54 protein-coding genes, 1 tRNA gene and 6 pseudogenes (1 of these 61 cut by a window edge) are annotated in these 56,278 nt (G+C 70.5%); 38 read left to right on the forward strand and 23 right to left on the reverse strand.

The features are described from left to right. Positions 1-162: 162 nt before the first annotated feature. Both BJF83_RS08310 and BJF83_RS08315 read left to right on the forward strand, forming a co-directional pair. Positions 163-387 (forward strand): excisionase family DNA-binding protein, encoded by a 225-nt coding sequence (locus tag BJF83_RS08310; RefSeq protein ID WP_075925831.1) that lies wholly within the window; start codon positions 163-165, stop codon positions 385-387. Further along, entirely contained in the window at positions 387-1,541 is a 1,155-nt protein-coding gene (locus BJF83_RS08315) for a site-specific integrase (protein WP_075925832.1), read from the forward strand. Before BJF83_RS08310 ends, BJF83_RS08315 begins: the two co-directional genes overlap by 1 nt. Before the next feature lie 115 nt (positions 1,542-1,656). Here BJF83_RS08315 and BJF83_RS08320 read toward each other — a convergent pair. Continuing rightward, positions 1,657-1,727 (reverse strand) — tRNA-Gly (locus BJF83_RS08320). Between the two features lie 140 nt (positions 1,728-1,867). On the opposite strand from BJF83_RS08320, the gene dcd reads away from it, so the two are divergent. From dcd to BJF83_RS08340, 4 genes are all read left to right on the forward strand, one after another. Next, entirely contained in the window at positions 1,868-2,458 is a 591-nt protein-coding gene (gene dcd / locus BJF83_RS08325) for a dCTP deaminase (RefSeq protein ID WP_075925833.1), read from the forward strand. A gap of 433 nt (positions 2,459-2,891) precedes the next feature. Next, positions 2,892-3,887, forward strand: a complete 996-nt coding sequence (locus tag BJF83_RS08330) for a glycine betaine/L-proline ABC transporter ATP-binding protein (RefSeq protein WP_075925885.1) — start codon at positions 2,892-2,894, stop codon at positions 3,885-3,887. Next, positions 3,884-5,119 carry a proline/glycine betaine ABC transporter permease gene (locus BJF83_RS08335; RefSeq protein WP_075925834.1) on the forward strand — a complete coding sequence of 412 codons (1,236 nt, stop codon included), beginning with the start codon at positions 3,884-3,886 and terminating at the stop codon, positions 5,117-5,119. The genes BJF83_RS08330 and BJF83_RS08335 overlap by 4 nt, the downstream gene beginning before the upstream one ends. A gap of 34 nt (positions 5,120-5,153) precedes the next feature. Beyond that, on the forward strand, positions 5,154-6,083 hold the full coding sequence (locus BJF83_RS08340) for a glycine betaine ABC transporter substrate-binding protein (RefSeq protein ID WP_075925835.1): 930 nt from the start codon (positions 5,154-5,156) through the stop codon (positions 6,081-6,083). A 120-nt stretch (positions 6,084-6,203) separates the two neighbouring features. Here BJF83_RS08340 and BJF83_RS08345 read toward each other — a convergent pair whose 3' ends face one another. Both BJF83_RS08345 and BJF83_RS08350 read right to left on the reverse strand, forming a co-directional pair. Beyond that, positions 6,204-6,818, reverse strand: a complete 615-nt coding sequence (locus tag BJF83_RS08345) for a rhomboid family intramembrane serine protease (RefSeq protein WP_075925836.1) — start codon at positions 6,816-6,818, stop codon at positions 6,204-6,206. A 219-nt stretch (positions 6,819-7,037) separates the two neighbouring features. Further along, positions 7,038-7,511: a hypothetical protein gene (locus tag BJF83_RS08350; RefSeq protein ID WP_075925837.1), complete on the reverse strand. Its 474-nt coding sequence runs from the start codon at positions 7,509-7,511 to the stop codon at positions 7,038-7,040. 726 nt (positions 7,512-8,237) lie between these two features. Here BJF83_RS08350 and BJF83_RS08355 point away from each other — a divergent pair. From BJF83_RS08355 to dacB, 6 genes and pseudogenes are all read left to right on the forward strand, one after another. Continuing rightward, positions 8,238-9,886, forward strand: a pseudogene (locus BJF83_RS08355) (ABC transporter family substrate-binding protein). Between the two features lie 156 nt (positions 9,887-10,042). Beyond that, positions 10,043-11,053: an ABC transporter permease gene (locus BJF83_RS08360; protein WP_075925838.1), complete on the forward strand. Its 1,011-nt coding sequence runs from the start codon at positions 10,043-10,045 to the stop codon at positions 11,051-11,053. After that, entirely contained in the window at positions 11,046-11,960 is a 915-nt protein-coding gene (locus tag BJF83_RS08365; protein WP_075925839.1) for an ABC transporter permease, read from the forward strand. The genes BJF83_RS08360 and BJF83_RS08365 overlap by 8 nt, the downstream gene beginning before the upstream one ends. Beyond that, positions 11,957-13,696, forward strand: coding sequence for an ABC transporter ATP-binding protein (locus BJF83_RS08370; protein ID WP_262391399.1), 1,740 nt, complete (start codon positions 11,957-11,959; stop codon positions 13,694-13,696). The genes BJF83_RS08365 and BJF83_RS08370 overlap by 4 nt, the downstream gene beginning before the upstream one ends. Next, positions 13,690-14,178, forward strand: coding sequence for an ABC transporter ATP-binding protein (locus BJF83_RS30935; RefSeq protein WP_262391400.1), 489 nt, complete (start codon positions 13,690-13,692; stop codon positions 14,176-14,178). The genes BJF83_RS08370 and BJF83_RS30935 overlap by 7 nt, the downstream gene beginning before the upstream one ends. 126 nt (positions 14,179-14,304) lie before the next feature. Then, on the forward strand, positions 14,305-15,945 hold the full coding sequence (dacB, locus tag BJF83_RS08375; RefSeq protein ID WP_083678460.1) for a D-alanyl-D-alanine carboxypeptidase/D-alanyl-D-alanine-endopeptidase: 1,641 nt from the start codon (positions 14,305-14,307) through the stop codon (positions 15,943-15,945). Positions 15,946-16,143: 198 nt separating this feature from the next. Here the strand turns inward: dacB and BJF83_RS08380 are convergent, their stop codons facing one another. Beyond that, entirely contained in the window at positions 16,144-16,695 is a 552-nt protein-coding gene (locus tag BJF83_RS08380) for a TIGR03086 family metal-binding protein (RefSeq protein ID WP_075925840.1), read from the reverse strand. 167 nt (positions 16,696-16,862) lie between these two features. Between BJF83_RS08380 and BJF83_RS08385 the strand changes: the two genes are divergently transcribed. Continuing rightward, positions 16,863-17,606, forward strand: a complete 744-nt coding sequence (locus BJF83_RS08385) for a helix-turn-helix transcriptional regulator (protein ID WP_316042230.1) — start codon at positions 16,863-16,865, stop codon at positions 17,604-17,606. Here BJF83_RS08385 and BJF83_RS08390 read toward each other — a convergent pair. Next, positions 17,548-18,153 (reverse strand): TetR/AcrR family transcriptional regulator, encoded by a 606-nt coding sequence (locus BJF83_RS08390; RefSeq protein ID WP_187347115.1) that lies wholly within the window; start codon positions 18,151-18,153, stop codon positions 17,548-17,550. The two genes, BJF83_RS08385 and BJF83_RS08390, sit on opposite strands and share 59 nt — an antisense overlap. A gap of 31 nt (positions 18,154-18,184) precedes the next feature. Then, complete coding sequence (locus BJF83_RS08395; RefSeq protein ID WP_075925841.1) at positions 18,185-18,508, reverse strand: multidrug efflux SMR transporter; 324 nt, start codon at positions 18,506-18,508, stop codon at positions 18,185-18,187. Positions 18,509-18,815: 307 nt separating this feature from the next. Between BJF83_RS08395 and BJF83_RS08400 the strand changes: the two genes are divergently transcribed. Beyond that, entirely contained in the window at positions 18,816-20,123 is a 1,308-nt protein-coding gene (locus BJF83_RS08400) for an Ig-like domain-containing protein (RefSeq protein ID WP_075925842.1), read from the forward strand. Positions 20,124-20,294: 171 nt separating this feature from the next. Here BJF83_RS08400 and BJF83_RS08405 read toward each other — a convergent pair whose 3' ends face one another. Then, positions 20,295-20,537, reverse strand: a complete 243-nt coding sequence (locus BJF83_RS08405; RefSeq protein WP_075925843.1) for a hypothetical protein — start codon at positions 20,535-20,537, stop codon at positions 20,295-20,297. Between the two features lie 848 nt (positions 20,538-21,385). On the opposite strand from BJF83_RS08405, the gene BJF83_RS08415 reads away from it, so the two are divergent. The 7 genes from BJF83_RS08415 (at position 21,386) to fxsT (ending at position 30,399) form a co-directional block, all read left to right on the forward strand. Then, a complete protein-coding gene (locus BJF83_RS08415; protein ID WP_075925844.1) occupies positions 21,386-21,811 on the forward strand; it encodes a DoxX family protein in 426 nt (141 codons plus the stop codon). 216 nt (positions 21,812-22,027) lie between these two features. Beyond that, positions 22,028-22,990 carry a serine protease gene (locus BJF83_RS08420; protein ID WP_075925845.1) on the forward strand — a complete coding sequence of 321 codons (963 nt, stop codon included), beginning with the start codon at positions 22,028-22,030 and terminating at the stop codon, positions 22,988-22,990. Next, positions 22,987-23,778, forward strand: a complete 792-nt coding sequence (locus BJF83_RS28705; protein ID WP_262391402.1) for a hypothetical protein — start codon at positions 22,987-22,989, stop codon at positions 23,776-23,778. Before BJF83_RS08420 ends, BJF83_RS28705 begins: the two co-directional genes overlap by 4 nt. Continuing rightward, positions 23,703-24,464 (forward strand): hypothetical protein, encoded by a 762-nt coding sequence (locus BJF83_RS28710; protein ID WP_262391411.1) that lies wholly within the window; start codon positions 23,703-23,705, stop codon positions 24,462-24,464. Before BJF83_RS28705 ends, BJF83_RS28710 begins: the two co-directional genes overlap by 76 nt. Positions 24,465-24,494: 30 nt before the next feature. Further along, positions 24,495-25,658, forward strand: a complete 1,164-nt coding sequence (locus tag BJF83_RS08430; protein ID WP_075925846.1) for an AAA family ATPase — start codon at positions 24,495-24,497, stop codon at positions 25,656-25,658. 825 nt (positions 25,659-26,483) lie between these two features. Then, the gene (locus tag BJF83_RS28715; protein WP_262391403.1) at positions 26,484-27,839 is read left to right on the forward strand and encodes a hypothetical protein; all 1,356 of its coding nucleotides are present in this window, start codon (positions 26,484-26,486) and stop codon (positions 27,837-27,839) included. 88 nt (positions 27,840-27,927) lie between these two features. Then, a complete protein-coding gene (gene fxsT / locus BJF83_RS08445; protein ID WP_262391404.1) occupies positions 27,928-30,399 on the forward strand; it encodes an FxSxx-COOH system tetratricopeptide repeat protein in 2,472 nt (823 codons plus the stop codon). 30 nt (positions 30,400-30,429) lie between these two features. Here the strand turns inward: fxsT and BJF83_RS08450 are convergent, their stop codons facing one another. Then, positions 30,430-30,630 carry a DUF397 domain-containing protein gene (locus BJF83_RS08450; protein ID WP_075925850.1) on the reverse strand — a complete coding sequence of 67 codons (201 nt, stop codon included), beginning with the start codon at positions 30,628-30,630 and terminating at the stop codon, positions 30,430-30,432. A gap of 213 nt (positions 30,631-30,843) precedes the next feature. On the opposite strand from BJF83_RS08450, the gene BJF83_RS08455 reads away from it, so the two are divergent. Beyond that, complete coding sequence (locus BJF83_RS08455) at positions 30,844-31,179, forward strand: CU044_2847 family protein (protein WP_262391405.1); 336 nt, start codon at positions 30,844-30,846, stop codon at positions 31,177-31,179. Positions 31,180-31,195: 16 nt separating this feature from the next. Here BJF83_RS08455 and BJF83_RS08460 read toward each other — a convergent pair. The 6 genes and pseudogenes from BJF83_RS08460 to BJF83_RS08485 all read right to left on the reverse strand — a co-directional run. Further along, positions 31,196-31,381, reverse strand: a pseudogene (locus BJF83_RS08460) (VOC family protein); the annotation flags it as partial. A gap of 51 nt (positions 31,382-31,432) precedes the next feature. Then, positions 31,433-31,831 (reverse strand): hypothetical protein, encoded by a 399-nt coding sequence (locus BJF83_RS27390; RefSeq protein ID WP_075925890.1) that lies wholly within the window; start codon positions 31,829-31,831, stop codon positions 31,433-31,435. A 178-nt stretch (positions 31,832-32,009) separates the two neighbouring features. Next, positions 32,010-32,165: a hypothetical protein gene (locus BJF83_RS27395; RefSeq protein ID WP_158070344.1), complete on the reverse strand. Its 156-nt coding sequence runs from the start codon at positions 32,163-32,165 to the stop codon at positions 32,010-32,012. A 226-nt stretch (positions 32,166-32,391) separates the two neighbouring features. After that, positions 32,392-33,818, reverse strand: a pseudogene (rox, locus tag BJF83_RS30430) (rifampin monooxygenase). Between the two features lie 283 nt (positions 33,819-34,101). Next, positions 34,102-34,287, reverse strand: a complete 186-nt coding sequence (locus BJF83_RS08480; RefSeq protein ID WP_394329311.1) for a DUF397 domain-containing protein — start codon at positions 34,285-34,287, stop codon at positions 34,102-34,104. Continuing rightward, complete coding sequence (locus tag BJF83_RS08485; RefSeq protein WP_075925852.1) at positions 34,287-35,093, reverse strand: helix-turn-helix transcriptional regulator; 807 nt, start codon at positions 35,091-35,093, stop codon at positions 34,287-34,289. Before BJF83_RS08485 ends, BJF83_RS08480 begins: the two co-directional genes overlap by 1 nt. Positions 35,094-35,288: 195 nt before the next feature. On the opposite strand from BJF83_RS08485, the gene BJF83_RS08490 reads away from it, so the two are divergent. From BJF83_RS08490 to BJF83_RS08505, 4 genes are all read left to right on the forward strand, one after another. Further along, positions 35,289-35,618 carry a hypothetical protein gene (locus BJF83_RS08490; protein ID WP_262391406.1) on the forward strand — a complete coding sequence of 110 codons (330 nt, stop codon included), beginning with the start codon at positions 35,289-35,291 and terminating at the stop codon, positions 35,616-35,618. 64 nt (positions 35,619-35,682) lie between these two features. Then, a complete protein-coding gene (locus BJF83_RS08495) occupies positions 35,683-35,982 on the forward strand; it encodes a hypothetical protein (protein WP_075925853.1) in 300 nt (99 codons plus the stop codon). A 72-nt stretch (positions 35,983-36,054) separates the two neighbouring features. Next, on the forward strand, positions 36,055-36,723 hold the full coding sequence (locus BJF83_RS08500) for a response regulator transcription factor (RefSeq protein ID WP_075925854.1): 669 nt from the start codon (positions 36,055-36,057) through the stop codon (positions 36,721-36,723). A gap of 4 nt (positions 36,724-36,727) precedes the next feature. Beyond that, entirely contained in the window at positions 36,728-38,143 is a 1,416-nt protein-coding gene (locus tag BJF83_RS08505; RefSeq protein WP_075925855.1) for a HAMP domain-containing sensor histidine kinase, read from the forward strand. Between the two features lie 82 nt (positions 38,144-38,225). Here the strand turns inward: BJF83_RS08505 and BJF83_RS08510 are convergent, their stop codons facing one another. Continuing rightward, positions 38,226-39,170, reverse strand: a complete 945-nt coding sequence (locus BJF83_RS08510) for a TAXI family TRAP transporter solute-binding subunit (RefSeq protein ID WP_075925856.1) — start codon at positions 39,168-39,170, stop codon at positions 38,226-38,228. Positions 39,171-39,574: 404 nt separating this feature from the next. On the opposite strand from BJF83_RS08510, the gene BJF83_RS08515 reads away from it, so the two are divergent. The 4 genes and pseudogenes from BJF83_RS08515 (at position 39,575) to BJF83_RS08530 (ending at position 43,736) form a co-directional block, all read left to right on the forward strand. After that, complete coding sequence (locus BJF83_RS08515) at positions 39,575-41,185, forward strand: DASS family sodium-coupled anion symporter (RefSeq protein ID WP_075925857.1); 1,611 nt, start codon at positions 39,575-39,577, stop codon at positions 41,183-41,185. Between the two features lie 298 nt (positions 41,186-41,483). Beyond that, positions 41,484-42,317 (forward strand): SRPBCC domain-containing protein, encoded by an 834-nt coding sequence (locus BJF83_RS08520; RefSeq protein ID WP_262391407.1) that lies wholly within the window; start codon positions 41,484-41,486, stop codon positions 42,315-42,317. A gap of 14 nt (positions 42,318-42,331) precedes the next feature. After that, positions 42,332-42,745 (forward strand): annotated as a pseudogene (locus tag BJF83_RS30940) (dihydrofolate reductase family protein); the annotation flags it as partial. Positions 42,746-42,980: 235 nt separating this feature from the next. After that, complete coding sequence (locus tag BJF83_RS08530; protein WP_075925858.1) at positions 42,981-43,736, forward strand: hypothetical protein; 756 nt, start codon at positions 42,981-42,983, stop codon at positions 43,734-43,736. Here the strand turns inward: BJF83_RS08530 and BJF83_RS08535 are convergent. Together BJF83_RS08535 and BJF83_RS27400 are read right to left on the reverse strand one after the other, a co-directional pair. Then, positions 43,733-44,308 carry a TetR-like C-terminal domain-containing protein gene (locus tag BJF83_RS08535; RefSeq protein ID WP_075925859.1) on the reverse strand — a complete coding sequence of 192 codons (576 nt, stop codon included), beginning with the start codon at positions 44,306-44,308 and terminating at the stop codon, positions 43,733-43,735. The genes BJF83_RS08530 and BJF83_RS08535 overlap by 4 nt on opposite strands. Further along, positions 44,308-44,772: a DUF6463 family protein gene (locus tag BJF83_RS27400; RefSeq protein WP_075925860.1), complete on the reverse strand. Its 465-nt coding sequence runs from the start codon at positions 44,770-44,772 to the stop codon at positions 44,308-44,310. The genes BJF83_RS08535 and BJF83_RS27400 overlap by 1 nt, the downstream gene beginning before the upstream one ends. A 211-nt stretch (positions 44,773-44,983) precedes the next feature. On the opposite strand from BJF83_RS27400, the gene BJF83_RS27405 reads away from it, so the two are divergent. The 4 genes from BJF83_RS27405 to BJF83_RS08560 all read left to right on the forward strand — a co-directional run bounded on the left by BJF83_RS27405 (position 44,984) and on the right by BJF83_RS08560 (position 46,905). After that, positions 44,984-45,313, forward strand: coding sequence for an acetyl-CoA carboxylase biotin carboxyl carrier protein subunit (locus BJF83_RS27405; RefSeq protein ID WP_075925861.1), 330 nt, complete (start codon positions 44,984-44,986; stop codon positions 45,311-45,313). Beyond that, on the forward strand, positions 45,313-45,897 hold the full coding sequence (locus tag BJF83_RS28735) for an amidase family protein (RefSeq protein WP_262391408.1): 585 nt from the start codon (positions 45,313-45,315) through the stop codon (positions 45,895-45,897). Before BJF83_RS27405 ends, BJF83_RS28735 begins: the two co-directional genes overlap by 1 nt. A 187-nt stretch (positions 45,898-46,084) precedes the next feature. Continuing rightward, the gene (locus BJF83_RS08555; protein ID WP_075925862.1) at positions 46,085-46,465 is read left to right on the forward strand and encodes a hypothetical protein; all 381 of its coding nucleotides are present in this window, start codon (positions 46,085-46,087) and stop codon (positions 46,463-46,465) included. After that, positions 46,462-46,905 (forward strand): ATP-binding protein, encoded by a 444-nt coding sequence (locus tag BJF83_RS08560; protein WP_075925863.1) that lies wholly within the window; start codon positions 46,462-46,464, stop codon positions 46,903-46,905. Before BJF83_RS08555 ends, BJF83_RS08560 begins: the two co-directional genes overlap by 4 nt. Before the next feature lie 51 nt (positions 46,906-46,956). Here the strand turns inward: BJF83_RS08560 and BJF83_RS08565 are convergent, their stop codons facing one another. After that, the gene (locus BJF83_RS08565; protein WP_075925864.1) at positions 46,957-47,118 is read right to left on the reverse strand and encodes a DUF397 domain-containing protein; all 162 of its coding nucleotides are present in this window, start codon (positions 47,116-47,118) and stop codon (positions 46,957-46,959) included. A 2-nt stretch (positions 47,119-47,120) separates the two neighbouring features. Next, positions 47,121-47,336, reverse strand: coding sequence for a hypothetical protein (locus tag BJF83_RS27410; protein WP_394329313.1), 216 nt, complete (start codon positions 47,334-47,336; stop codon positions 47,121-47,123). Between BJF83_RS27410 and BJF83_RS08570 the strand changes: the two genes are divergently transcribed. Beyond that, positions 47,300-48,238, forward strand: a complete 939-nt coding sequence (locus BJF83_RS08570) for an MvdC/MvdD family ATP grasp protein (RefSeq protein ID WP_394329312.1) — start codon at positions 47,300-47,302, stop codon at positions 48,236-48,238. The genes BJF83_RS27410 and BJF83_RS08570 overlap by 37 nt on opposite strands. Beyond that, positions 48,235-49,401: an ATP-grasp peptide maturase system methyltransferase gene (tgmC, locus tag BJF83_RS08575; RefSeq protein ID WP_075925866.1), complete on the forward strand. Its 1,167-nt coding sequence runs from the start codon at positions 48,235-48,237 to the stop codon at positions 49,399-49,401. Before BJF83_RS08570 ends, tgmC begins: the two co-directional genes overlap by 4 nt. Before the next feature lie 88 nt (positions 49,402-49,489). Here the strand turns inward: tgmC and BJF83_RS26640 are convergent. Beyond that, positions 49,490-49,699 (reverse strand): annotated as a pseudogene (locus tag BJF83_RS26640) (TetR family transcriptional regulator C-terminal domain-containing protein); the annotation flags it as partial. 153 nt (positions 49,700-49,852) lie between these two features. Next, positions 49,853-51,127, reverse strand: a complete 1,275-nt coding sequence (nhaA, locus tag BJF83_RS08585; RefSeq protein WP_075925867.1) for a Na+/H+ antiporter NhaA — start codon at positions 51,125-51,127, stop codon at positions 49,853-49,855. 722 nt (positions 51,128-51,849) lie between these two features. On the opposite strand from nhaA, the gene BJF83_RS08590 reads away from it, so the two are divergent. Both BJF83_RS08590 and BJF83_RS08595 read left to right on the forward strand, forming a co-directional pair. Beyond that, on the forward strand, positions 51,850-52,737 hold the full coding sequence (locus BJF83_RS08590) for an alpha/beta fold hydrolase (RefSeq protein WP_075925892.1): 888 nt from the start codon (positions 51,850-51,852) through the stop codon (positions 52,735-52,737). Positions 52,738-53,020: 283 nt separating this feature from the next. Further along, positions 53,021-53,944: pseudogene (locus BJF83_RS08595) on the forward strand (fatty acid desaturase family protein); the annotation flags it as partial. 126 nt (positions 53,945-54,070) lie between these two features. Here BJF83_RS08595 and BJF83_RS08600 read toward each other — a convergent pair. Both BJF83_RS08600 and BJF83_RS08605 read right to left on the reverse strand, forming a co-directional pair. Further along, the gene (locus BJF83_RS08600) at positions 54,071-55,180 is read right to left on the reverse strand and encodes an ABC transporter substrate-binding protein (protein ID WP_075925868.1); all 1,110 of its coding nucleotides are present in this window, start codon (positions 55,178-55,180) and stop codon (positions 54,071-54,073) included. 478 nt (positions 55,181-55,658) lie between these two features. Beyond that, positions 55,659-56,278 carry the 3' portion of an LLM class flavin-dependent oxidoreductase gene (locus BJF83_RS08605; RefSeq protein WP_075925869.1) on the reverse strand. The gene runs 466 nt beyond the window's last position, so 620 of the gene's 1,086 nt are visible here — the last part of the coding sequence; its start codon lies off the right edge, out of view; it ends in the stop codon at positions 55,659-55,661.

A 56,278-nucleotide genomic window follows, 5' to 3' on the forward strand; every position in this document is an offset into this window, starting at 1 on the left:
TGACTCCGGACGGTTCGCGTGGGAACTGGCGCGTCCCACCGATCCGGACGTGGCTCCCCGGGAACGGCGACTACTGCGGGCGGTGGGCGAGTCCCTCAAGCGCCGCGCCCAGCTCGACGCGGCACGTACCCCCGAACGTTCGGCAATGGAAAGGGCTGCCTGATGGCGACCACGAAGACCCGTCCGACCGGCCGTCTGCTGACCGTGGCGCAAGCGGCCGAACGCCTCAACACCTCCGAGCGCTACCCCCGTCGCCTGATCGAGGAACGGCGCATCACCTTCGTCCGTATCGGGCGGCACGTGCGCATCCCCGAGAACGCGCTCGAAGAGTTCATCACCGCTGGCACCGTCGAACCGGTTCGGCTCCGGATGGGAAGGGCCGCGTGATGGCGGGGGAGAGGAAGCGCGATTTCGGCAACATCCGCAAGCTGGCGTCGGGCCGCTTCCAGGCTCGGTACCGAGTGCCGGACGGGGAGCTTCGCCCGGCTCCGATGACGTTCGCGACCAAGAAGGCGGCGCAACGTTGGCTGACGCTCAAGGAAGCGGAGATCGCCCAAGGCGACTGGTTCAACCCTGAAGCCGGGAAGATCCCCTTCGGTGAGTTCGGGGCCGAGTGGGTGAAGGATCGCGACCTGACCCGCAAGACGCGACGGACCTACGAAGACCTGCTGCGGCTCCACCTGAACCCCACGTTCGGTGACATGCACCTGAACGAGATCACGACGGCGGACGTTCGCCGGTGGCGGGCCTCACGGCTGCGACGCAAGCGGGGGAGGGGGCAGGTGCCCAAGGCGTACCGTCTGATGCGGGCGGTCCTCAACACCGCCGTGGCGGACAAGCTCCTCCGTGAGAACCCGTGCCAGATCGAGGGCGCGGGCCAGGAGGACACGGAGGAACGCCCGGTCCTGTCGGTGCCCGAGGTCTTCAAGCTGGCCGATGCCATCAAGCCGCGTTACCGCGCACTGGTCCTTCTCGCGACGTTCGGCAACATGCGCTGGGGCGAACTGGCCGGGCTCCGTCGTCAGTACCTCGACCTGGACAAGCGCACGGTCCGGGTTCGGGAGACGGTGACCGACGTGGGCGGTTTGTACCAGGGCAAGCCCAAGTCGAAGGCGGGCTACCGGACGGTGTCCCTCCCGGAACTGATCATCGCGGACCTGCGCCATCACATGGAGACCTACGCGGCTCCGGGGCCGAACGGGTTCGTGTTCGTCGGGGTGCGGGGCAATCAGCTGCGGCGGGGCAACTTCTCGAAGTACTGGGCGGACGCCTGCGACGCGGTGGGTCTGGAGGACGTCCACCTTCACGACCTCCGGCATACGGGCAACACCTACGCGGCTGAGGCGGGGGCGTCCCTGCGGGAGCTGATGAAGCGCATGGGCCACTCCAGCTCGAAGGCGGCGCTGATCTACCTCCACGCACGGGAGGAACGGGAACGGGAGATCGCCGACCGGCTGGGGGAGCGGGCCGCCGAGGAGCTGAGGGCACAGCGCGACGACTCGGACGACGATGACCCGCCGTTGGCAGGGGCCCGGGTGTGAGTCCGCCTCTCGCCCGTGTGGCACGTGTGTGGCACGGCGACCGGGACAGACCCCCATAAAGCGATTAGGCCAGGTGTTCGGAAAACCCCGAATGACCTGGCCTAACACTGTTCGGAGCGGATGACGGGAATCGAACCCGCGTTATCAGCTTGGGAAGCTGAAGTTCTACCATTGAACTACATCCGCGTCGTCCGGCCGACGATCCTCATCGGCTGGCAACGAACGCCATCCTAGCCCAACTTCGGGTCGCGTGGGCAACTCGCCTTCGCCCTGGGCCGCCGACCGACTCGCTCCCGTGGTGTTCTCGCAGGCGGTAGGTTCGGAGCGTGCTGCTCTCCGATCGCGATATCAGGTCCGAAATCGACGCCGGGCGAATCAGGATCGACCCCTTCGACCCCGGCCTCGTCCAACCGTCGAGCATCGACGTCCGGCTGGACCGGTACTTCCGGGTGTTCGAGAACCACAAGTACCCGCACATCGACCCCTCGGTCGAGCAGCCGGACCTCACCCGGCTGGTCGAGACCGACGGCGACGAGGCCTTCGTCCTGCACCCCGGTGAGTTCGTGCTGGCGTCCACCTACGAGGTCGTCTCCCTTCCCGACGACATCGCGAGCCGCCTGGAGGGCAAGAGCTCCCTCGGCCGTCTCGGACTGCTGACCCATTCCACGGCCGGGTTCATCGACCCCGGGTTCTCCGGGCACGTCACCCTGGAGCTGTCCAATGTGGCGACCCTGCCGATCAAGCTCTACCCGGGTATGAAGATCGGTCAGCTGTGCATGTTCCGCCTCTCGTCCGCGGCCGAACACCCCTACGGCTCCGCCCGGTACGGCTCCCGTTACCAGGGGCAGCGCGGTCCGACGCCTTCGCGCTCGCACCAGAACTTCATGCGCACGCTGATCCCCGCGGAATCCGACTGACCGGAAGCGGCCACCCGGTCCGCTCGTTCCGAAGCTATGGTCAAAGTTGGACACGTTCCGTGGACGCGCAAATCCAACCGGTTGATGTGGCTTGAATCACGATATGGTACCCAGTGGTGTAGATCACAACCGGGTCCTTCGTGTTGCCGGCATCCACCGCTAAAGGTCGACGGACCACTTTCATCCCGGTTAAACCTGTTATCTTCTAGTGACCTTCCCACTGAACCGCCGGTGTGCATGTCGGTAAGGTGGCGCCCCGACGTGACACCAGGTGGCGGTCCCGCCCCGGTCCTCGGGGTGCGCACGCGGGGGCACTGCGCCGATCAGCCGCCTGAGACGACCGCGGGTGGCGAAGGGACAGCGAAAGTCCTGTCGGTCCTCGCGGCGGGACAGCCCCACAGAGGAGAACGTGTCAGCAGTACGCGCAGACAACCTGTACAAGGTGTTCGGCAGACAGTCGGGAGCAGCGGTCAAGCGGCTCTCCGACGGCAGCCACCGTGACACCATCGCCGACCTCGACGTGACCGCGGCCGTCATCGACGTGTCGTTCGAGGTCAAACCCGGCGAGATCTTCGTCGTCATGGGTCTGTCGGGATCGGGGAAGTCCACCCTCATCCGCATGCTCAACGGCCTCCTGGAGCCCACGGCGGGCACGGTCGAGGTCGACGGCGTCGACATCTCCGCCCTTCGCAAGAAGGACCTGCTCAGGCTGCGCGGTGAGAAGATCAGCATGGTCTTCCAGCACTTCGCCCTGCTCCCGCACCGCACGGTGTGCGAGAACGCCGCCTACGGACTCGAACTGCGCGGCGTGCCCAGCGCCGAGCGCGAGCGCAAGGCACGCCAGACCCTCGAACTCGTCGGCCTCGGCGGCTGGGAGGACAAGCTTCCGCACCAGCTCTCCGGCGGTATGCAGCAGCGCGTCGGCCTGGCCCGCGCGCTGGCCGCCGACACCGACATCATCCTCATGGACGAGGCGTTCAGCGCCCTGGATCCGCTGATCCGCCGCGACATGCAGACCCAGCTGCTCGAACTGCAGGAGACCCTGGGCAAGACGATCGTCTTCATCACGCACGACCTCAACGAGGCCATGCGCATCGGCGACCGCATCTGCGTCCTGCGCGACGGCCGCGTCGCCCAGATCGGGACCGCCCAGGAGATCCTCAGCGCCCCGGCCAACGACTACGTCGAGCGCTTCATCGAGGACGTCGACCGGACCCGCGTGCTCACCGCCGCCTCCGCGCTGGAGCCAGACGTCATGGCCGACCCCGCGGCGCCGCTGGTGGGAGAGGACACCCCCATCGCCGACCTCTATCCGAGCCTGGTGGAGGCCGACCGCATCCGGGTGGTCGCCGACGACGGACGGGAGATCGGAAGCGTGTGCCGTGACTCCGTGCTCGCCGCCCTCACGGCAGGGAAGGAGAACGTGTGACCCCCGTCGACTTTCCGCCGTCCCTGCCCCTCGGCATCGGCTTCGAGGCCCTCAACCAGTGGCTCAGGACCCGCTTCGGCGTGGTCTTCGACGTCATCGGGGATTTCGTCAGCTGGGCCGTGGACACGCTCTCGGGCTTCTTCGTCTCCCCCGCCGCCGGTCAACTGGCCTTCATCGCCGCCGTCATCATCGCGGTCCCGCTGCTCCGGACCCGCCGTGTTGCGCTGATGGCCGTGATCGGCGCGGTCTCGGTGCTGTACATCCTGCACGCCCAGTTCGCCGTCGGCGACCTGTTCATCAATGACGTCCTCCCGCCCGGCCCGGTCCTCTGGCTGATCGACGTCACCGGTGAGTACGCCGACGGCTACTTCGTCGTCTCCCTGCTCTTCCTGATCGCCGTCACGGTGCTCGGGACGCTGGACAGGGCCACGCGACCGCGCACCGGCATCGTGGCGGGCGGCTGGGCCGCGGCCGTGGCGCTGGGCTGGTTCCTCCTGCCGATCGCGGTGACGGATTCGCGCGCGGTCCTGATGATCCTGCTGCTCAGCCTGCTCGCGCTCTCCGTGGCCGGCTGGAAGATGGGGCTGTTCGCGCTGGTGGCGCTCTCCCTGGTGGCCTCCGTCGGCCAGTGGATCAACGCCATGGACACCCTCGGCCTGGTCCTGGTGGCCAGTCTCATCGCCGTGGTGATCGCGCTCCCGATCGGCGTCCTGTCCGCGTACAACGACACGGTCAGCAAGATCGTCAAACCGGTCCTCGACCTGATGCAGACGATGCCCCCCTTCGTCTACCTCATCCCGGCGATCTTCTTCTTCTCGATCGGCTCCGTCCCCGGAGTGGTCGCGACCGTCGTCTTCGCCATGCCGCCGGGCGTGCGCCTCACGGAACTGGGCATTCGTCAGGTCGACAGGGAGCTGGTGGAGGCCGGTGAGGCGTTCGGCGCGCCCGGCCGCAAGATCCTGACCGGGATCCAGTTCCCCCTCGCCCTTCCCACGATCATGGCCGGCGTCAACCAGGTCATCATGCTCAGCCTCTCCATGGTCGTCATCGCGGGCATGGTCGGCGCGGGTGGCCTCGGCAACCAGGTCTACCAGGGCATCTCCCGCGGCGACGGCGCTCTGGGATTCGAGGCCGGTGTGGCCGTGGTCGTCCTGGCGATCTTCCTCGACCGCCTGACCGCCGCGATCACGCACAACACCCCGCAGGCGCGCGCCCAGAGCGCGCGTTCGTGAGGGACCGACGAGAAGTAACGAGGGAAGGAAGAGTATGAACGCGCGTCTGGCATCGCTCACGGCCCTGGGCCTGGGCAGCGCACTCCTGCTGACCGCCTGCGGCGGTGGCGGCGAGGATCTGACCGGCGACTCGGGAGCTGGGGACGAGGGCTCGGGCGGCGGTGAGATCAACATCGCCCTCATCCCGTGGGAGGAGGACATCGCGGCCACGAACATGTGGCAGGTCCTCCTGGAGGAGAAGGGCTACGAGGTCACGGTTACCGAGATCGACGTCGCCCCCATGTACCAGGGCACCGCGGACGGTGACATCGACCTGTTCCTCGACACGTGGCTTCCGGTGACCCACGCCGACTACTGGGAGGACTACGGCGACCAGTTGGAGGATCTGGGCTCCTGGTACGACAACGCCCGTCTGACGCTCACCGTCCCCGCGTACATGGAGGACGTCAACAGCATCGAGGACCTGCCCGGCGTCGCCGAGGAGCTCGGCGACCGGATCGTCGGCATCGAGTCCGGTTCCGGTCTGGTGCGCGTCACCAGGGAGGAGGCGATGCCGGGCTACGGTCTGGACGACTTCGAACTGGTCGAGTCCTCCACGTCCGCGATGCTGGCCGAGCTGGACTCCGCCTACCAGGAGGAGGAGCCGATCGTCGTCACGCTGTGGCGTCCGCACATCGCCTACGCGCAGTACGACCTCAAGGACCTGGAGGACCCCCAGGGCCTGATGGGCGATGCGGAGAGCATCCACGCGGTCGGCCGTCAGGGCTTCGCCGAGGACTTCCCCGAGGTGGCCGCCTGGATCGAGGCCTTCGACCTGTCCGACGAGGAGCTCGGCGACCTGGAGGCCCTGACCCTCGACGAGTACGAGGACGATCCGCAGGAGGGGGCGCGCGTCTGGCTCTCCGAGAACCCTGAGTTCCTGGAGCGCACCCTGGGCGACGACGCGGAGGGCGTGGAGTTCTAGCCCCCGCGCGGACGGGGCCGCGGTGACACGCGGACGCGGCCGTGGCGCCGACGAACGGGCCGTCTCCCTACCGGTGTGTTCCGGGGGAGACGGCCCGTTCACGTGTGTCGTGTTCCGGGGTCAGGGAGCGTAGTAGCCGCCCTGTGAGCCGGGCCTCCACTGCTGGCTCTGGTTCTGGCGCTCCCGCCGGGGGAGCAGGTAGGCGGACAGCAGGCCGCCGACGAACCCGAACAGGTGCGCCTGCCACGAGACGCCGGGGTGCTGGGGCAGGACCCCCCAGATCATCGTGCCGTAGAAGAGGACCACGCAGATCATGATCACGATGTCGATGGTTCTGCGCTCGATCAGGCCGCGAAGCACCGTGTAGCCGAAGTAGCCGAAGACGAGCCCGCTGGCGCCGACGGTGAGGGTGAGGGGCGAGCTGAACAACCAGACGCCGAGGCCGCTCACCAGGGCCACGATCAGGGTGGTCAGAAGGAACCGGCCGAGCCCGCTGAAGGCGACCAGGGATCCCAGGACAAGGAACGGTAGTGAGTTACCGATGATGTGCTGGAGGTTGCCGTGCATGAACGGTGCCGTGAGCACGGTCCAGGGATCGGAGAAGGTCCAGGCGCGCAGCCCGAACTCCTGGTCGAGGCCTCCGTCGAACAGCACGCTGTCGAGGATCTCGAAGACCCACATGGCCGCGAGCATCCCCGCTACGGTCAGGATGGCGGTGATTCTGGACTGCTTCACCCCATCGAGGGTAGATCACACGACCTTGCGGCGGTATGTCCCAGTGGCGTGTGGTGCCGCATGGTCGGGAGTGATCGGGGCACACCGCCCGTGCCCGGCACAGCGCACGGCCCGCCTCGCGAAGGCCCTGCCGCTCGGACCTCCCGGCGGTGCGCCGCGAGCGCGCACGCGACCCCGGCGCCGATCTGCGCCCCTCGGACGCGGTCGAGCGGACCCCGCTCAGGAGGTCAGGGAGCGCTCCCGGGGCGGGATTCCGGCCACGGCCATGAAGGACTCGACCTTGGCGGGTCTGGTCATCCCGGTCAGCGGGAGGTGTGTGCGGGCGGTCCGGCGGCTGCGCAGGGAGGGGAAGCGCTTGGGCCGACCGGAGGCGTCGTACAGGGCGAGGGATCGGATGCGCCCGGGGAGCACGTGATAGGAGCCGATGTCCCGGAAGGGGACGCTGACGGCGTAGCGGCCGCGCGTGTAGCGGAACTCGTCGTCGGAGACCTCCAGGACCGGCGGCGTGATCCGGTGCCCGTGGACCGTGAGGGCGGTCCCCATGAGTGCGAGCAGGATACCGAGGGTGATGGCGGCCCAGTGGCCGGGTTCGATGGCCACGGCGGCGACGGCCAGCGCCAGGAGGAGGTAACCGGCCGACAACTCCACGTGCTTGCGGCCTGCGGGGCAGACCATGCGGACTGTATCGGACACGGCAGATGCCTCTCTCGGTGGGTGCTGCGCGGGGGTGACGGCGGTCGCCGATCGCAGCCTATCGGCTTCCCGGACGTGCGGTCTGCGGTTTCGGACACCCCTGCTTCCCCGACGGTCTCGGGGGATCTTTGATGGTTGGTGTTTTTTGTTCTTCATGTCTCGTTGGACTAATATTCATGGGATCATCGGATGAGTAAAGCCCCGTGTCCGCCGCCCCGCGAGGGATGTGCGCTGGGGTTCGCGGCGGAAAGTTCGGGCGTTACGCGAGTAGTTTGACGTCCTATGTCCGATTTGATGCGCGGAACGCCCCGTGGTGACCACGGGAATAAACACTGTTGACCTCGCGTCCGCTTCCGCCGTTCGTGCCCGTTGGGCATCAAGCACTTTTCGGTGTGTCCGAATCCAACTTCGCTGAGTAACCGGGCTCGCATGGGCTCTATGCTGCGGAAACGCTGAGTAGTGCGAAGTGTCGCGTCCGTGTCGGGGTCATGTGTCGGACACTCCGGGCAATGGCCGCGAACGGGTTGCGGATGGGTCACGAATCCATCAGTGGGGCTATACAGACATTTCGCCTAATGGTCTTCTAATCGACTAATCGCCTAACTTCGGCGGGGTATGCGTCACACGATCGGACGCTGTGTGTTCGGCTCGTATTAGCGATCAAGGGTGTAACTGATGCACGAACGAAGGAAGACGCTCGCGCTGGCCGCGGCGGGCACATCCGCGATGATGGTGTTGACAGCCTGTTCGGGCGGCGAAGGAGGATCAGCGGACGCAGAACGCGAGGTCACCTGGGTCATCAACAGCCTCCCGGCCGCGTGGGCGAACACCAGTAGCGCCGGGGGCAGCGTCTACACGCTCCAGATGCTCTCCGGGGTGGTCCCCAACACCGGCATCTGGCAGCCGGACGGCAGCTACGAGTACAACCTGGACATCCTCGCCGAGGAGCCCGCGGCCATCAACGACGACCCCGACGCGGGGCCGTTCCAGTACAGCTTCACACTCGCCGAGGACGCCGTGTGGAGCGACGGCACGCCGATGACCGGCGAGGACCTGCGCGTCACCGCGATGATGTCGGCCTCTCCGGGCGAGGGCTACTGCACCACCTGCGACTCCCGGGGCACCACCAACGCCGACATGATCGACACCATGGAGGTCGACGGCAAGACCATCACGATCACCCTCAAGGAGGGGCTGGCCGACCCCGAGTGGATGATGCAGTTCGACTCCGACAGCCCCGGCGGCGGCTTCTACCCGTCCCACCTGGCGGAGGAGAACGGCTGGGACGTCGACGACCCCGACCAGCTCGGCGAGTTCTACACCTGGCTGCACGACACGCGGCCCGAGTGGTCCGGCGGCCCGTGGATGATCGTCGACGGCGACCTGGAGAACCAGGTCGTCAAGGAGCCCAACGCCGAGTGGTGGGGTGAGCCGGTCCAGCTCGACCGCATCATCATGCCGTTCAACACCGACGAGGGCACCTTCGTCAACGCGTTCAACAACGGCGAGATCGACGGCGCCAACCCCGCCCAGTTCAGCGAGGATGTCATCGCCGAACTGGAGGCCGTGCCCAGCGCGACCGTCACCATCGCCGAGGGCAGCACCTGGGAGCACATCGACCTCAACACCGAGAACGAGTGGCTCTCGGACGTCGAGCTGCGCCGCGCCGTCTTCACCGCGATCGACCGCGACGACATCGCCAGCCGCACCTACGGGCAGGGCTACCCCGACTACGAGCTGAAGAACAACCACATCTTCGGCAACGACAGCGACTACTTCGTCGACCACTTCGAGGGCACCGGCCAGGGCACCGGCGACACCGAAGCCGCCCTGGAGATCCTGGAGGAGGCCGGGTACGAGCTCGACGGCGACACCCTCATGCTCGACGGCGAGCAGGTGGGCCCGTTCCGCCTCCGCAGCACCGACACCGTCGTGCGCAACAACTCCGTGCAGCTGGTCCAGGCCCACCTGCCGAGATCGGCATCGAGACCACCATCGAGATGACCGACAACCTCGGCGAGATGCTCGACGGCCAGGACTACGACATCGTCGAGTTCGGCTGGAGCGGCTCGCCCTACTTCACGAGCAGCCCCGAGCAGTTCTGGCACAGCGAGAGCACCAGCAACTTCGGCGGGTTCGCGGACGACGAGGTCGACGAACTCGTCCGAGCCGCCGGAAGCGCCGCCAACCAGGACGAGGCGGCCGACTACGCCAACCAGGCCATGGAGATCCTCGTCGACCAGGCCTACGTCCTCCCGCTCCTGGCCGACCCCAACTACTTCTTCGCCAGCGACCGGGTCGCGGGCATCGAGGACAACCTCTACTCCAGTTTCCGCGCCACCTACAACATCGGTGAGTGGAGCCTCGCCGAGTAGATCGGCACAGGTCTCCAGGCCCGGGCACGGGAGCGCACCCGTCACCCGCCACCCCGCACGACCCCTCACACGGGGTCGGGCGTCCCCGGCGGACGCGCGCGGTGCGGCGCCTCCCGCGCCCGGGCCGGTCCTCGTTCACCCTGAAGGATCACACCCATGCTCGTTTACACGGTGCGGCGCGTGCTGGGCGCGATACCCGTCCTGCTCCTGGCATCCGTCCTCACCTTCGTCCTGATCGACGTCTCCGGCGATCCCCTGGCCAATCTGCGCGTCATGCAGCCACCCCCGGACCCGGAGGTCATCCAGCTCCAGGAGGAGCGCCTCTACCTCGACCGGTCCATGCCCGAGCGGTACTGGCTCTGGATCACCGGCATCGGCGGCAACGGCGACATCGGCCTGCTCCAGGGCGAGTTCGGTCCCTCCACCCAGAGCGCCACCTACGACATCGGCGCGAACATCGCCGAGCGCCTCGGGGTCACCCTGCGGCTGGTGGGCGCGGCGACCGTCTTCGCCATCGGTCTGGCCGTCCTCACGGGCGTGGTCAGCGCGATGCGGCAGTACTCCAAACTCGACTACACCCTCACCTTCGTCGGTTTCCTGGCCCTGGCCATGCCGACGTTCTGGTTCGCCGGAATCGTCCAGCAGGCCGGGGTCGGTTTCAACGAGCTCCTCGGCACGCAGTTCTTCGCCACCGTCGGCGACGGCACCTACCAGGCGCAGAGCGAATCCGGCTTCGGACTGGTCACCAACGCCCTCGCCTACATGACCCTGCCCACGATCGTGCTCATGCTGACCAGCTTCGCGTCGTGGAGCCGCTACCAGCGCACCTCCATGCTGGAAGTGCTCAACAGCGACTACGTGCGCCTGGCGCGGGCCAAGGGCCTGCCCAACCGGGTCGTGGTCCGCCGGCACGCCCTGCGCACCGCGCTCATCCCCCTGACCACGGTCGTGGCCGTCGGCATGGCGGCCATCATCGACGGCACGGTCCTGACCGAGCGGGTCTTCCAGTGGCGCGGGCTCGGCGAGTTCTTCATCCAGGCGGTGGCGGCCAACGACTCCTTCGCGCTGATGGCGTGGCTGATGCTCAGCGGCACGACCGTCATCCTGGCCAACCTCATCGCCGACCTGCTGTACGGCGTGCTCGACCCGAGGATCCGCTATGAGTGAGAACAGCGCGCCGGGCACGGCCGTCGCCGCCGAGGTGGTGGGCGGCGTCCAGCGCACCCAGCTCCAGATGATCATCCGCCGGTTCCTGCGGCACCGGCCCGCCATGATCAGCCTGGGTGTGCTGGTCCTGATCGCCCTCTTCGCCTTCGTCGGCCCCTATTTCTGGACCTGGGACCACTTCGTCCACCGGGAGATCCCGCCCAGCGTCCCGCCGAGCGCCGACCACCCGCTGGGGACCACCACGGCCGGGCACGACGTTCTGGGCCAGCTCATGCGCGGCGCCCAGCAGACCCTGAAGGTGGCGTTCACCGTGTCGCTCCTGGGCACGGCGGTCGGTTCCCTGTGGGGCGCCACGGCCGGGTACTACGGGGGGCGGGTCGACGCGTTGATGATGCGGATCGTCGACGTCTTCATGATCGTCCCGTTGCTGGTCATGGTCGCCGCGATCGCCGGCAGCGTGCGCGGCGGCACCACGTGGTGGGCGGTGGCGCTGATCATCGCCGCGTTCTCCTGGGCGCAGATCGCCCGCGTCGTCCGCGGCGTGGTGCTGTCCCTGCGGGAGCAGGAGTTCGTGGAGGCGGCGCGCGCGGCGGGCGCGTCGCCGGGGTGGATCATCGTCCGGCACCTGCTGCCCAACGCGGCCGGGCCGATCATCGTCGCCGCCACCCTCCTGGTGGCCGTGGCGATCCTGCTGGAGGCGGGCATGTCCTTCCTCAGCTTCGGCATCCAGCTCCCCGACATCTCTCTGGGCCAGATGATCGGCGACGCCCGTACGGCCGCCTCGACCCGACCGTGGCTCTTCTACCCGCCGGGCGTCCTGCTGGTGATCGTCTGCCTGACGATCAACTTCATCGGCGACGGTCTCCGCGACGCCCTGGACCCGCGACAGACCATGGAGCGCCGATGACCGCGACCGACGCGACGAACAGCGACAAGGAAACCAGGGAAGCCACCGTGGAGCGCGACGACGTGGTGCTGGAGGTCAACGACCTCAGCGTGACCTTCCAGTCCGACGACGGGCCGCTCCAGGCGGTCCGCGAGGTCTCCTACGTGCTCCGCGCCGGCGAGGCGCTGGGGATCGTCGGCGAGTCCGGGTCGGGCAAGTCGGTGACGTCCATGGCGATCATGGGCCTGCTGCCCCGCAACGCACGCGTGACCGGCTCGGCGCGCGTGCTGGGACAGGAGGTCGTCGGTCTGACCGACGCGCAGATCAGCAAGGTGCGCGGCGAGCGGATCGCGATGATCTTCCAGGACCCGTTGACCTCGCTCAACCCCGTCTACACCGTGGGCTACCAGATCGCCGAGGCCGTGCTCGCGCACCGGAACGTGGGCAGGGCCAAGGCGATGGACCGCGCGCTGGAGCTGCTGGAGCTGGTGGGCATCCCGCACCCGGAGCAGCGGCTGAAGCAGTACCCGCACGAACTGTCGGGCGGCATGCGCCAGCGCGTGGTGATCGCGATCGCGATGGCCAACGACCCCGACGTCATCATCGCCGACGAGCCGACCACCGCGCTGGACGTCACCGTCCAGGCCCAGGTGCTGGAGGCGTTGAACGCGGCGCGGCGGGAGACCGGCGCGGCGCTCGTGCTCATCACCCACGACCTGGGAGTGGTGGCCGGCAACGTGGACCGCGTCGCCGTGATGTACGGCGGCCGGATCGTGGAGTCGGGGCCCGTGGAGGAGGTGTTCTACCGGCCGCGGATGCCCTACGCACTCGGGCTGCTCGGTTCCCTGCCCCGGCTGGACGCGGACCGGCGTGAGCGCCTCACCCCCATCATGGGGACGCCTCCCTCCCTCAACGCCATGCCCCCGGGCTGTTCCTTCGCGCCGCGCTGCCCGATGGCGCGCACCCGGTGCCACGAGGAGGAACCGCTCCTGCTGAAACTGGACGAGCGCGGAGACCGCGTGTGGGCCGACGTCGGCGACCCCGAGGCGCACTCCGCCGCGTGCCACTTCAGCGCGGAGCTGGGCGAGTCCACCCCGGCCGACCTGTTCCGCGCCGAGTCCGTGGCCGGACCGGACACGGAGGTGGGCACGGAGCGGGGTTCCGCACGGGAGGAGGCCACGGACCCACCGGCGGTGGACGGCACGGGCGCGGACTCCGGGGCGGGGGGCGGCGAGCCCATCCTCACCGTCACCGACCTGGTGAAGAACTTCCCGATCCGCTCCAAGGGCCTGCTCCGGCGGAAGATCGGCGAGGTCCAGGCGGTGTCCGGGATCTCCCTGGACCTGCGCGAGAAGGAGACCCTGGCCCTGGTGGGAGAGTCCGGGTGCGGCAAGTCCACGACCGCGCGCCTGCTGTTGCAGCTGATCCGGCGGACGTCGGGCGAGGTGCACTACCGGGGCCAGCCCCTGCACGCGCTCACCCCGCGCCAGATGCGCCCGTTGCGGCGCGACCTCCAGATCGTCTTCCAGGACCCGTTCGCGTCGCTCGACCCGCGCATGACGGTCGCGGACATCATCGCCGAGCCGCTGCGCGTCCACCGCGAGGGCAACGGGAAGTCCCGGCGCCGGGTCGCGGAGCTGCTGGAGTTGGTGGGGCTCAACCCGGAGCACGGCTCCCGGTACCCGCACGAGTTCTCCGGCGGTCAGCGTCAGCGCATCGGGGTCGCCCGCGCCTGGCGCTCAACCCGCGGGTGCTGATCCTGGACGAGCCCGTCTCCGCCCTCGACGTGTCCATCCAGGCGGGCGTGATCAACCTGCTGGAGGACCTCCAGCAGGAGCTGGGCCTGTCGTACCTGTTCGTCTCGCACGACCTGTCGGTGGTCAGGCACATCGCCGACCGGGTCGCCGTGATGTACCTGGGCCGGATCGTGGAGACCGGGACGACGGAGCAGCTGTTCGGAGCTCCCGCGCACCCCTACACGCAGGCGCTCATCTCCGCCATTCCCCTGCCGGACCCGGTCAAGGAGCGCACCCGGGAGCGCGTCATCGTCACGGGTGACGTCCCCAGCCCGGCCGACCCGCCGTCCGGGTGCCGGTTTCGGACGCGGTGTCCGAAGTTCGCGAACGAGCTCTCCGCCCAGGAACAGGCCCGATGCGTGGAGGAGCCACCGGAGTTGGAGGAGCGGGGCGCCGGCCACCGTGACGCGTGCCATTACTCGGAGGTGGTCGAGCTGATCTGAGCCGGGGGTCCGAACCCGGGCGCGCCCGTGGCGGACGGGAACCCCGTCCGCTACGGTCGTCTCGCCATGTTCCGTCGCGCCGCGCCCCCGTGTCCTCGGACCCCGACCGATCTCACGAGGAGATCCATGACCGCCGAAACCACCGACGGCCAGCGCCGCCAGAGGTTCCGTCCCGGGCGCCTCCGGAGGAGGACCCGGCTGGCCGCCGCCGTGCTGGCCGCGATCCCCCTGGCCACCGTCGCGCCGTTCACGGCCTCGTCGGCGCTCGCCGACACGGCCCAGGAGCAGAACCGCCTGGCCGACCTGCGCGCCGACATCGACGCTCTGCTGGAGGACCCCGCCCTGGAGGGCGCGGTGTCCGGCGTGGTCGTCGTCGACCCCGAGACGGGCGAGCGCCTGTACTCGCGCGACGGTGGCGAGCAGCTGCTCCCGGCGTCCAACATGAAGCTGTTCACCACCGCGGCGGGGCTGGACGTCCTCGGTACCGACCACACGTTCACCACGGACGTCGTGGTCGAGGACGAGTACCGTCGCCGGCACTCCGTGACCGACCTGTACCTGGTGGGCGGCGGCGACCCGTCGCTGACCGCGCAGGACCTGGACGCGATGGCCGCTGAGGTCGCCGACTCCGGGATCAGCGTCGTGCGCGGCGACCTGGTCGCCGACGACACCTGGTTCGACGACGAGCGCCTGGTCGACGACTGGTGGCCCTCGGACGAGCCCTACGCCTACTCCGCGCAGATCTCCGCGCTGACCGTCGCCCACGGGGAGCGCCTCGACACCGGTGTCACGGAGGTCGTGGCCGCCCCCGCGCGTGCGGGTGAGCCGGTCGACGTCGACCTGGGAGCCGCCGAGGGCTACATGGAGCTGGACAACCAGGCCGTCACCGTGGCGGCCGGGGAGAGCGGCTCCGTCGTGATCGACCGACCCACGGGGACCAACACCATCACGGTCACCGGTTCCCTGCCGGAGGACGCCGAGCCGGTGGTCCGCCTGCGCACGGTCGACGAGCCCGCCGCCTTCACCGGGCACCTGTTCCGGCAGGCGCTGGAGCGGCACGGGGTCAGGGTCCGCGGCGAGGTGGCCCTGGGTGAGATGCCCGAGGACCGATCGGACGCCGAGGTGGTCGCCGACCACGAGTCCGACGCCCTCGGCGAGCTGATGCCGGCGCTGATGAAGTTCAGCAACAACGGGCACGCGGAGATGCTCGTCAAGAGCATCGGGCGTGCGGTCGCCGACGAGGGTTCGTGGTCGGCCGGCATGGCCGGAGTCGAGGGGGCCGTGGCCGGTCTCGGGGTGAACACCGAGGACGTGGTCTTCCACGACGGGTCCGGCCTGTCGCGGACCGACCGGGTCACCGCCGACGCCGTCAGCGAACTGCTCGGCCAGTCGCGGGACGCCTCCTGGTACGGGACCTGGCTCGCCTCCATCCCGGTCGCGGGCGACCCCGATCCGTGGGTCGGGGGCACCCTCACCAACCGGATGCGCGGTACCGCCGCCGACGGGGTGGTCCAGGCCAAGACCGGCACGATGACCGGGGTCAGCGCGCTGTCCGGGTACGTCACCGGGCCAGACGGCCGCGACCTGGTGTTCAGCGTGGTCAACAACGACCACTCGGGCGGGGCGCCGATCCACGTGCAGAACGGGATCGCGGTCAGCATCGCCGAGTACCTGGGGCACGAGGCCCCGGTCACGACGCTGCGCCAGAACGCCCCCGCCCAGCAGGGCGGTGGTGAGCTGGAGTGCTCGTGGGAGCTGACCTGCTGATCCGTGGTCTGACCCGCTGATCCGAACCGACGCGATGGGGCGCGCACCCGAGAGGGCGCGCCCCATCCGAGTCCGCGCGCTCGGGTGCCGCTGGCCGCGTCGGGGCCGATGCCTGCGCGGCTCCCCGCCCGACCACGCTCGGCGCGGCCTCCCGCGAGGTAGGTCCGCGACCCGGGCGCCCCGCCGGCCCGCAGGCGGCTACCAGGCGCGGCGTCCGAGGTGGGCGAGCAGGCGGGTCTGCTCGTCGGCGCCCTCCGGCGGGGTCAGCTCCTGGGCGCACACGCCCTCGTGGCGCAGGTTCGAACCGAAGCGGTCCGCGGCCTGGCGCGCCCAGCGCACGTCGTCGAGGCTGATGCGCTCGTCCTGGCCGGTCGCGCGGCACAGGTCCCACCGGTGGACCACGAGGTCGAAGCCGAGGAACTGGTCGACCGCCTGGGCGAACGTGGTCTGGCCGAAGAAGCCCTCGAACTCGGTGGCGGCGCGCTCGGGGTCGTCGAGGTCGGCCTGGACCACCGCTCTGGCCGCGTTCCAGGCGGCGGCCGGGTCGTCGTCCACCGAGGGGATCTCCCCGAGTTCGCGGCCGACGAGGCCGAGGAACATGCCCTGTGTGTCCACGACGTGCTGGACCAGGTCACGGGCGGTCCAGCCCTCGCACGGGGTGTCGGCCGACCACCGGTCTCCGGGAACCGCCGCGACGGCGCGCGCGAAGTCGGTGGCGAGGCGGTGGTAGCGCTCGGCGATGTCACTCATGGCGGAACCTTCTTCCGGGAGTCGTCGGTGGCCACCAGTCTGGACCGGTCGCGGCCCCGGGGTCTGAACAAACGCGACACACGTTCGAACGTCGCGTCCTATGCTGGGCCCGTGAGACCGTACCCCGTCGCAGGGACTCGCGCGGCATCCTCGACCCGGAGGTCGGGCTGACCCGTTTCCGGCTCGACCGCCGTGCTCCCTCGGCGCCCGTCGCCCGCCTCGTGGACCGCTACTGGGTGGCCTCCTGGGATCTGGCCGGCCGTGCGCCGTACGTGCAGCGGGTCCTGCCGCACCCCGTGGTCAACGTGGTGTTCACCGAGGGCCGGGCGGGCGTCTACGGGCCCGCCACGGGCGTCACCCAGCGCCGCCTGGAGGGGGTCGGCTGGGCGCTCGGGGTCATGTTCCGCCCCGCCGGGTTCCGGCCCCTCCTCGGCCGCCCGCTGAATTCGATCGTGGACGGCGCGCTGCCGTGGTCGGAGATCTTCGGCGGTGGTCCGCCCGACCACTCCGATCCCGAGCCGCTGATCGCGTGGGTGGACGGCCTCCTCGCCGCGCGGCTGCCCCAGGCGCGCCACCCGGCGGAGGACACCGCCGACATCGTGGAACGGTTGGCCGACGACCCCGCCGTGGTCAGCGTGTCCGCGCTCGCCGAGCGCGAAGGGGTCGGGGTGCGCCTGCTGCAACGCCGGTTCGCCGACCACGTCGGACTCGCGCCCAAGACGGTGATCCGCCGGTACCGGCTCTACGAGGCCGCCGAGCGCGCCCGCACAGGGGAACGGCCCGACTGGGGCAGGCTCGCCGCCGAACTCGGCTACAGCGACCAGTCGCACCTGACCCGTGAGTTCACGTCCGTCATCGGGGTTCCCCCCGGCCGGTACGCGGCCCGGTCGCCGCGGACACCAGCCGGGTGAGGACCGCGTGCACCTCCTCCTCCGTCGGCGCGGACTCGGTCGTGCAGGAGCGCAGGAACAGGCCGTCGATCGCCGCCGCAGCCCCGGTTCTGGCCACCGGGTCGGTCAGGTGGGCGGCGAGGAAGGAATCCACGGCCCGGTTCCAGCGTTCGATCTGTGGGCGCAGTGACGGTCGTCGCGCGGCGATGAGGAAGAGTTCGCACTCGGCCAGCACGTGCGCCCGGCCGGTACCCGATCCGGAGGCGATCAGCGCGGCGAACCCGCGCAGCGCGTCCTCGGGATCGTCGGGCAGGGCGGCGATCGCGGCCACGTAGGTGTCGTTGACCCGGGTGAGGGCGTCCACGAGGAGGTCGTCCACGCCCGCGTAGTAGTACGTGACGGCACTGGGTGGGACGCCCGCCTCGGACGCCACCCGCCGCTGGCTCACGGCGGCCACGCCGTCGCGTTCGACGACGCGCATTGTGGCGTCCAGCAGGAGGCGGCGGCGCTGCTCTCCCTTGCGTCGGCGGCCGTCGGAGATGTCCTCGGTCTCACTCACGTGTCCCATTGTCGACCGGTGCGACCGTGGGGGCGCCGGGTCAGTGGGCGCCGCCCATCTCCAGCGCCGTGACTCCGCCGATGACGAGGGCGATCCCGCCCACCTGCACCCAGGTGAGGGACTCGCCGAGGAACAGGGCGCCGATCGTGGCGACCAGTGCGATGCCCGCCGCCGCCCACACGCCGTAGGCCACACCCAGATCCATACCCCGGTTCAGCGACTGGGACAGGAGAACGAACGCCGTGACGTATCCGACAGCCACCACGACCGACGGGATCGGCCGGGTGAGTCCCTCGGAGAGTTTGAGCGAGGTCGTCGCGACGACCTCGGCGACGATCGCGCCGCCCAACCAGATCCACGGCATGGAGCCCCTTCCAGAGAAACCTGATCGAATGCTCCAGATTCTACCCGTCGACCTGCTCGTTCGCGCGGGTGCCGAGGTGGGGTTGGTCTCCGTGCGGACCGGGTCTCGGAGGGCCGTAATCTCGGGACCGAAGGTTCGGACGCCCGTACCCTGCATGTATCGTCGACGGTTCCGGCGCTTTCTCCCCACGCGCCCCAGATCACCACCGCATACCGATCCGCGGGGGATCCGAACCTTTTCGACATTCACGCGTCTCACTATCGAGGGCGTGCACCAGGCACCCGGCGTTCAAGATGGAGGTCCAGACGTGACGGGCAACACCACCCCGGCGGTGACGCGTCGGTTCGGCATCGGACTGATGGCGCTGGCGCTCGCGGCCACTGCCTGCACCTCTGGGGAGGCCGAGCCGCAGAGCAGCGAGGACTCCGCCGTCGGCCCGGATCCCATGGCGTTGACCATCACCCCGGAGGACGGCGGGACCGAGGTCGCGCCGAACTCGCCCGTCCGTGTGACCACCGAGAGCGGCGTCATCACCGACGTCCAGGTCGAGCAGACCGTCGTCAGCGAGGCCTCCCTCACCAGCGCGGAGGAGGACGACTCCAGCCTCCTCGCCATGACCGGGACCCTCGACGAGGACGAGACCGAATGGGTCAGCGACTGGACCCTGGCCCCCGGCTCCGAGGTCGTCGTCACCGCCACCGCGGCCAACGCGGCCGGTGAGGAGACCGAACTCGTCCAGCAGTTCAGCACCCTGGACGCCACCCCCGGGCAGCGCCTCGAACTGGACACCTACACCACCTTCCCGAGCAGCGGCGACACGGTGGGCGTCGGCATGCCCGTGGTCGTCGGCTTCGACCTGCCCGTGACCAACAAGGAGCAGGTGGAGAGCGCGATGGAGGTGACCGCGGACCAGGAGATCGCGGGCGCCTGGAACTGGGTGTCGGACCAGCAGGCGGTCTTCCGCCCCCAGGAGTACTGGGAGCCGCACCAGGAGGTGACCGTCGACCTCCACCTGGCCGGGGTCGAGGCCTCCGAGGGCGTCTACGGTGTCCGCGACTACCAGATCGACTTCGAGGTCGGCCGGGAGCTCATCTTGACGATGAACGTCCCCGACCACGAGATGGCCGTCACCATCGACGGTGAGCAGGACCGCGTCATCGAGGTGAGCAACGGCGACGGCAGCAGCCGGATGTACACCACCACCACCGGGACCCACGTGCTCATGGAGCGCTACGAGGAGCTGACCATGGACTCGGCGACCCTCGGCATCCCCGACGACTCCCCGGACGCCTACCAGGTGGACGTCCAGTACGCCGTCCGCACCTCCAGCAGCGGTGAGTTCCTCCACGAGGCCTCCTACAACGGCAACATCGGCTCGGCGAACACCTCCCACGGGTGCACCAACCTGCGGATGGACGACGCCCGGTGGATCTTCGAGAACACCCTCATGGGCGACGTCCTGGAGACCACCGGGACCGATCGCGACCTGGAGTGGAACAACGGCTGGGGCTACTGGCAGATGTCCTGGGACGAGTGGCTGGCGGCCAGCCTGACCGGTGAGCAGACCACCGACGGCTCCGGCACCTCCGGCTCCCCCCACGGCGAGGGCCTGTGACCGACGGGCGAGGGGCGGCGGGACACGGTCCCGCCGCCCCTCGCCCGTTCCCGGACGGGTTCCGCCGTGCCGGGACGCGGCGCCGCCTGGAGCGGGCGGCGCCTCTCCTGGCGGCGCCGCGCCGCCCGCGTCATGGCGGCGAGCGCACGGCCCCTCGCGGGGAGGCCAGCGTCACCAGGCGCGCACTCCGCCGATCGGTGCGGGCAGGCGCTCGTTGAGCCAGGTCCACGTGCCGTCGTTCTCGGTGAAGCGGCGCTGCACGCGGTCGATGCCGTGCAGCGGGTTGGTGAACACCTCGCGCCACGATCCGGCGGCGCGCTCCTCCAGGTAGAGGCAGTGGGCGTCGGTGCGCATGCGCATGGCCTGGAGCGTGTGGGAGGAGCCGTCGTTGAGGTGGATGCGGTAATGGGCCATGGGAATCCCCTGGGTCTGGTCTCGTCAACGTAGGACGGCGTGTCCCGGAACGAACGCGGCGCGCCGTGCGCGCGTGGTTGGGCCAGTTTCCCGGGGCGCGTGGCCGCATTGTTGCCCGAGGGCCACGAGAATCGCTGAAGGGTGGCGGCGAGAATGCCGAGACCCGGAATGCTCCGGGGAACGGGTGCGGGTGCCGGGGCACCGTACTGTCCGCGTTCCCGGACTCTACTCCTGTGACGGGCCGTGCGGAGCCGAACAACGGGTTTACCGCAGGCGAATTCTCCTCCTCGCGACTTTGGATGGGGAGAAAGCGCTGTCAAGTCACATGTGCGAGGTCTATAACTCCATATGACCTTTCTTGATCAGTGTCGGATCCCGATCAGGCGTTGATCCCGCCGTTCACGTCGATCGCGGACCCCGTCACGAACCGTCCACCGGGGCCCGCCTGGTGGACCACCGTGTCCGCGATCTCCTCGGGACGGTCGAACCGGCCCAGCGGGACGAGGGACCGGATCCCGTCCGCGTCGGGGCCGTCTCACGGGCTGCGCGGTCGAGCCCACCCCGGAGGGGCGGGCGGCACTGCGCGACGCCGCACCGGGCCACGTGGCGCAGGCGCGCCGAGTGGTCTTCGACGCCCCGCCCGCCCGCGTGGCGCCCCGACACGCCGTCCAGCCCTTACACACGCTCTGACCAGCGCCGACGTCGGCTGGGTTACGTCTGATTCGACACCATACGTGATCGACTGGACACGAATGCACATGTGGTTTCTCGGGAAAGGGTTGCAGCCTCAAGCATCCGTTTCGCGGCTCCCTTCCCGAGACGCCCGCGACACGGAAGCAGGAAGTTCCATGAGTCGACAGTCGTCCGGTCTGAGCGTCAGCGACTTCACCAGCCTTCTCGCCCGCCTCGTCGTCGGCGGGGTCTTCGTCTACCACGGTTGGCCCAAGCTGATGGACCCCGTCGGCACCGCCGAGGGCTTCGGGGCACTGGGGATTCCCATGCCCGAGGTCGCTGCCGTCGTCGGCGGGCTCGTCGAGGTCGGCGGCGGGATCGGGCTCATCATCGGGTTCCTGCTGCCCCTCGCCGGGATCCTCCTGGCCCTCCAGATGGTCGGCGCCTACGTCTTCGCGCACGCCGGCCAGGCGTTCTCGGAGTGGGAGGCGGTCCTGGTAATCGGCGCCGCGGCCCTGGCCCTCGGTTTCGCCGGCGGGCGCTTCGCCCTGGACCGGATCATGCCGTGGGGGCGACGCCGGCGCGGGGACGACCTGGCGTAGCCGGACCGATCGCCGGCCCCGGTCCGTCTACCATGGAAAACGGGCGGCCCGGGGCACTTCTCTACTCAATTCACCATTCGGGTCGGCTGCTATAAGGATTTGTGTGTTGTGGGTCTTTCGGATCAGTAGGTAGAATCAGACGAATCCACGTCGACAGCGAGGTGGAAACGACCTCCGTCCTCCGTTTCCCTCCTCCCGGGCCGAACGGGAGCCTGATTGTCCCACCTGGCCGCATATCCGCCGCACCAGAATGCCGCTGACTGGCAACTGCGCGTCACCGACCGGAACGGATCCGTCCTCCACGGGGCGGGGGTCCTGGTCACCCCCCACCACCTGGTCACGTGCGCGCACGTCGTCCGAGCCGCCGTCGCCGACGCGGGCCCCGGAAGCCGGGTGCGCGTGGACGCCCCGCGCGGAGCACAAGGATGGACCGCCGCCGCCGAGGTCGTTGCGGACGGGTGGTGGTGGAAGGACGCCAGCCCCTGGGACGTGGCGGTCCTGCGGCTCGATCGCCCCGCCCCGGCCCGCCCGGCGGTGCTCGCCCGACCGCCGCGGATCGGCGACCGCGTCCGCGTCGTCGGCTTCTCCCAGTCGCCCTCCGGCCGTTGGGTCAGCGGGAGCGTCGCGGGATCCGGCGGCAGTCACCCCGAGTACGTCCAGATCGACACCGAACCCGGCGCGGGAACCGCCTTCACGCGTGGCTTCAGCGGCGGCGGTGTCCGAGAGCAGTGTACGGACGCCCTTGTGGGCATCGTGTGTGAGGCGGCCACCGAAGGCAGGCTGGGCTGGATGATTCCCATGTCGGAGATCCGCCCCGTGTGGGAGTCGGACCGGACGGCCCCGCCTCCCGCGCCCGTCGACACGGCGCTCCGGCCCGATCCCGACGCGGCACGCGGGGCGGTCACCGCCACCGCCCTGGCCATGGCCGACCTGGACACGCTCCTGTCCCCCGACCAGCGCCGGGCGTTCCACCAGGGGCTCGACCGGCGACTGCGCGTGCGCGTGCGCCTCGACCAGGATCCGCGCACCTTCGCCGCGCACCTGGTCCGTCTGGCCCACCACGAGTTCGACCTCCTCGCCGAGGTCCTGGACCTGCTCGACACGTGGGAGGAAGGGGGCGCGTCCATGCGCCGCGTCCGTGACGCGGCGGCACCCCTGCTGGAGTGGGGACCCGGGTGAACGCGCGGGACGTCGAGCGTCTGGCGCGCGCGCTGTGCGACGTCGAACACGTCTACTCGCCGAGGCACCGGGAACAACTGGTGCAGTACCTGCCCAGCGCCGTCCGCCGAAGCGCCGACCTCTCCGGGGAGGCCTCCGTCTTCGCCCGTGCGCTCGTCCGGCGCTGCCACCAGCACCGGCGCCTCGGCTGCCTGGTGCGCTGGGTGCTCTACCTGGAGGACCGGGGCCGGAGCGCGCTGGCGGCGGCCGACGCGGCCCGCCCGCTGCTCGTCGAGGAGGAGTACGAACTGCTCGTGCAGCACCTCGACGTCCGTGACCCGTGCGACGTGGGCACCGTCCGGGAAGATCTGTCCGGAGTCCCCTTCGACCAGGTCGAGGCGGTCTTCGAGCGCGTCCGTCCGGCGACCTTCCGAGTCGACACCCCCGAGCCGGTCACGGTCTGGGACGCCTCGTGGACCTCGCCGAACGCCCCGCGCCGAGGGGCGGGGAGCCGCCGGTGGCCCTCTTCTGCGCCGACGTCGCCCGCGACCTCAGGACGGCGAGCACGGGGCTGCTCAAGGACTGGGGCCGCGGCCTGCGCCCGTCCGACTCGCCGGGGTCGGCGCCAGGGGAGGCGTCCGGGGAGGCGCCTGTGCCGGAGCGCCCGGCGCGGTTGGTCGTGCGAGTCGGCCGGGGCACGCGGCGCGACCGCTACGACGTGGAGCACTGGACGGTGCTCAGCCAGCGCGGTGGCGGGGAACCGGAGTTCTGCGACCACGACCTCCAGGCCGACGTCGCGCCGGACATGATCGGGGCGTGGGTCGGCCTGATGCTCAGCCGGATGGAGGCCGACCCACGGGTGGCGCACCACGGCGGCAGGCGGGTCGAACTGGTCGCTCCCCTGCCTCTCCTCGACCGCCTCCAGGCGGAGGGCTGGCAGCGGGACGCCACCGGCGGCGCCCCGCTCGGCGCCCGCGCGGAGGTGGTGTACCGGGCGGAGGAGTTGCTTCCGGACCACGCGGGCCGTGACCTGTGGGGCACGTGCGTCAACAGGTGGCGTCAGCTGGAATCGAATGGCGAGGCGCTCGCACTCGACGAGTACCACGACCGGGGAATGGACGACGAACCGCTTCCGGAACGGCTGCGGGACGACCGGGTGATCGTGCTGTCGGTTCCCTCGCGTCTGAACCATTGGTATACACAGGTATGGTCGGCGATTACGCTTGGGGTTCCGGTTGTGGTCTGGCGTTCCTCGGAATTCGGTCGGGGAATCGGATCATGGCTGAATCCGGTTCGTGTGGGGCGGGAGGTGACCGTGACCTTGGAGGAAATCCGCGCGCTCCCCGAAGTTCTCCACAGCTCTCGTTCCGGACGCGTGTCACCGAGTGAGAGCGGGTACATCGAGGGCAGTCTGGAGATCGCCGTCATCTACAACGACCCCTTTCCGGTACTGCCGGAACCCCCTCCGCAACTGTCCACAGACAGCATCCGATAGCCCCCGTGGGCGCGGCTCGAAGGGCACGCCATGACCACACCCCCCGAGACGGGGTCAGTCGACTCCGCGCGGACGGTCCCGGACTGGTGGATCTTCCATGGCACCGGTCAGCCCCGCGGCCACCTCGACCTGGCCGCCCAGCTGCCGCCACCGCCGCCGTGGCGCGCCTACGGGGGTGAGCCGGACCCGGGCGCCCCGCCGCCGCACGACCACTCGTCCGACGAGGACACCGCCCGTGTGCTCGGCCGGGCGCGGTCACGGGTGTCGGCGGTCCCGCTCGGCCCCCGGCGCCGACGCCTGCTCGACCGGGTCAACGCCGCCATCCTGCTGCGCCGTCCGCTCCTGCTCACCGGTCCGCCCGGGGTCGGGAAGTCGAGTCTGGCGCACCAGATCGCCCGGGAACTCGGGTTGGGGCGCGTCCTGCGGTGGGCGGTCAACAGCCGGACCACCGCCACCGAGGGCCTCTACGTCTACGACCCCCTGACCCAGATCCACGACCTCAACGTGGAGGGCGCGCGCCGCCGCGCCCTCGGTACGGTGGACCGCCGCTACGGCGCGGACGGCGACCCCGTCGAGGCGCACCTGCGCTCCAGCGCCGAGTCCATCGGCCGCTACCTCGCCCTGGGCCCCCTGGGCACGGCCTTCCTGCCGACGAGGTCGCCGCGGGTGCTGCTGGTGGACGACTTCGACCTCGGCGACTTCGACCTCGCGGGCGACCTCCTCGACCTGTTCGAGAACGGCGGCTACCGCATCCCCGAACTCGCCCGGCTGGCGGGCGTCGCCGAGTCGGTCGAGGTCGCCACCGACGACCCCGACCGCACCGCCCGCGTCACCCGCGGCGAGGTCCTGTGCTCGGCCTTCCCCATCACGGTCGTGACCTGCAACAGCGACCGCGACCTCCCGCCTGCCTTCCTGCGCCGCTGTGTCCCGGTGCACATGGAGCTGCCGGACGCCGACGAGCTGGTGTCGCTGGTCGCCGGGCACTTCGATGGAGCCACACCGCCGGGGACTCGGGCCCTGGTCACCGAGTTCCTGCGCCGGATCGCCGACGGTCACCAGCTCTCCGTCGACCAGTTGCTCAACGCCGTGCACCTGGTCGGAACCGTGGACGGGGCGGGCACGGCGCCCGGCCCGGAGCAGGTGGAGCACTTCTGCGACCTGCTGTGGCACCGTCTCACGGAAACCGCGGGATGAGCCCCCGCGCGGAGTACGGGAGCGACGGCCCCCGGGGGCGCGGCGACCGGGCCGACCCGTGGCCCGAGGCGTTCGGGGCGCACGCGACCGACCTCGCGGACGCGGTGTTCCTCGCCGCGCTGCGCCGGGCCCGTGCGGACACGCGGCGGCGCGAACCCCCCCGCGACGCCGACGAGGAACCGCCCCACCCGGTGACGGAGTCCGGCCGCGACCCGGCCGCGGGTTCGGCGGAGGGCGGTGGCGAGAGGGCGGACGCGAGCACGTGGGAAGTCGATGCCGCGCCCTCCGGCGTCGGGGACGGGACACGACCGGGCCACCGGTGGCCGCGTCCGGTGAGCCCAGGACGGCGGAGCAGCCAGCGATATCTGGGGCCGAGGCGTCCGGAACGGCGGGCCCGCGAGCGTCCGGAACGCCGCCGCGGCCGCCGCTGGGCACGCCGGTCGACACGGTGCATCTTCCCGGCGACGCGCCGCCCGGCGGGGAGCCGTGGTCCTGGTTCGGCGCGGGTGAGGGCTCCCTGAAGGAGCGCCAGGAGTTCCTCGCGGCTCTGCGCCCGTTCAACCTCCGCCTGCCTCAGGGGCCGAGCGACCAGGTCGATCTGGTCGGCACCGCGCGCGACTACGCCCGTGACCTGCTCGCCGCCGCGCACGGGCCGGGGGCCGGCCAGGAGGGGCGGGGGGTTCCGATCGTCCCGCGGCTGCGGGCGCGCTCGCTGCGGGCGGTGGACCTGGTGCTCATCGTGGACGACGGGGTCACCATGCTGTTCCACCGGGGTGTGGCGCGCGCTTCTCCCGGCTGGCCCGGGACAGCGGCGTGTTCCGGTCGATGCGCGAGCTGCGCTTCGACTCCGGCCGCGGGGGCACCCCCGACCTGCGGGAAACCGGTGACCGGCCGTGCGCGCTCGGGGCGCCGCCGCGCACGGGGACGCGGGTCGTGCTGGTGCTCACCGACGGGCTCGGCACGGCCTGGCGGGCCCGCGCGTTCCAGGAGTGGCTCGCCGCGGTCTCCGGTCAGGGCGCGGTCGCGATCCTGCACCTGCTGCGCCCGCAGCTGTGGCGGCGTGGCGCGCTGCGCACGGTGCCCACCGAGCTGAGCGTGTGCGCGCCCGCCGGGCCCGGCCGCCCCAACACGGACTACGTGCGCGAACGGGCGATCACCCGGGCCGACGAGGAGGACCGGCCGCTGACCGGGACGGTCGTGCCCGTGCTGCCGCTGCGGCCGGACGCCGTCCACGCCTGGGCGTCCTTCGTCATGGGGCGCGACCGCGGTCGCCTGTGGGTCCACGCCGCGGAGTTCCCCGCCGAGGAGGAGCACCGGAGCGCGCGGGCCCCGGCACCCGCCGGGGGGCCTCCTCCGGGGGAGCCGGCGGCTGCGCGGGCAGGGTCGGACGCCGCGCCGCCGGGCCCTGGTGACGTCCCGCCGACCGGAACCGCGGGAGTCCCGGACCCCGGCGGTGCGCCCGTCCCCGGGCGGGCGGGCGGACCAGGCGCCGGCGGCGACCGGGCCTTCGACCCCGTCCGGGCCGTGCGCGGCTTCCACCAGACCGCCACCCGCGACGCCTTCGAGCTCGCGGTCGCCCTGGCGGCGGTCCCGCTCGTCCCGAGCATGGTGGGCGCGGTGTGCGAGGAGGTCTTCGGCGGCCCCACACCCTCGGAACTGACCGAGGTCTACTTCAGCGGGCTCGTCACGCGGCGCCCGGACCCCGACGATACCGGGGCCGACGCGCAGGGTTGGGAGTTCCGCGAGGGTGTGCGGGAGGCGCTGCTGTCGCTGGGCGGGAGGGTGCCGGACATCAGGCGGATGCTCGGACTGGCCGCCCAGCGCCTCGGCCGGGTCGACCCCTGGTTCGGCGACCTCGCCCGGATGCTCCAGGGGCAGCGCGTGGAACGGTCGGACCTTCCCGGGGCCTCCCGCCGCTGGGTGAATTCGATGAAACCCGCGATGGAGAGCATCTCGCTCTACCGCAATGACGCGGGTTCGATCGACATGTACGCCGACGCCCTTTCCGGGTCCACGGAAAGGCGTGAACCAGGGCCCTCGGGAGTCGCCGTCCCGTGGGGCGCTGGTCTACATCTGCGCAGGATCCCGGATCTGCGCACGCGACCACGGGCGACACGGGGAAAACGCGGAACCCTGCACACAGTTCCGTCCCTTCGGGCGAAGAGAATGGTATGTCCATAATCCCGTCAAGTGGGGAATGATGAATGATTCTGTCAGCTCGCCCACTTCCGGTGGACGCTCACGGGGCCGGCCGTTGAACGCGGTCTGGGTGCAGGTTCCGCGCAGGAACACCGCCTTCACCGGACGCGAGGAGCTGCTGTCGGCGCTCCGGTCGCAGCTGGTGAAGGACCAGCGGCAGGTCATCACCGCGCTCAACGGCATGTCGGGGGTCGGTAAGACCGAACTGGCCAAGGAGTACCTCTACCGGTACGCCGAGGACTACGACCTGATCTGCTGGTTCCCCGCGGGCCACAGCAACCAGCTGCGCGAGGCCTTCGCCTCGCTGGCGGCCCGGCTCGGGCTCGACAGCGTCGGCGCGGGCAGCGAGCACGTCATCCAGGACGTCCTGGAGGCGCTGCGGCGCGGTGTGCCGTTCGGGTGCTGGCTCCTGGTCTTCGACAACGCGCAGTCCCGGGAGGAACTGGAGCAGTACCTTCCTGTCGGGGGCGAGGGACACGTGATCATCACGTCGAGGGACAGCAGTTGGACGCGCAGGGGAGGGGACACCTTCCTGTCCGTGCGCGAGTTCACCAGGGCCGAGAGCATCGAGCTGCTCAAACGTCGGGGCCCCACGTCCCTGACCGAGGACGAGGCCGACCGCCTCGCGGAGGAGCTCGGCGACCTGCCGCTGGCCCTGAACCAGGCGGCGGTGTGGCTGCACGAGAGCGGCATGGACCCCGACGAGTACCTGCGGCAGTTCGCTGAGAAGTCCACCGAGATGATCCAGCTGCTCTCCCCGGTCGACCCGGACTACCCGGTCCCGGTCGCCGCCGCGTGGAACGTCTCGCTCGACCGGCTCGCGACCACCAACCCGGCCGCGCTCCAGCTCCTCCAGTTGTGCTCGTTCCTCGCCACCGCGCCCATCCCGCGCTCGCTGTTCAAGTTCGCCCGACAGATCGACGCCCCGCCCGAACTCCGCGAGGCGCTGGCCGAGCCCGCGCGGCTGGGCATGGCCATCCGCGACATCGGGCGTAACAGCCTCGCGCACATCTCGCACCGCAACGACACCGTCTCGCTGCACCGCCTGGTCCAACGCGCGGTGCAGGCGCCCATGAGCGACGAGGAGCGCGAGGTGATGCGCCACTGCGCCCACCAGCTCCTCGGCCACAACGATCCCCAGGACTCCACGATCGCCGCGCTTCCGCAGTACGCGCGGCTCGTGCCGCACGTGTGGGCCTGCGAGGCGTGGAACTGCGAGGACCCCTGGGTGCGCGCGCTGGTGATCCAGATGGTGCGGATCGCCCTCAACGGCGGCGAGGCGGACGAGGCCGAGCGACTGGCGTCGGTGGCGTTCGCGTGGTGGCGGCGGACTCTGGGTGAGGAGCACCGCAACACCCTGGACATGGCGCTCCAGATCTCCAAGGCGATGCGGGACCAGGGCAAGCTGGAGTCGGCGCGGGAACTGTGCGGGTCGACCCTGCACGCGCTGCGCCGGGTGCACGGGGAGCAGGCGCCCGAGGTCCTGGAGGCCGAGGCCGAGCACGTGCGCAACCTGCGCCTGGCGGGCCGGTTCAAGGACTCCCTCCTGGAGTCGGTCGACATCTACCACAAGCGGGTCCGGGCCTTTGGAGAGGACGACCCGCTCACCCTGTCGATGGCGCACAACGTGGGCTACAGCCTCCTGCTCAGCGGCGACCCGCAGGCGTCGGTCAACCGGTACCAGGACACCCTGGAGCGGAGGGAGGGTGTCCTGGGGCAGGACGATCCTCGGGTCGTCGCCACGGTCAACGGCCTGGCCGAGGCGACGATGGAGCTGGGCCGCTACCGCGAGGCGGAGCGGATCCAGACCGACGTGGTGCGCCGCTGCGTGCAGGTGCAGGGAGAGGACGGCGTCGGGACGCTGTCCAACGAGGCGATGCTCGCGGTGACGCGAAGGCGGATCGGCGACCACAACGGCGCGTTCGCCCTGTCCGAGCGCGCCTGGCAGCGGTTCCTGGCCAAGCAGGGCGTCGACAGCAGCGACACCCTGTACGCGGCGCTGGTCCACGCGCTCTCCCTGAGTGCGGTGAACCGGAACGACGAGGCGCTGGAGCTGGCCGAGGTGTCCGGTGAGCGGTACGTGAAGCTCCTGGGCGAGGAGCACCCCCACGTCGTGGCGGCCTCGGTCAACCGGGGGATCATCCTGCGGCGGTTGGGAAGGGCACTGGAGGCCAAGGACCTGGACGAGCGGGCGCTCACCCTGCTCCAGGAACGGCTGGGCAGCCACCACCCCAGCACCCTGGCCTGCCGGGTCAACCTGGCCAATGACCACTTCCTCACGGGGGACGTCGACCGGGCCCGGGAGCTCGACGAGGTGACGACGCAGGCCTGCCGGACCGAACTGGGTGACCGCCACCCGTTGACGCTCGTGGCCCGGCGAAACCTGTTGGTGGACCTGAACACGCAGGGCGAGGACGTGTCAGTGGAGTTCGAGGCGGTGGAGACGGCCTACCGGGACGTCATGGGACCTGAGCACCCGGCCACGTTGAGCATCCGCCAGACGGTCCGCGGGGACGCCGACATCTTCCTCACACAGATGTGAGTCGGCGGTGCGGGCCACCCGCACCGCCGTTCATCCGGAGTGGGCGAGCCGGACCAGTGCCGCCCACTCCCAGCGGGGGAAGGCCAGCATGGCGCCCACCCGGTGAGCGGAGTCCCGTACGCCGATCCGGTTCCGCTCGTGCCACGCCACCTCGACGCACTGGCTCTCACTCTTGCCCCCGCTGTGGCTGGAGACGCGCCAGGTGCCCGGTTCGCGTCCGAGCCCTCTCACGTGTCCCTCCGACGGCACCTACCCTGGACTTTTCTATACACGAGACGGCCTCGATTCTCCCAGTTCCCTCATCGGTCGCTCCTGTTTCCCGCGCAGCACGGAAAGATCGTTCGTTCGGTGATGTTTTCTGATAACGTTCGGGCTCACTTGTACATGCCCACTCCGCTGCCGATCATGTGGTCGCGGTGACCGCTCCCCCGGGAGGTGCATTAAGTGTCACGGCTCGTGCGTTTCAGCGTGGACGAAGGTGACTCCGTCGTCGTCGAGGTCGACGACGGGCGGGACGACAGCGTGCTGGTCGCGGGCGGTCGGGGGATCGAGGACGCCACGGAGACCTTCACCGAGAAACTCTCCGCCGTGCGCAAAGCGGTTTCGGCCACGCTCGACGAACTGGGAAACTCGTTGAAGCCGGACGTCATCAAAGTGACCTTCGGCGTGAAACTCACCGCGGAGGCGGGAGCGGTCATCGCCAAGTCGTCCGTGGAGGGAAATCTACATGTCCAGATGCAGTGGGGCTATGAACATCCCGAGGACGGGCAGCAGGATTAGGCGTTGGCGCCGCGACTCAGCGGTGGCCGACCACGTTGACCACGCGGCCGTTCGGGTCGCGGACGAAGAACCGACGCACACCTCACTCCTCGTCCTGGAGGGGGTGCACGATCTCCGCGCCGCTCTGGGCGACGGCGGCGTGGACCGCGTCCACGTCGTCCACCTCGATGCTCATGTCCGGTGCGACGGAAGCGGATTGATCGTGGCCTTCCCCGGCGGCGGCGGGACACACCCGCCGCCGCATTCGGACGCGCTATGCCGCTCGGGTCGTCAGCGAGGCCTCGACATCGACGCAGTAGTTCAGCTCGACGCGCTTCCCGTCGGGGGTGCCGACCGCCGCGAAGAGCGCCTCAAGTCCGATCGGCAGTTCCGTGTTCCACTCATCGTCGTCGTCCCAACCGATGTCGAGAGCGGTCAGGATGAGACCGGGACCCGAGTAGGAGAGCGCCAGTGACACATCGCCGAGCGAGGTGATGTCCAACGCGACCTCGCCCGCCGTGTTGACGCGGCTGCTGCTGACCCCGAGCACCAGGACAGGCCCGTCGTCACGTCGCAGTCGTACCTCCAAGTCCTTGCCACCGCCCACGAACACCAGTTCCTTCAGGGCCAAACCGTCGTCGGGAATGGCCAGGGACCACGTGCTCTTCGTCATCAGACCTCCAGAGAGCGGGTGTCGGATACGCGCCTCCAGTGCGACGCCTCGACCTCTGGTATACGAGTCGCTACTGACAGTTCTCGCTTCGTGGTGTGCGGGCATGGGAAAGGCCCCCGTCCGGCAGGGGTGCCGGACGGAGGCCGGTCGCCGCGATGGGCTCCCGCGTTGGGAGCGGTCAGTCGAAGAGGTCTTCGGCGCGGTCCACCGTGGCGGAGCGGCGGATCCACGCGTGCAGAGTGTCCAGGTCGGTGCAGGACTCGATCCGCTGGCGGACCTCATCGGTGACAGCTCGAACCCGGGGTGCCCGATGCTGATCGGCTGCGCGCACCATTTCGCCAGCGAATCGGTGGGGCACAGGACCACCAGCACCGCAGGGCACTGCAAACGGGTGTGGAGGTTGACCAGGTAGGCGGGCCAGCTGAACCGCTTCGTCTTCTCGTGGTCGTTCTGGCGCTCGACCACGACCGCCAGGACGTGGCGGGGTCCGTCGCGCAGCAGCACGGCCCCGTCGCTGTTGAGCTCCTTGGGTGAGAATTCCTCACATCGCGGTCGCGCTGTCAGTCGTCGGCTGAGCCGAACCACGTCCGCAGGTGGCCGACCAGGTCCCGCTGGTCCTGGCCGACCCACGCCACATGGCCGTCCGGCCGCAGCAGCACGGCGGGCGGCTCCAGTTCCTCGCTGGTGTCGACGACGTGGTCGACCCGGTCCGTCCAGCCCCCGACCGACAGCCCGCCCGTCTGGTCGAGGAGGATTCCGCGCCCGCCGTGCATCAGACCGTAGAGCCGCCCCCGTTTCAGGCCGATGTCGCGCAGCCGCCGGCCGAGCAGGTCATGGCCCTCGCCGAAGTCGTAGCGGACCCCGATCGCGGTGACCTTTCCGATCAGGTACCGGTTCACCTCCTCGAACTCCATCAGCTCCGACAGCAGTTTGCGGACCGCCCGGGGACCCGGCTCGGGGGACAGCAGTGCCATCTGCGCGCGGGTGTTGTCCAGCACGTCGGCGGCCACCGGGTGCCGTTCGGCGTGGTAGGTGTCGAGCAACCCGTCCGGCGCCCAGCCGTTGACCGCGGCGGCCAGCTTCCAGCCGAGGTTGACCGCGTCCTGCACGCCGAGGTTGAGCCCCTGGCCGCCGGTCGGCGGGTGGATGTGCGCTGCGTCCCCGGCCAGGAACACCCGGCCGACCCGGTAGCGCTCGGCCTGCCGGGTCGCGTCGCCGAACCGGGACAGCCAGCGCGGTGAGTGGATGCCGAAATCGGTGCCCGCGAAGGCCCGCAGCTGCCGTTGGAACTCCTCCAGGGTCGGCGCGGTCGCCCGGTCCTCGGCCACACCCTCGGCGGGCACGATGACGCGGTACACCCCCTCCCCGATGGGGACCGCGCGAACCGGAGGTGGGTCCTGCGGACCTCGGCCGTCACGGAGGCGAGCGTCTCCGGATCCTCGGTCAGTTCCATCTCGCCGAGCAGAGTCTCGACCTTGGCGGGCTCGCCGGGGAACGCGACGCCGAGCCCCTTGCGTACCGTGCTGCGGCCCCCGTCGCAGCCCACCAGGTAGCGCGAGCGCAGCCGCGTGCCGTCGGCGAGTTCGGCCGTCACGCCGTCCCCGTCCTGGCTCACCCCGACCACTTCGCCGCCGCGCTGGATCTCGACGCCGAGTTCGGCGGCGCGCTCGGCCAACAGGCGTTCGGTGACCTGCTGCGGGATGGCCAGGACGTAGGGGTGCGCGGTGTCCAGCCGTTCGGGCCACGCCCTGTCGATGGCGGCGAAGAAGCCGCCGGTGGCGAACTGCCTGCCGAGTGTGAGGAACCGGTCCAGCAGGCCGCGCTGGTCCATGATCTCGATGCTGCGCACGTGCAGACCCTGGGCGCGGGACTGCCTGGTCGGCTCGGTCAGCGTCTCCAGCACGGCCACGCGCACGCCGTGCAGTCTCAACTCACTGGCCAGCATCAGGCCGGTCGGCCCGCCGCCGACCACGATCACGTCGAACATCCATCCCCCATGTGTCGAAATCCAGCCAGGTGCGCGGGTTCTGGATTCCCGCTGTTTCTGGCTTCGATGGGAGATTGTGCGCCACGACCCGGGTCTTGCCGCAAGCCCCGGGGTGCGCTATACATTAAGAGTGGCAGGGAGCGAATTTATCTCCTTGCCTTTGTTTTTTCCGCCCGGAAGTGACGTGACGCACTCGTGCCGTACCACCGCCGCGTGTCAGCGGACGCCGGGAACGGGCAGGGGCGACGCTCCCGCCGGAACGCGCCGCTCGGGGTGTCCGTTGCTAGCCGTGCTGTCTGAGGGTGTCGATCAGGGCCGTCCACTCCCCGCCGGGGAAGCGGAGGGAGCCGAGGCCACGGTTCTGGGTGTCGCGCATGGCGATGGTCGAGGCCGCCAGGACGCCACGGGCCTCCACGCAGTCGCCGCCCTGGTGGTTGCTGTAGCTGGACTTGGTCCAGAGCTCACTCATCACGGGAGTTCTCCTCGAATCTCTGCCATCCGTGCCCGGGAGTCGGGGACAGTGAGCGCGGTGCCCTGGAGTTCGCCGAACACTCGCTTGTAGCTCTCAACAAGCCGGGGCTCCTTGATGGTCAGGCCTGCTTGGTGCCCCTCAATGTAGGCGAGTTCGTCACCGTCGGAAACGGTCATCAGCTTAAAGGACCCTTCCAGGCCGGGATGTCCCTCCGTCATCATCGGCACCACCTGGATGGTGATGCGCGGTCGGTAGGAGAGCGTGATCAATCGGTTGATCTGGGCACGCATCACTCCGGGGTCGCTGAACGTGCGCATGAGGGTGCTTTCGTCCAGAATGGCGGTGAAGACCGGAGGATGCGGGCGGTCCAGGATTTCCTGTCGCCGCATGCGGGTCCGCACCAACGAGTCAACCTGTTCGGGAGTGGTGTGCGGCGAGCCAAGCTGCGTGATAGCGCGGGCGTAGCACTCCGTCTGGACGAGGCCCGGGACGAGACCCAAGCCATACTGGCGAATCTCTGGCGAGTCTTGCTCCCTGTCGGCGGTCTCCTTGAAGTAGTCGATCATCCCGTTCGGGGAGAAGTACGCATCCCAGGAGTTGACCAGGACCCCACGAGCGATAAGCGCGGCGTCCAGGCGCGTTACATAGTCACGGGTCGTCCCTTTCGCTCCGGTCTCCAGTTCGCTCACCGCGCTCTGCGACACCGCCGCAGCTCTGGCCAGCTCCTGCTGCGTCATCCCGGCTCGGTTGCGGTACTTGCGCAGTAGAGCGCCGAATCGGAGCTTCGCGGGGTCGGTCTTCATCGCTGCCTCACCGCTGGTATCGCAGGGAAATCGAATCCCATCGCGAGCCATCCGAATGAGATCGACTTGTTCGATAACCCTAGACCCATGGTCTGAAGTGTTGGCAGGCTTCCTGAAAACAACGGTTTGACCTGCACGAACGGAATCCCTCGTGCATTCACGCATACCCCCGAAATCGGGACGCAAGGAAGCACGGTGAACACGGTGGCCTGGCACGTGAGCGATGACCACGCGCAGTATCGCGCCGCCGAGCGGCTGCACGAGCGGCACCGCCGCCTGTGGTGGGTGATGTGGGCTCCCGCGGCGCGCCGGTACTTCGCCTTCTACCAGGGCGACGCCGACGTCGAACCGATCCGCGCCGCCTCGCCGGAGGAGCTGGAACGCGGGATCCGTCGCGCCCAGGCGACGATCTCCCGCACGCATCCCGCGTCCTACTGGCGCTGCCCGGTCGCCGGATGCGCGTGGACCTCGGTCAACGCCGTGTTCCACAGCCCGTGCCCCCGGCCTCCCGCGGCCCGGCACTGACCCCCCGAACCAGACGTGCGCCTTTGCTCGGAGCGCACCCGGCCACAGACCCAGGAAGCCGACCATGACCCCGCAGCCACAGGCCGACCGTTCACCCCTGCCCCGCCGCCACCGCACGCGGACCGACCTGACGCCTGCGGCCCGAACGCGGCTCGCCGACCACGACGGGGACCCCCGACCCGACGAGGACCGCACCCGCGACCTGGCCCGGGCGGTGCGGGTGTTGATCGACCGCCGCCCGGAGGTCGCCCGGACTTCGGGGGAACCCTTCCCGATCTCCGGTGCCGTGGCGTCCCTGGCGCAGGTGCACCGCCTCGCCCTGAGCATCGGCGCGACGCGGGAGCCGCCGACATCCGCCGCCTGATCGACTCCCTCAGGGCCCTGCCCGGCCTGCTCGGACACGACGGGGACGCCGCCAGCGCCTAACATCCAGGACATGCGCATACTCGTGGTCGAGGACGACGACCGGGTCGCGCGCGGACTGGTCACCGCGCTGCGATCGGCCTCCTTCGACGTCCACCGGGTCGCCACGGCCGAACGCGCCCTGTCGGCCCCGCCCGCCGACGTCGTCCTGCTCGACCTCGGCCTCCCCGACGCCGATGGCATCGACCTCCTGCGCCGCCTGAGGGAGCGGCCCCAGACGGCGATCATCGCCGTGACCGCGCGGGGAGAGGAGCGCGAACGGGTACGCGGCCTGCGGGCGGGCGCGGACGACTACGTGGTCAAGCCCTTCGGCGTCGCCGAACTCCTCGCCCGCATCGACGCCGTCCTGCGCCGCACCCGGGTCGCGCGCGCCGAGGCGACGGACGCCGCACCGACCGTCGACGTCGGCGCGCTCACCCTGGACCCGGGCACCCGCGAGGCCCGCATGGGCGAACGCGACCTGCACCTGACGCGCAAGGAGTTCGACCTTCTCACCCTGTTGGCGTCGCGCTCGTCGTCGGTGGTCGCCCGCGACCAGATCCTCGACCAGGTCTGGGGCGCGTCCTGGGAGGCGTCGTCGCGCACACTGGACACCCACATCGCCTCGCTGCGCGCCAAACTCGGCTCGGCGGTGCGCATCCGCACGGTACGGGGCGTCGGCTACCTGCTCGACGAGGCGTGACACCGTGCTCCGGCGCCTGCTCGCCCTGCTGCTCCCGGCCGTGTTCGTCCTGGTCGCGGCGGTCGCGGTGCCCATCGGCGGGGTGATCGCCCAGCAGCGCACCCAGGGCGTGTACGTGGACCTGCTGGCGGACGCGGGACGGTTCGCCGCGCTGGCCAGAACGGCGCTGGAGACCGACCGGCCCGACGCCCTCACCCAGGAGATGGCCCGTTACGAGGACCTGTACGGCGTCCCGGCCTCGATCGTCGCCCCGGACGGGCGGGTGGTCGGCGGTTCGGGGAGTGTCGAACGGCTGGAGGGCGTGATCGCGGGGGTGACGACGCGGACGGGCGTCACGGCCGCCATGGCGGGTGCGCGTCCGGAGCCGCCCGGCGCGGTCTGGCCCTGGACGACCGCGCCGATGGTCGTGGCCGAGCCGATCGGCCGGGACAGCGAGGTCGTCGGAGTGGTGGTGCTGGTCGCCCCGACGAAGCGGCTGGCCTCGGACGTGCGCACCGCGTGGGGCTGGATCGCCCTGGCCAGCCTGGTGCCGTTGGCCCTGCTGACCGCGTCGGCGCCGCCGTTGTCCCGGTGGGTGCTGCGGCCGATCCGCCGCCTGGACGCCGCCACCACCGCGGTCGCCTCGGGCGACCTCGACGTGCGCGTCGACGCGGCGGGCGGACCGCCCGAACTGCGGCGGCTGACGGAGTCGTTCAACACGATGGTGGAGGTCGTGCGGCGTGCCTTGGACCGACAGCGCGCATTCGTCTCCGAGGCCTCCCACCAGCTGCGCAACCCCCTGGCGAGTCTGCGGCTGTCGGTGGAGAACCTCGCTCCGCATCTGAGCGGCCCCGAGGCACGGGAGGCGCACGAGGTCGCGGTCGACGAGGCCACGCACATGCACCGCACGCTGAACTCGCTGCTCGCCGCCACCCGCCTGGAGAGCGTGACGGGCACGGAGGCGGTCGAGCTGGGGCAGGTGCTGGGCACGCGCGTGGACCGGTGGCGGGCACTGTGCGGGGCGCGCGGGTTCGTCCTGGCCGCGGACGTGCCGGAGGGGGTGTGGGTGCGGGCCCCGGCGGGCGGTCTGGGCAGCATCCTCGACGAGTTGGTCAGCAACGCGTTCCGGCTGTCGGGGGGAACGCGGATCGAGGTGCGGGTGCGGGCCGGGCGTGCAGGGTCGGGGGAGGGGGACCGGGTGCGGATCGGGGTGTTCGACGACGGCGTCGGGCTGACGGAGCAGGAGCGCAGATCGGCGGTGGACCGGTTCTGGCGGTCGTCGCGGCACCAGAACGTGGAGGGCACCGGCATGGGGTTGGCGATCGTCGCGGACCTGGCCCGGGAGGCGGGTGGGGAGTTCCTGCTGGAGGAGGGGTTGGCGGAGGGCGACCGGCCAGGCTTGGCCGCGGTCCTCGCGCTTCCGGGGGCGTCGCCGGAGTAGGAGCCCGCCCGGAAGGGGACTCGTGCCTGGAGGAGGGCGCAGAGAGGGTCGCGCGCCGTCGCGGCGGCGGTGACGGTCGTGCTCAGATCGGCTTGTTGTCGCGGAACCAGCGCTCGGCCCCCGGGTGCAGGGGGACGTCCCCGGTCGAGATCCCGGTACGGACGTTGATCTGGGCCGCCTCCGGGCGGGTGGCCGCCAAGTGCGTGGAACGGGTGAACAGGGTGTCGGCGACCAGGTGGGCGAGGTCCTCGTCGAGGTCGTTCCGGCACAGGAGCAGGTTGGGGACGGACAGCGTCGGCGTCGTGGGCACGCCCTCGTAGGTGGTGGCGGGGATCGAGGCGGGGAAGTACGCCTCGGGGTGGGCCTGCGCCAACGCGTCGGCGGCTTCGCTCAGATCGATCAGGCGCACGGTGCGGCGCAGTGCCAGGCTCGCGATGGCCGGTGTCGGGATTCCCGTCAGCGAGAGCATGGCGTCCAGCTCGCCCCGGCTCAGCAGGTCGGCGGAGTCGGCCTGGTTCACCAGGACGGCGTCCACGGTCAGCCCGTAGGCGTCGGCGATCCGGGTGGTCGTGAACTCGGTGCCGGAGTCGGATGCGCCCAGGGACACCCGCAGCCCTTCCAGGTCGGCGAGCTCCCGCACGGGAGAGTCGGCCATGACGAGCAGGTGCAGAAAGCTGTCGTAGACGCGCCCGATCGCGGACAACCCCTCGGACTCGGTCACCTCCTCCGCCGTCACCAGGTCCAGGTTGGCCAGCCCCAGTTGTGCCTGCCCGGACGCGAGCAGCCGCACGTTGTCCAGCGACGCGCCGCTCTCCACGGACCGGACATCGGTCCCTGGCATCCGCTCGTCCAGGACGTCGGCCAGAGCCCCGCCGATCTCCCGGTACACCGCGCCGGGCGGTCCGGTCGCGATCACCAACTCCGGAGGTGCGGGCACGTCCCCGTGTCCGCACGCGGTGAGTCCGCCGACGACGGCGGCAGTCGCGCCGACCAGCACGCTGCGCCGGTCCGGTCCCCTCGCTCGCATATCCGCAGCCTAGACCCGGGACGTACGCCACGGGCACGTGCTCCGCCGTGCGACGTCCCGACGCGACGCCACCCGGGCCCGTCGCGCGGGACGGCGGAGCGCGCGGAATGGGGCACGGGGCACACTCCTACGCCTGCGGCGCACTCCCCAAACCCGCGAGCGGTGCGGGCACACACGAGGCACCGATGACGGCGCGTCCGACCTCGGGGGCACACGGTGCCGCAATGTCAGGGGAATCCCAACTCTTCCCCGCGCGGATTGCGGGGCAACCGCCCACGTGACCACCATCACTCCACCACGACCGTGTCATCACGGGGAAACCGCGAGCGACGCCGCCGCTCCAGGTTTCGCCCGGCGGGTGCCCGGCATCGACCGTCACCCCTCGCCCGCACAGGAGGAACACCATGGTCACCGACGACCCCGGCGCCGGCGCGCGCGACAGCGCGCCCGTCCCCCGGGAATCCGCCCCCCGGGATTCCGTCTCCCCGGACAAGGACCGCGCCGGCGGCGACCGCGACGTCAACCCCCTTGCGCGCGGGATCGGGCTCATCCTCGGGCCGGTGCTCGGTCTGCTGACCTTCTTCCTGCTCCCCGACATGCCGCTACCGCTGCCCGACGGCGGGGGCATGGGCGACCCGGCGGTCAACGGCCGTCTGGTCGCGGCCGTCACCGTGTTCATCGCGACCTGGTGGGCAACCGAGGCCATTCCGATCCCCGTCACCTCGCTGCTGCCCCTGGTGGCCTTCCCGGTCCTCATCGACGGCGTGGCCGTGGGCGACGTCGCGCCGTCCTACGGCTCGCCGACCATCTTCCTGTTCATGGGCGGGTTCATGCTCGCCCTGGCCATGCAGCGGTGGAACCTGCACAAGCGCATCGCGCTGACCATCGTGTCCAAGGTCGGCTCCAACACCGTCGGGCTCGTCGGCGGGTTCATGGCGGCGACCGCGTTCATCTCCATGTGGGTCTCCAACACGGCCACGACCGTGATGATGCTGCCGGTCGGACTGTCGGTCATCGCCCTGATCACACAGTTCCGGGGCGGTAGGACGGACGCGAACTTCGCCACCGCGCTCATGCTCGGGATCGCCTACTCCGCCTCGATCGGCTCGGTCGCCACGCTGATCGGCACGCCGCCCAACGTGCTGATGGTCGCGTACCTGTCCGAGTTCCACGACATCACCATCGGGTTCGGCCAGTGGATGATCGTCGGCCTTCCGATCGCCGCCGTCTTCCTCCTCCTCGCCTGGATCCTGCTGGCCCGCCTGATCTTCCGGCCGAGCGTCCAACGGATCGAGGGCGCCCAGGACCTGATCCGCGAGGAGCTGCGCGCGATGGGCCCCGTCTCGCGGCCGGAGAAGCTGGTCCTGGCCGTGTTCGTCACGGCGGCGACGGCCTGGATCTTCGTGCCGATGCTGGCCGGGAACGAGGTCGTCGGCGGCGCGCTGCCGTGGCTCGGCAGCATCACCGATCCCGTTGTCGCCATGGCCGTGGCGGTCGCGCTCTTCCTCATCCCGGCGGACCGGACCACGCGCCTGTTGGACTGGGACACCGCGGTCACCCTGCCGTGGGGCATCCTGCTGCTGTTCGGCGGCGGCATCGCGATCTCCGGCCAGTTCACCGCGTCCGGCCTGAGCGCCTGGATCGGCGGCCAGGTCTCCGCGCTCGGCGGAGTGCCGGTCTGGGTGCTCGTTCTGGCCGTCACCGCGATCGTGCTGATGCTGACCGAACTCACCAGCAACACCGCCACCACGTCGACCTTCCTGCCGGTCCTGGGCGGTGTCGCCGCCGGGCTCGACGTCGACGTCCTGGTCCTGGTGGTCCCGGCGGTCCTGGCCGCGTCGATGGCGTTCATGCTGCCGGTGGCCACGCCGCCCAACGCCATCGCCTTCGGGTCGGGCTACGTGAACATCAACCAGATGATGCGCGGCGGCGTGTTCCTCAACCTCGCGGCGCTGTTCGTCATCCTGCTCGGGATGTACGCGCTCGCCGGCTGGGCGCTGCGGATCCCGTTGTAGGGCTGCTCGGAGCTCTCTCCCCACAGGGTCGGGCGCGCGTCCCGGGGTGACCCGCCCCACCGGGGCACCCAATCCGCCGGAACGCCCCTGACCCGAGGCGGCCTGGCCGGACGGTGCTCCCGTGGCTCTCACGGTCCGTTCGGACCAGGCCGCCCGTTCCCGGGGCCGTGCACGGTGAACGCCGTGCACGGCCCTTTCGCGTGTACGGGACCGGAGATATTCCTTGACACGAATATTCTTCTTGAGGAATACTTCTGGGCATGGACGAACTCCTCGCGGCACTGGCCGACCCGGCCCGGTGGCGGCTCGTGCACCTGCTGGCCGAGCGGCCCCGGTCGGTCGCGTCCTCGCCCGGCTCGCCGGGGCGCGCCAGCCGCAGACCACCAAACACCTGCAGACCCTGGAGCGCGCCGGAGTCGTCACCTCCCAGCGCACCGGTCAGCGCCGCGTCTACGCGCTTCGCCCCGGTCCACTGCGGGACCTGGCGGCCGCGCTCGGGCGGCTCGCCGACGCCACGGAGCGGGCCGAGGGCCCCCAGGCCGTCTTCGACCGCTACGGGCTCAGCATGGGCACCGAGCGGCTCGCGGCCGAGGAGGGGGCGGGGTGGGCCGACGGGCGCTCGTTCGGGTTCCACCGCGCCCTGGCGGGAGACTCGGAGACGGTCTGGCGCCACCTCACCGAGGCGTCCCTGCTCGCCCGGTGGTGGACGCCCGAGAGCCTGCGCACCTCCGAACTCGTCTTCGAGGCGCGTCCGGGCGGTCGGATCCTCCAGGAGTACCGCGAGGCCGAGGACACCGACGGCTCCGAGCCGGTCGTCGGGCGCGCGGAGGGGGTCGTCGAGGAGGCGGCCCCCGGTGAGCGCCTCGTCTACCGGCTCTCGCCCCTGCTGCCCGACGGCGGCCCCGCCTTCACCGCCCACGTCGCCATCACGCTCCGACCCACCGGGGCCGGGACCGATCTCGACGTCGGCTACCTGATCACCGACAGCACGGTCGAGTCCGCCGACTTCGTCGCCGGCATCGAGATCGGCTTCGGCCAGAGCCTCGACCAGCTCGCGGCGCGCATCGCCGCGGACGCGCCCGACACCGGCAGCACTGCCAGCACCGACAGGAGAAGCTCATGGGACGACTGATCATCAACACCGCCATGACCGTCAACGGCGCCTTCGAGGCGCCGGTACCCGCGTCGAGCGGTGGGTGGCTGGTCACCGACCCCGACAGCATGCGGGCCTCGTTGGAGATGTGGCGGGCGGCCGACGCCATGCTGCTCGGGCGCAGGACCTACGAGGGCCTGTCCACGGTGTGGCCCGAACTCGCGGGCGTTCCGGGGTTCGGGGCGTACGCGGCGCGGATGAACGGCATGCCCAAGTACGTCGCGTCCCGAACGCTGCGCGCGCCGCTGGAGTGGAACGCCACCCTGCTCGACGGAGACCTCGCCGACGCCGTGAGGGCGCTCAAGGAGGAACACGACGGCGACATCGTCCATCCCGCCGCCGGTGAACTCGCCCGCGACCTGATCGCCCACGGTCTGGTCGACGAGTTCTGGTTCACCGTCAGCCCGTACCTGTGGGCGACCGGGCCGCGGATCCTCGACGGCATCGGACCCGTCCGGCTGGAGTTCACCGCGCGACGACCTTCCCCTCGGGCGTGGTCCGCCTCTGCTACCGGCCCGCCCCGGACGGCGCGTCCTCAGCCGGATGACCGCCGGGGAGCCATGCAACGCGGGGGCACGGGATCTCGTCTGAGGGGGAGCGGGGCGGTGCGCCGCCGAACTTCGCAAATTGGACAATGGGGACATGACCCACTGGCTCCTGCGCAACGGTTTCACGAGCTTGCTCACTCTGCTGTTCGGTCTCGGGATCGTCGCGCTCCCCACCCTCGCGGTCGCCGCGATCGCCCCGGACGGCACCGCCGACCTGGAGGACTACCGGGCGGCGGGGCCGTGTTCCTCGGCCCCGGCCGGGCCCTCCGACTGCCTGTGGACGGTGGAGCTCACCGTGTCGGATGTCCACCTGGACGACCGCGGCACCAGGAGCCCGTCGTACACCACGGTCCTGACGGACGCGCGCGGCGGCACGTGGGAGTCCTCCTACGGCGACCGGGGTCCCGTCGTCCACCGGCTCGACGTGGGAGACCGGGTCACCGGTACCGTCTGGCGAGGCGAGCTGACCGAGATCGCGTTCGAGGACCGGACCCAGGCGACCAGGGACGCCCCGGCCGACCTGCGCACGCGGGTCCTCATCGGCGCGCTGGTCAGCGTCCCCAGCGGCCTCCTCTTGGCGGCCACGAGCCTGTGGCGGCTGGCCCGCCTTCACGAACCCGAGCCGACCGAGGGGATGGGCGCGACGCTGGGCCTCTCCGGCACGCTGATCGCCATCGCGTGCCTCGCCCTGGTGCTGACCAGCCGCCTGGGTGAGAACCTCTGGGCGGTCCTGGCCGTCTGGCTGCCGCTGAGCGCGCTGGCGGCGTTCGGGTTCCGCCTCTCCGTCACTCGCAGGCGGGCCAGGACGGCCGAGGGCGTCGAGGGCGCGGACGGATCCGCTGCGCCCTAGACCGGGGTGTGCCGCAGCGCGGCCTCCACGCGGACGACCAGGTCCCGGGCGAAGGACTCCTCCTCCTGGCGCCGGAAGATGTACAGCCACGCGAACACCGGCCCGAGGATCAGTGAGTGGGCCAGGTCGCGCTCCGGTGGCGCCTCGATCTCGCCCCGCGCGACCGCCCGGTCCAGGGCGGCCCGCACACACGCCCGCTCCCGGGCGAGGAAGGTCTCCTCGAACCGGTCGGCCAGGGCCGGATCGCTCAGGAAGTCCGAGATCAGACCGGGGGCGGCGGCCCGGGCGGTCGGGGCGCCCAGCGAGTCCAGGATCTCCCGGACGAGTGCGGTCAGGTCGGCGGTGAGCGACCCCCCGTCGGGCGGCGGCTCCAGGTCCACGTCGTGGACGGCGGCGGCGAAGACCAGTTCGTGCTTGGAGGCGTACCGGCGGTAGATGGCCGCCTTGCCCACCCCGGCCGCCGCCGCGACGGCGTCCACCGTGAGCCGCGAGTAGCCCTGCTCGGCGAGCACCCCCCTGGTCGCGGCCAGGATGGCCTGGTCGACCCGTTCGTCCCTGGGGCGGCCCACCATCAGAGCGCCGCCTCCGGCCGCACGCGGCCGTCGCCGCCCCGGGCCGCGCGCCGCGCCCTGACGATCAGCAGAACGGCGGGGATCCAGAGCAGGGGGAAGGGCGAGGGGAACATCGCCCCGGCCACCGTGCACCAGACGCCGAGCGTCCACGCGACGAAGGCCGGAGGGACGATCGCCCGCAGACCCATCCACCGGATGATCAGGCCCAGCGTGGCCACCGGCACCCCGAAGGAACCGACGGTCAGCCAGAACGCCCCCAGGGACGGGGGCGGCTCGGCCAGGCTCCCGCCGATCGCCCACAGCGTGCCGGTGAACCAGCCGGGGACGTGGGTCGTGGTCAGGAGGAGGCCGATCACGGTGTGGGCGACACCGAGGACCGTGACGCACCATCCGGCGACCACGACCGGGCGCAGCGGTGCGGCGGCGTCGGGGGCGGCCGCGCGCTCGGAACGGGTGGAGGCCATGGCGACTCCTTTATGGAACGATCAGTTTCGGAACGACTTGTCTCGTAATATGCCACGCCGCAGAAAGTCCTCCCACCCGACCCCCCGTCAACGCCGCCGCCCCGCCCGACCAGGCGCGAAGCGGGGCGAAACACGGGGAAACACCGGCTTCACGCCGCGACGCGGCCCCCGAAGCACGGCCTTCCTGCCGTCGGGCCCCATGGACACACCGATGTATACACGGCCCGACCAGAGGAGCGACGGAACGGCCACCTCGCGTCGCGACCGGGTCTACGCCCTCATGCGCGAGGAGTTCCACGCCGCCCTCTCCCAGGCCTCCGGCAACCGCGCCCTCACCGAGTCCCTGGTCCCCCGTCAACCAGCGCGTCCGCGCGACACGGTCGAGGAGGGCCAGCCGATCGTCCGGCTGGAGGCGATGAAGCCGGAGGTCGTGGTCCGGGCGCCCCGCGCGGGTACGGTCTCCGGCATCCAGGTCGCACCCGGACAGCACCTCGACCCGGGGCGCGCCATGGCCGTCATCACGCAGGGAGGAGCCTCCTGATGCCCACCCGCACCGAACGCGTCCACGACGCCTACCGGAGGATCGCCGAGGCTGACCGGCCCGAGGTCTGGATCACCCCGCGCCCCGAAGCGGACCTGCTCGTGGCGGCGAAGGCGGTCGAGGACCGGCTCGCGGCCGGGGAGGAACTGCCGCTGGCGGGGACGGTCGTCGCGGTCAAGGACAACATCGACGTGGCGGGTCTGCCGACCACGGCGGCCTGCCCGGAGTTCGCGTACACCCCGGAGACGAGCGCGACCGCCGTCCGGCGGCTGGTGGACGCTGGCGCGCTCGTGCTCGGCAAGACCAACCTGGACCAGTTCGCCACGGGGCTTTTCGGTGGTGGGGTTCGGCTGCGAACCATCCGCCGCCGAGGGCACGGAGGACATCAGCCGCCACGGCGGGTGGCTTGCCTACCGGGCGTCCCTGGAGGGCTGAGTCAGGCGAGGAGCCCCCGTTCGTCGCGCGACGAACGGGGGTTTTCCGCTGCGCTCCGCGGTAGCCCATCAAAGCCATTCATTTCGGGCGAACGGGATTGTTCTGGCGTGATCAAGGTGGGGATATCGACCTTAATTAATGCCTCCTGAGCTGCGGCGATGTGCTCCCGGTCGAACTTTCTCCGAAGAACTTCGCGGAAAAGTCCCCCACCACTCCCCCCACCCCCTATTCTGCTACCGAACACCCAACTTCATACACGGAAGACCCCGCGACGATTGAACACGTCCGGGGTCGTGGCCAGCAACCTCAACCCTTTAACGCAAAGGAATTGCCAGCATGCGCGATTATAGCGCGGCCTTCTTCGCCCTGCTCGGGATGTACCTGAAGGCGCTGTTCACCCCCGCACGCGGCCGTCACTCGGCCGCCGCCCGCCGCCGTCGTTCCACCCGGGTCCGCCCCTACGCGCCCGCCCCGGTCGAGGCCACCGCGCCTCCCGTCCCGAAGCCCGTCTTCGCCGTCGATCCCGCGCGAGCCCAGGCCGAGGCCACCGCCCGCCTGCACGGCTGGATCCCCAAGCAGAGGCCGCCTGGGGGCGACCTGCTCGCCGCGCCCGTGCAGCCGACGCCGGGGGAGTTCGACGAACTCGCCGCCCTGGTCCGCACCTGGCAGCGGCAGCGGATGCAGCAGGCTCAGCGGCGTGCGGCGGTGGCGGTGTGAGCACCCTCGACATCATCGTGCCGGGCCTCTACTGGCCCTACCGCTCCTACGCGGGCGAGCTGTCCGAACTCGCCCGAGTCCGGGCCGATCTCGGTCGCGACCTGGTCGGTTTCGAGCCGGACCTGGTGGACGCCGTCCAGCTCGTCACCAGCGAACTCGTGGCCAACTCCGCCAAGTACGCCCGCCCGGGTGGGGAGGTCATCCGCACGATGTGCCTGCTGGACGGGCGGATCCTGCGGGTGGCCGTCAGCGACCCCGGCGGACCGACCCGGCCGCGTATCCCCACCGAGCGCACCGCCGACGAGTGGGACTCGGCCGAGGGGCAGCGCGGGTTGCTGCTGGTCGAGAACCTGGCGACCAGTTGGGGGTTTTACGCCTTCCCCGAGTGGTCGGGCTACGCCACCCAGGTCTGGGCGGCGTTCGACCTCGACCCGATCTGACCCGCCGCCGGTGCCCCGTGGACAGGCGACCGTTCACGGGGCACCGGGGCGTCAGCGGGTGACGCTCGCGAGCAGCTTGACCCACTGGTCGGTGTCGAAGGCCAGGGAGCCGTGTTCGCGGTGTTTGGTGTCGCGGACCTCGGCGCCGGACTCGTGCTCGCGGACCTCCACACAGTCGGCGCTTGAGGGGCTGTAGCTGGACTTGTGCCACATGGTCAGATCATTCCTTCCATCTTTTCGCGGGATTGTTCGGCGGACAGGGCTGACCCAAGTGCCCGCTTGAATTGGGAGCTCATCCGTTCGTGGTCGATGGTGTCGTCGTGTAGAACCACGCCTCGGTTGTGCTCGCTGGCGGTCACCACGCCGCCGTCACACAGGTGGAAGAGCATCAGGGGTGACACCAGGCCGACGACAGCGCCGTCCGAAAGCAGGTGTACCCGGGCGCGGCCACCGTCCCGTGGTGTTCGACCTGTCCGACTTCCTCATCCGCGCACACCTGGACGCCCGCCTGACCTCCGCCGGGTGGGACGGTCGCCTGATCCTGCCGGAGACGGTGGTGGACCTGTCCGACATCGGCGCCGTCTACCACCGCCGCTGCCCGCCCTTCGATCTGCCCGAGGCGATGAACGCCGACGAACAACGCTTCGCCCGAGTCGAGGGCCGCTTCGGGTTGGGCGGGGTGCTCGCCAGCCTCGGAGCGCACTGGGTGTCGCACCCCTCGACGATGGCGGATGCCGAATACAAGCCCGTTCAGTACGCCGCCGCCGTCCGGGCTGGCCTGGAGTTGCCGCCGACCTGGGTCGGTAACGTCCCCGAGTCCACGAGCGCGTTCCTTGCCCGGCAGGGCGGCGCGGGCGTGTACAAGCCGCTCGGTGGTGCCTTTCACGTCGAGGGGTGTCGAACACAGGTCGTCTACGCCAACCGGATCACCGACACCGAAGAGCTACGTGACAGCGCACTCGCCCTGACAGCGCATTGCTTCCAACAGTGGGTGGACAAGGACTACGAAGTTCGCGTCACGGTTGTCGGGACGCGGCTGTTCGCCGTGGCCATCCACGCCACCTCCGAGGCCGCCTACGTCGACTGGCGCACCGACTACGCCTCTCACCGCTACGAGGTCGTCGAAGTCCCTGACACGGTACGCGAGGGTCTGGAACGCTACATGCGGGCCTTCGATCTCACCTACGGGGCAGCCGACTTCATCGTCTCCCCGGATGGGAGTTGGACCCTGTTGGAGGTCAACCCCAATGGGGAATGGGGGTGGCTCGCCCATCACTGTGACCTGCCCATCGGGCAGACCATCGCTGACCTACTGGAGAAAGGACAGACGTGACCGGTGCCGCGCATCCGTCCGCGTCGGTGCTCACCGATCAACTCGCGCAGGCAGGCGTGTTCGCGTCCGGCTCGCCGTTGTCCGAGGCGTTCCGCCGTGTCGACCGGGGCGCGTTTGTCCCCGCCTTCGCCCTGAACGAGCACACCCCACAGGGCACGCGGTACCGCCTCGTGCGCCGGGACGTGGCCGCGCAGCGCGAGGAGTGGGCGTCCCATGTCTACGCCGACGAGACGCTGGTCATCGAGGTCGAGGGGGAATCGGTCGCACGCGCTCTGCCCGAGGGCGCCGGCACGGGTCGGTGGACCAGCTCATCCACGATGCCGAGCCTCATGGCCCGGATGCTCGACGAACTGGGGTTGGACGACAATTCCCGGGTCCTGGAGATCGGTGTGGGTTCGGGCTACAACGCGGCCATCCTCAGCGAGCGTGTGGGTTCGGAGCGCGTGACGAGTATCGACATCTCACCGCGCCTCGTCTCCGACGCCACCGAGCGTCTCGCGAGGGCGGGCTATCACCCGGTCGTCGCGGAGTACGACGGCCACAAGGGCTATCCGGACCGGGCTCCCTACGATCGGATCATTTCCACCACGGCCTTCACCCACGTCCCTTCGGCGTGGATCGACCAGGTCGCACCCGGTGGGCTGGTCCTGGTGAACATCGCGGGCGGTACCGGAGGTGCGATGCTCAAGCTCCGGGTGGGCGACGACGGCAGGGCACAGGGCCGCTTCCTGCCGGAGTGGGCGGGGTTCATGCCCGCGCGGAGTCACACGCCGCGCGCACGCGTGACGGTGGACGACGAGGGCGAGTCCGGTGTGAGTACGTTGGACCCCTCCCTGGTTAGCGAACCGGCGTTCGCGTTCGTGGCCCAGCTCGCCACGGTCGACGCCCACACGGTGCTCAGGGTCGCCGACGATGGCACCGAGTTCCTCGCCCTGGAGGGCGCGGACGGGGCGTGGGCGGAGGTCGACACCGAACCGGTCGACGGTGGGTTCGCGGTGTCCCAGGGCGGCCCGAGGCGGTTGTGGAGCGCCCTGGAGGCCACCCACGCGTGGTGGGTGGCCAACGGAGAACCGGACTGGTCGCACTTCGGTGTCACGGTGCACGCCGAGGATCAATGGGTGTGGTTCCAGAATCCGGACGGTCCCCGCTGGCCGCTGACGTGAGGCATGATCCTGCGAGCCGCTCCAGCCCTCTGCCCGGGGTGGTGGGCCGGGTACGGGAGGAACACGCCTCCACACACGGGGCCGTCGATCATCGCGTGGTGTGCGGGGACGCCAGGGCGGCCAGGTAGTCGTCGAGCAGCCCGACCTGGCGGTCGGGCGGGAACGCGGCGGGGTCGAACAGAGCCTGGACCACCAGGCCGAGCACGAAGGACTGGGCACCGGCCGCGATGCGCGCCGGATCGCCGGGGGGCAGTTCGCCGGTCCGCTGGGCGGTGGCGACCAGGTCGCGCAGCCTGTCGCGGCTTCGCGGTGTCCGAACGGCTCAGCACTCCAACGTTCGGCGGAGGAGGCGGATCAGGTCGGCATCCTGGAGCGGGACGGCCTCGGACGGCCGACGCCCCGCCACCCGGAAGGTGGCGGGGCCGTCCCGTCGCCGGTCAGGGGAGCGGGGTCAGGTGCTCTTCCCGGCCTCCGACGGGGAGGTCGCGGCCTGTGCGCGGTAGTGCCGGTTGCGGGCGCCCAGGATGACGATGGCGAGCACGGTCGCGATCAGCGACGCGATGAGCACACCCGACTTGGCGTGGGTGAGGTGCTCGGGCGAACTGGCGAAGGACAGCTCCGTGATGAGCAGGGACACGGTGAAGCCGATGCCCGCGAGCTGTGACATGCCGACGAGGTCGATCCATCTGAGACTGGGGTTGAGCTCGGCGGCGGTCAGCTTGGTCATGACCCAGGAACCGCCGACGATACCGATGACCTTGCCGACCACGAGGCCGAGGATGATGCCCAGCGCGGCGCGGTCGGTGAACACGGCGCCCATGCTGTCGAAGGCGACACCGGCGGAGAAGAAGGCGAAGATGGGCAGCGCCAGGCCGGCGGACCAGGGGCGCAGCAGCTGTTCGACGCCGTGGCTGGGGTCGTGGTGCTCGCCGGGCCGCTTGGAGGTGCGCATGAGCAGACCCATGGCCACGCCGGCGATCGTGGCGTGGACGCCGCTCTCGTGCATGAGGGTCCACACGATGACGGCCAACGGGACGTAGACGAGCCAGTTCGGGACCGCCGAGTCGTTGAGCTTGGCGGCCAGGCCCTTGCCGCGCTGGAGGTACCAGAAGACCACGAGGCCGAGGCCGGACACGGCCAGGGGACCGAAGTGGATCTCCTCGGTGTAGAAGACGGCGATGACGATGACGGCGCCCAGGTCGTCCACGATGGCCAGGGTCAGGAGGAAGGTGCGCAGCGCCGGGGGCAGCCAGCGGCCGATGACGGCGAGGATCGCCACGGCGAAGGCGATGTCCGTGGCCATCGGAATGCCCCAGCCCGGCATGGTCTCCGGTGTGGAGATGTTGACCGCCGCGTAGATCGCGGCGGGGATGGCCATGCCGCAGACGGCGGCGATGATCGGCAGCATGGCGCGCCGCGGGTTGCGTAGTTCGCCGTTGACGAACTCCTGCTTGAGCTCGTTGCCGACGACGAAGAAGAAGATCGCGAGGAGTCCGTCCGCCGCCCAGGTCTCCAGGGTGAGGTTCAGGTGCAGCGACTCGGGTCCGAACCGGATCCCGCGTAGGTGCTCGTAGGTCTCGCCGAAGGGCGAGTTGATCCACAGGAGCGCCAGTAGTGCCGCGCCGATGAGGACGAAGCCGCCGACGCTGTCACTGCGCAGGGTGTCCGCGACGCGGTTGAGCAGCGGGCTCGAGGGAGTGGGGTGCTCGATCGGGTCGATGCTCATGTGCGACGCTCCAGGACGTGACTCGACAGGGACTCGCCGACCAGTCTTCCCGGCACACCTGAGGCGCTCGGCGCCCCGCCCATGTTCACGGACCCTTGGGTGGATGTCCAGCCCAGAGGGCATGTGTCCGCGCCGAACCCGATTCGGTCGTTTCGCTATCGGGGAGGCGGGGACCGCGGCGGTGGGAGCCGCCGTCGGCGACCGGGACCAACGGGTTGGTTGGTTGTTGGCCCGGTCATGTCCCTGCCTGGAGTTCCGGTGACTACACGGCGGACATCGGGTCCTGTGATAACAGGCACCAGGCATCATATGTCAATGATTCGGGCGAACGGCCCGAGGGTTGCTCGGTGACGTCCGCCACTGACGCGCGCTCCTCCGGGTGTGCTCGGCGGGATTGCGCCGACGAAGGGGACTCCTACCCGAATGCGATGCTTTGATGTTCGTGTTCCGGTCATGAGAAATGTGACGCGCGTCCCATTCGTGCTCCGTGGGTTCGGTGCGGTCCGGGGAGAGGTCCGTGATCCCTGGTCACGGGGTGTCCGCGGCTAGCATGGGTGGTCGCGCCGAGCGGCGTCATCCGCCTCCGCGCCTCGGGCATCGGGGCTGGTGCGGCCGAACGCGACGGGTCTGGCATGACACGCGTCACCCGCGTACAGTCCGAAGATGGAGTGCCGGGAAGACTGGTCGGCGTTGAACACCCCTATCTGGAAACCAGGCGGCTGATGCTCGACTCCCACGTGCGTGGCGCGCACGTCTACCGATCCGAATCAGGTGCGCGAACCGTGCGCACCTGGTGCGAGGACGAGATCTCCCGGTGGACCGGGCTCGTTCCGCTTCCCGCGGTCACCTCCGAGCTCGGCACCACGCGGGCATTCCGCGCGTCGGCGGGGGCGGCCGGAGCGGGCACCCCCGTCGTGCTCCTGAACGGCACCAACTTCAACACCGCCAGTTCCGTCGAGCCGCTGCGCGTCCTGGCCCGCGACCGGCCGGTCATCTCCGTCGACGTCCCCGGCCAGCCCGGCCTCAGCTGCGGAGTCCGTCCCCGGTCGCCGCGTACCGCCGCCTACGGGGCCTGGCTGGACGAGGTACTGCCCCAGCTGACCGACGAGCCGGTGATCGTCCTGGGGCACTCCCTGGGCGCGGCGATCGCCCTGGCCGCCACCCCGTCCGAGCTGACCAGGGCGCTGATGCTCGTGAGCCCCGCGGGGCTCACCGCAGCCGGGCTGACCCCCGAGGTGATGCGGGCGGTGCTGCCGTGGATGATCGGGCCGCGCGACAGCAAGAGCACCCGGCTGCTCAACTCCATGAGCGGACCCGAACACGTCAGCACGGGCGTGCACCCGCTGGCGCCGTGGATGACCCTGGTCGCACGGCACTGCCGGACCAGCCTCGCGCCCGGACCGCTGACCATGGAGTGCCTGCGGCCGTGGTCGGACGTTCCCCGGATCGTGGCCACGGGATCCGACGACACCTTCTTCTCCCCGGCCCGGCTGCACGGGCCCGCCCGCCGCCTGCTCGACACGGACGTGCACGTGCTGGAGGGAGCCGGGCACCTCGCCCTGCACGAGTGTCCCGAACGCGTCGCCGCACTCCTGCGCGAGTTCGACTGACCGGTCCCGGGGCGCCACGGCCGGGCCCGGGTCCCGGGGGTGCGCGGCCGACCGCGGGGGAGGCGGGACGGCGGCGTGCGGATGCGGGCACCTCCGGACATCCACGGGTGAGCGCCATGGCGGCGGCCGCCCCTACCCGCTTAGCGTCGAGGGACACACGGCACCCCTCACTCCAGGGAGACATCTCATGCCCCTCACCGGTTCGCCAACCGCTCCGCCGCCCGGAAGCCCCGGCGGCAGCGACTTCGCCGAACTGTCCAGGCTCGTCCAGGCCGCGGGCCTCATGGACCGCACCCCGGTGTACTTCGGGGTGCGGCTGGCGCTCATCGGTCTGGCCTACGCCGGTGCGTGGGCGCTGTTCGTCCTCGTCGGCGACTCGTGGTGGCAGCTCGCCACGGCGGTGGCGATGGCGGTGGTGTTCGGTCAGGTCGGCCTGGTCTCCCACGAACTCGCGCACCGCCAGATCCTGCGCAGGCGCGGACCCAGCGAGTTCGTCGGCCGCATCGTCGGCAACCTCGGCATCGGTCTCGGGTACGGCTGGTGGCAGGACAAGCACACCCGGCACCACGCCAACCCCAACCACGAGGAACTCGACCCCGACGTCCAACCCGAACTCCTCGTGTGGTCACAGGACCAGGCGCGAGCGGCCCGGGGGCTGCCCGCCTTCCTCGGCCGGTGGCAGGCGTTCCTCTTCTACCCGCTCCTCACGCTGGAGGGCCTCAACCTGCACGTGGGCAGTGTGCGCGCGCTGTTCCGGCCCAGCACCAGGCATCGCCTCCTGGAGGGCGTCCTGCTCGGCGCCCACTTCGTGCTCTACCTCGCGGTGGTGCTCACCGTGCTGGAACCGCTCCAGGCGCTGGCGTTCGTCGCGGTCCACCAAGGGCTGTTCGGCGTCTACCTCGGCTGCGTCTTCGCCCCCAATCACAAGGGCATGCCCACGCTGAAGAGGGGCGAGAAGCTCGACTTCCTGCGCAAGCAGGTGCTGACCTCACGCAACGTCCGGGGCGGGTGGTTCACCGACATCGCCCTGGGCGGTCTGAACTACCAGATCGAGCACCACCTGTTCCCGAGCATGCCCAGCCCCCACCTGCGGCGGGCCCAGCCCATCGTGCGCGCGTACTGCGAGCGGATCGGCGTGCCGTACCACCAGACGGGATTCGTGCGCTCGCACGTCGAGGCACTCGTCCACATGCACGCCGCGGGCGCCCGCTCCGCGAGCGACGGAGGAGGTGAGGGGCCGGGAGCGGTCACCTCTCCGAGCCTCGTGCTCGACGGTCCACCGCCACCCTCCCGGGCGGCGGCGGATCGGACGTGTCGGGTCCGAGCGGCAGCGCTATTCGCCGCGGGGCCAGCTCACCTCGCCGGCCGGGTGGACCGACTCCAGGAAACGGGGCTCGAACAACGGCTCCAGCGCGGGGATCTCCTCCAGCTGGCCGTTCTCCACCAGAACGGTCGCCTCGTCCTCCGTGCGGATGAGATCGATGCTGCCGAGCGGGTCTCCCTCCACCGTGTAGGTGCTGACCAGCTCGTACTCCTCCTGCCAGATGCGTGCGTTGTGCACGACGTCGTACTCCTGCTCGTCCTCCAGGGCCGCCGCGAACTCGACGCACTCGGTGACGTGGTCCCGGCAGTACTCGAACGCGTAGGAGAGCGACCGCAGGAAGTCCTCCACGACCGTCGGGTTGGCCTCCGCGTACTCGGCGTCGGTGGCCATCACCCCGAACGACCCGACCACGCCGAACTGGCCGGGCAGCCATTCGATGAACCGCGCGTCCATGGCGTCCAGCAGGAACGGCTCGTTGGACCGGTACGCCGTCAGCGCGTCGACCTCCTCCTCGACCAGGACGGAGGGGTCGTAACCGACCTCCACCAGCTCGATGGAGTCCAGGTCCACGCCCTCGGAGACCAGCATGGCCGCGACGGGCGGAGGCAGGGCGCCCTTGTGTCCGAGCATGGTGCCCGCCAGGTCGGTGAGCTGCTCCACGTCCGGGCCGGTCAGCAGCGTCGCGATCGGCACGTGCCCGTAGGTGGCGATGCCGATCACGTCGATGCCCTGCTCGTGGGCCTGGAGGATCTCCCCCTCGTTGCCCATCGAGGTGAACTCCGCCTCGCCGTTGCGCACCGTCTCGGCGTTGCCGAAGGTGTCACCGGTGCCCGGAACGATCTCGATGTCGAGGCACACGTCGTCGAAGTACCCGAGCGCCTCGGCCGCGACGGCCTCCAGGATGCTCACCGAGGCCTGGTACCGATAACCGGTGAGGTAGGTGACCGTGCCCGCGGCCGCGTTGGTCGCGCACCGCTCGTCGTTGACGACGGCGGCCGAACCGGCCTCCTCGTCCTCCTGTGCGCCGCCGCACGCGCTGCTCAGGAACAGGACCGAGACCGCGGCCGCGGATCCGAGGCGCGACCGCCGCCGTGGGGGTGGGGGGTGGGGGGTGGACATGGCCGGTGACTCCTTCGTGTCGGGGGCACGTGCCTCCGGGGCGGAAACAGGTGCGGTACACGACAGGACGTGCTTCATGGTGTGCGGTCGATCGCGCGCCGTAGTGGACGGGGCTCGCGTCGACCTACAGGGCTGCCGGGGCTGGGGACGTGGTGCGCGGGACGGGTACGGCCACCTTGCGTGCGGACGGTGACGATCAAAGGTGACCGTGATGATTCAGCCCAGGGAACACGCCTGCTCAGCACGAGTCGTATGCCGCATAAATCAGGACTTTAGTGGACTAAAACCCCTGTGGTATAGGGGTGCGGCACGCTGGTCACTGTGGGCTAAGGCTACGTGGGCGTACGCGCCCGATCGTCACCCGGCGTGATGTGGCGCTCGTCACTCGACATCGGGGCGATGGGGGCCGCCGTGGGATGACGGCGGCCCCCACCCCCCGCACCCCGGCACGGGGAGCGGGGGTGGGGAGTGGTCCCGGTCAGCGGCTCGTGGCCGTGACGGCCTCGGGGCGCAGACGCGGCATGACCGCCTCGCCGAACGCCGCCAGGTCCGCTTGGTAGTCCGGGAAGATCAGCATCAACCCGTCCAGTTCGGCGAATCCGACGATCTCCTGGATCCGTTCGGTCACCGTGTCGGGCGAGCCGACGACGAACGGCGTCTGGAACGCCTCGTCCTCCGGCTTCTCCGCGGTGAGGGAGAGCGCCTTGTCCGCGGGCAGCCCCCACGAGCGCTTCATGTTGACGATCGCGTCGATGTCCGCGCCCCGCCCGTACTCGGCGCGGCGGGCCTCGGCGGCGGCGTCGGTCTCGTCCATCACGACGGTCAGCATCGAGTACGTCCTGATCCGCCGACCGAGCGCCTGCGCCCGCTCACGCACGTCGCGGCTGGCGTCGCGCAGGCCCTCCAGGGTCGACGCGGTCAGGAACGACCCGTCGCAGTGCCGCGCCTGGAAGTCCAGGCCGGTCTCGGAACGGCCCGCGCTGATCAGCGTCGGCATCGGGTCGGGGTGCGGACGCGACCGGCAGTCCTCCAGACGGTGGAACTCACCGTCGAAGGTCACCGAGTCCTCGGTCCACAGCCGCTTGACCAGTGCGGTCC

This window comes from Nocardiopsis sp. CNR-923 (assembly GCF_001942255.1).
Taxonomy (GTDB): domain Bacteria; phylum Actinomycetota; class Actinomycetes; order Streptosporangiales; family Streptosporangiaceae; genus Nocardiopsis.

Bases quoted from the DNA above. Each gene is read 5' to 3' on its own strand.
- BJF83_RS08310 (WP_075925831.1), top strand. From the start codon at position 163: ATGGCGACCACGAAGACCCGTCCGACCGGCCGTCTGCTGACCGTGGCG.
- BJF83_RS08515 (WP_075925857.1), top strand. From the start codon at position 39,575: ATGGTCACCGACGACCCCGGCGCCGGCGCGCGCGACAGCGCGCCCGTC.
- BJF83_RS08600 (WP_075925868.1), bottom strand. From the start codon at position 55,180: ATGTCCACCCCCCACCCCCCACCCCCACGGCGGCGGTCGCGCCTCGGA.
- BJF83_RS08530 (WP_075925858.1), top strand. From the start codon at position 42,981: ATGACCCACTGGCTCCTGCGCAACGGTTTCACGAGCTTGCTCACTCTG.
- BJF83_RS08495 (WP_075925853.1), top strand. From the start codon at position 35,683: ATGACCCCGCAGCCACAGGCCGACCGTTCACCCCTGCCCCGCCGCCAC.
- BJF83_RS08370 (WP_262391399.1), top strand. From the start codon at position 11,957: ATGACCGCGACCGACGCGACGAACAGCGACAAGGAAACCAGGGAAGCC.
- BJF83_RS08500 (WP_075925854.1), top strand. From the start codon at position 36,055: ATGCGCATACTCGTGGTCGAGGACGACGACCGGGTCGCGCGCGGACTG.
- BJF83_RS08535 (WP_075925859.1), bottom strand. From the start codon at position 44,308: ATGGTGGGCCGCCCCAGGGACGAACGGGTCGACCAGGCCATCCTGGCC.
- BJF83_RS08415 (WP_075925844.1), top strand. From the start codon at position 21,386: ATGAGTCGACAGTCGTCCGGTCTGAGCGTCAGCGACTTCACCAGCCTT.
- BJF83_RS08365 (WP_075925839.1), top strand. From the start codon at position 11,046: ATGAGTGAGAACAGCGCGCCGGGCACGGCCGTCGCCGCCGAGGTGGTG.
- BJF83_RS08555 (WP_075925862.1), top strand. From the start codon at position 46,085: ATGCGCGATTATAGCGCGGCCTTCTTCGCCCTGCTCGGGATGTACCTG.
- BJF83_RS08315 (WP_075925832.1), top strand. From the start codon at position 387: ATGGCGGGGGAGAGGAAGCGCGATTTCGGCAACATCCGCAAGCTGGCG.
- BJF83_RS08390 (WP_187347115.1), bottom strand. From the start codon at position 18,153: ATGGGACACGTGAGTGAGACCGAGGACATCTCCGACGGCCGCCGACGC.
- BJF83_RS08395 (WP_075925841.1), bottom strand. From the start codon at position 18,508: ATGCCGTGGATCTGGTTGGGCGGCGCGATCGTCGCCGAGGTCGTCGCG.
- BJF83_RS08565 (WP_075925864.1), bottom strand. From the start codon at position 47,118: ATGTGGCACAAGTCCAGCTACAGCCCCTCAAGCGCCGACTGTGTGGAG.
- BJF83_RS08485 (WP_075925852.1), bottom strand. From the start codon at position 35,093: ATGAAGACCGACCCCGCGAAGCTCCGATTCGGCGCTCTACTGCGCAAG.
- dacB (WP_083678460.1), top strand. From the start codon at position 14,305: ATGACCGCCGAAACCACCGACGGCCAGCGCCGCCAGAGGTTCCGTCCC.
- BJF83_RS08405 (WP_075925843.1), bottom strand. From the start codon at position 20,537: ATGGCCCATTACCGCATCCACCTCAACGACGGCTCCTCCCACACGCTC.
- BJF83_RS08480 (WP_394329311.1), bottom strand. From the start codon at position 34,287: ATGAGTGAGCTCTGGACCAAGTCCAGCTACAGCAACCACCAGGGCGGC.
- BJF83_RS28735 (WP_262391408.1), top strand. From the start codon at position 45,313: ATGCCCACCCGCACCGAACGCGTCCACGACGCCTACCGGAGGATCGCC.
- BJF83_RS27400 (WP_075925860.1), bottom strand. From the start codon at position 44,772: ATGGCCTCCACCCGTTCCGAGCGCGCGGCCGCCCCCGACGCCGCCGCA.
- nhaA (WP_075925867.1), bottom strand. From the start codon at position 51,127: ATGAGCATCGACCCGATCGAGCACCCCACTCCCTCGAGCCCGCTGCTC.
- BJF83_RS08380 (WP_075925840.1), bottom strand. From the start codon at position 16,695: ATGAGTGACATCGCCGAGCGCTACCACCGCCTCGCCACCGACTTCGCG.
- BJF83_RS08510 (WP_075925856.1), bottom strand. From the start codon at position 39,170: ATGCGAGCGAGGGGACCGGACCGGCGCAGCGTGCTGGTCGGCGCGACT.
- BJF83_RS08430 (WP_075925846.1), top strand. From the start codon at position 24,495: ATGACCACACCCCCCGAGACGGGGTCAGTCGACTCCGCGCGGACGGTC.
- BJF83_RS08360 (WP_075925838.1), top strand. From the start codon at position 10,043: ATGCTCGTTTACACGGTGCGGCGCGTGCTGGGCGCGATACCCGTCCTG.
- BJF83_RS27395 (WP_158070344.1), bottom strand. From the start codon at position 32,165: ATGGTGCGCGCAGCCGATCAGCATCGGGCACCCCGGGTTCGAGCTGTC.
- BJF83_RS28715 (WP_262391403.1), top strand. From the start codon at position 26,484: ATGCGCGAGCTGCGCTTCGACTCCGGCCGCGGGGGCACCCCCGACCTG.
- BJF83_RS08340 (WP_075925835.1), top strand. From the start codon at position 5,154: ATGAACGCGCGTCTGGCATCGCTCACGGCCCTGGGCCTGGGCAGCGCA.
- BJF83_RS27405 (WP_075925861.1), top strand. From the start codon at position 44,984: ATGTATACACGGCCCGACCAGAGGAGCGACGGAACGGCCACCTCGCGT.
- BJF83_RS27390 (WP_075925890.1), bottom strand. From the start codon at position 31,831: ATGACGAAGAGCACGTGGTCCCTGGCCATTCCCGACGACGGTTTGGCC.
- BJF83_RS08590 (WP_075925892.1), top strand. From the start codon at position 51,850: ATGCTCGACTCCCACGTGCGTGGCGCGCACGTCTACCGATCCGAATCA.